Origin of the sequence: Vibrio sp. 1CM23M (assembly GCF_023161755.1) — a bacterium.
In the GTDB taxonomy this organism is placed as follows: Bacteria; Pseudomonadota; Gammaproteobacteria; order Enterobacterales; family Vibrionaceae; genus Vibrio; species Vibrio coralliirubri.
Window position 1 is genome coordinate 1 of record NZ_JALNTR010000007.1, and the last position, 57,671, is coordinate 57,671.

The window sequence follows — 57,671 nt, forward strand, 5'->3', positions numbered from 1 at the left end:
TATTGTCTTTGTGATTTTACTTTCATGACACTCAATGCTCTGTATTAAGTGTCTACTTTTATGGGGTCACATCAGATTCGAGATTCGAGATTCGAGATTCGAGATTCGACGAAAAATGATTTGAGGGTTGACTGATTGGGTCAACCCTTTTTCATTGCTGTGGTTTTACGTTGATATGCTATGGTTCAGAAGCTTACGGTTTAAGGGCTTTACGACTAAACCCTTTAGAACCACATTTAATGCATGGAATGATATTGGTTGGGTGGTTATATTCGGTTTGGTGACCACACTCGTCACATACTAAGGTTCCCAAGCCAATGACTTCACCCGCTTGATACAAGCCTTGGTGTTCTAAGTCTTGGAACAGTTCAACCCATTCCACCTTAGTACGATCAGTAATATCCAACAGCCCTTGCCAAATAGAGTCCGCAATCATCAAATAGAATGGACCGCTTTTACTCTCTTCATAGCTTTCGGAAAACTCTTTTAAGTCCGACTTCACGTAGGCAGAGATCAATGAAAGCTCATCTTTAGTCATATCATTAGCTGCTTTCGCAAACTTGCCCGACGTTTCGATTTTGTTGTTGAGCTCTTCAGGGCTATGCTTCAGCGTTTCAATCACCTCTTCGACGACTTCTTCATAGAGCGCTTTTTTCTTCGGCATAACAACCTCCTTAAGATAACCAACCTTTTAGTGAGCAAACGGATGCGCTGCAATGCACTCCCGCTTACAAACAAATGCAATTCATACTCTTAAGTATAGTTGCCCTGCGAAATTCAGTGAAAATTACACAATCTACTAGGCGGCAACTGCAAGTATGAAGGGTATAACTATTGTTGTACTCAGCTCCTTTAGGTATTCTATGACGATCTGTAAGATTCTGTTCTAACCGAACTCACAAATTCCAAGATAACCGGATACCATCGATGCAAGAACAATATAACCCGCAAGAGATTGAACAAAAGGTTCAACAACACTGGGATAACAGCGAGACTTTCGTTGTAAGTGAAGACCCAAACAAAGAAAAATTCTACTGTCTTTCTATGTTCCCTTACCCAAGTGGCCGACTGCACATGGGTCACGTGCGTAACTACACCATCGGTGATGTGGTATCTCGTTTCCAACGTCTACAAGGCAAAAACGTAATGCAGCCCATTGGTTGGGATGCATTCGGCCTACCAGCAGAAAACGCAGCTGTTAAAAACAACACAGCGCCTGCACCATGGACTTACGAAAACATTGAGTACATGAAGAATCAGCTTAAACTTCTAGGCTTTGGTTACGACTGGAACCGTGAATTCGCAACATGTACTCCAGAGTACTACCGTTGGGAACAAGAGTTCTTCACTAAGCTTTACGAAAAAGGCCTGGTTTACAAGAAGACGTCTTCAGTGAACTGGTGTCCAAACGACCAAACAGTACTGGCAAACGAGCAAGTAGAAGACGGTTGTTGCTGGCGTTGTGACACTCCAGTAGAGCAAAAGAAAATTCCACAGTGGTTTATTAAAATCACTGAGTACGCTCAAGAGCTACTCGACGATCTAGACAACCTTGAAGGTTGGCCTGAAATGGTTAAGACCATGCAGCGCAACTGGATCGGCCGCTCTGAAGGTGTTGAGCTATCTTTCGCTGTTAACGGCGAAGAAGCACCACTAGAAGTGTACACAACACGTCCAGATACTCTAATGGGTGTTTCTTACGTTGGTATCGCTGCAGGTCACCCTCTTGCAGAGAAAGCATCGAAGAACAACCCAGAGCTTGCTGCATTCGTTGAAGAGTGTCGTAACACTAAAGTTGCTGAAGCTGAACTCGCAACGATGGAAAAGAAAGGTATGGATACTGGCCTAACGGCTATCCACCCTCTTAACGGTCGTGTTGTTCCTGTATACGTAGCAAACTTCGTACTTATGGATTATGGCACAGGTGCGGTAATGGCGGTTCCTGCTCACGATCAACGAGACTACGAGTTCGCAACTAAGTACAGCATCGATATCATCCCAGTAATCAAACCTGAAGATGGTTCTGAACTAGACGTGTCTGAAGCGGCTTACACTGAAAAAGGTGTACTGTTTGACTCTGGTGAATTCGATGGTCTTGCGTTCCAAGAAGCATTCGATGCAATTGCTGCGAAGCTTGAAGCTGAAGGCAAAGGTAAGAAGACAGTAAACTTCCGTCTACGTGACTGGGGTGTATCTCGTCAGCGTTACTGGGGTGCTCCAATCCCAATGGTAACCACTGAAGACGGTCAAGTTCACCCAGTACCAGCAGACCAACTGCCAGTCATTCTTCCTGAAGATGTAGTAATGGATGGCGTAACTAGCCCAATCAAGGCAGACAAGTCTTGGGCTGAAACAACATTTAACGGCGAACCAGCTCTACGTGAGACTGACACGTTCGATACGTTTATGGAGTCTTCTTGGTACTACGCACGTTACTGCTCTCCACAAGCAGACGACATTCTAGATCCAGAGAAAGCAAACTACTGGTTACCAGTTGACCAATACGTTGGTGGTATCGAGCACGCTTGTATGCACCTGCTTTACTCTCGTTTCTTCCATAAGCTTCTACGTGATGCTGGTTACGTGACGTCTGACGAACCGTTCAAGCAACTACTGTGTCAAGGCATGGTTCTGGCTGACGCGTTCTATCACGAAAACGAAAAAGGCACCAAAGAGTGGATTGCACCGACTGACGTAACGGTTGAACGTGACGGTAAAGGTCGCATCGAAAAAGCAGTCGATGATCAAGGCCGTGAAGTTGAACACTCAGGCATGATCAAAATGTCTAAGTCTAAGAACAACGGTATCGACCCACAAGAGATGGTAGACAAATACGGCGCTGATACAGTACGTCTATTCATGATGTTTGCATCACCTGCAGACATGACGCTTGAGTGGCAAGAGTCTGGCGTTGAAGGTGCTAACCGCTTCCTTAAACGTGTTTGGAAATTGGTTCACGCTCACTCTTCTAAAGGTGCAGCTGAATCTGTTGATGCTTCTGCGCTATCTGGCGACCAAAAAGCACTTCGCCGTGATATCCACAAGACTATCGCGAAAGTAACGGACGATATCGGCCGTCGCCAAACGTTCAACACAGCAATCGCTGCGATCATGGAATTGATGAACAAGCTAGCGAAAGCCCCTCAAGAGTCTGTACAAGATCGTGCAATCCTTGATGAAGCACTAAAAGCTGTCGTTCGCATGCTTTACCCAATGACGCCACACATCTCTTACGAAATGTGGATTGCACTGGGTGAATCAAACGTAGACTCAGCAACATGGCCAACTTTCGATGAGAAAGCGCTAGTTGAAGACGAGAAGACTATCGTTGTAATGATCAACGGTAAGCTACGTGCGAAACTGACTGTTGCTGCTGATGCGACTGAAGAGCAAGTTCGTGAACTTGGTCTAAACGATGAGAACGCTAAGAAGTTCCTAGATGGCTTAACTATTCGTAAAGTTATCTTTGTACCAGGTAAGCTTCTAAACATCGTTGCTAACTAATTTCGTTAGCACAATGTAATTGCTAAAGAATTAACGAACTTAATTCATCAAAAGCAGTCTGTAGACAGGGTAGCTAATTGCCCTGTCTACTTATTTAAGTGCTTTAGACTTGAGCCTAACCACTCAAACGAACTAAAGCCTTTAAATAAGTATTCTACCTTCATGAGAGCCATCAAATAATGCGCCTGATTTCACTATCTTCATTGAAAGTTACTGTTGTTGTTTTAACTGTCAGCCTATTAAGTGCCTGTGGTTTCCACCTGCGTGGTGATTACTCCGTACCAGAAGAACTCAACAAGATCTCCGTAACCAGTTACGACCAATACAGTACGTTTACACGTATGATGAAAGGTCAACTGCGTATGAATGATGTAGAAATTGTACCACCGGCTGAGAATACACCTAATCTGCACATTATTAGTGAGAGCGTAGGTGAGCGAACTCTGTCTCTATACCAAAACACTCGTGCAGCAGAGAAAGAACTGACATTCCGAGCAAGATATCGAGTTACTGTCCCAGATCTAGGCTCAAAGACATTCTCAACCAGCGTAACCCGTAGTTACCTAGATAACCCGTTAACTGCACTTGCGAAGTCGGTTGAACGAGACATGATCGAAGATGAGATGCGTAAGTTGGCAACAAGCCAAATCCTTCGTCAGATGGCTCGACTAAAAGCGGACATTGCAGCTGATAGCATGGATTTAGAAGCGTTAGAACACGTTCAAGTGAAAGAACTCGAAAAGCAATACAACATCAAGAATGTTGAAATTGACGACGTTGAGATCGTACCAACTTCAGAAGAACAACCAACACTTAGCGATTCGGCTGAGTAATAGGTTTATTTGATGCGTATTTTTGCTGACCGCTTATCAGAGCAACTGGCTAAACAGTTGAGTAATGTTTACCTAATTTTTGGTAACGAACCTCTACTGCTGCAAGAGAGCCGAGAAGCGATTCAAAAGGCTGCAAAACAACAAGGCTTTGAAGAACGTCACCGCTTTGCGATTGATAGCAGTCTCGACTGGAATCAAGTCTACGACTGCACTCAAGCACTGAGCCTATTCTCTAGCCGTCAGGTCATCGAGCTTGAACTGCCAGAGTCAGGTGTCAATGCCGCAATAGCGAAAGAGCTACTCGCAATCTCCGAGCATATCCACAGTGATATCCTGCTGATCTTGGTAGGCACTAAGCTAACCAAAGCTCAAGAAAGCGCTAAGTGGTTTAAGGCACTTTCGAATCAGGGTCACTGGGTCAGCTGCCTAACGCCAGATGTCAGCCGATTACCTCAGTTTGTCCAAGCACGCTGCCGTCAAATCGGTTTAACACCAGATCCTGAAGCGATTCAAATGCTGGCGCAATGGCATGAGGGTAATCTATTTGCTCTGACCCAAAGCCTAGAAAAACTGGCTCTCCAATACCCAGATGGAAAACTCACGTTAGTACGCTTAGAAGAATCACTGAGTCGACACAACCATTTTACTCCATTCCATTGGAGTGATGCGTTATTGGCAGGCAAAGGAAACCGAGCACAACGAATCCTACGTCAGCTAGAAGCCGAAGGTGTCGAACCCGTCATTTTATTGCGTAGCATACAACGAGAGCTTGCTCTGCTATTACAAATGCAGCAACAAATGAAACAGATGCCGATTGGTCAGGTCTTCGAAAAACACCGTATCTGGCAATCTAAAAAGCCTCTTTATAACGCCGCGCTAACAAGAGTTTCGATTTCTCAATTACACTCTTTGTTCGCGTTGCTCACTCAAGCTGAATTGATGACAAAAACTCAATATGAGCAGTCGCCTTGGCCACTAATTCATCAGTTAAGCGTAGAGTTTTGTATCCCTTCAGCTTCAATACCATTTCACGCATAAAAGCGTGGTATATTCTAGGGTCAACAGCCCCTAAAAAGCTAAATTCAGATTAAAGGAACACCCCGTGTTACGTGAAGAACTAAAAGATTTTCTTGCAGACAAAGCCGACGACATGAAAGCAGAATCGATTGTGACTATCGATGTAGAAGGCAAATCAAGCGTTACTGATTACATGATTGTTTGTACTGGTACCTCTAAGCGCCATGTTGCTTCTATTGCACAGCATGTTGCTGATGAAGTACGTAAAGCAGGTATGCAGCCACTAGGCATGGACGGCCAGCAAGAAGGTGAATGGGTTGTTCTAGATATGGGCACAAGCATGCTTCACGTTATGCAAGAAGAACACCGTGAACTGTACCAACTAGAAAAACTTTGGGGCTAAGCTTTGAAGATCCAGTTAATCGCAGTTGGCACAAAAATGCCGAAGTGGGTTGAAGAAGGCTTTAAAGAATACAAACGCCGCTTCCCTCATGATATGCCATTAGAGCTCATTGAAATCACTGCGGGAAAGCGCGGTAAAAATGCGGATATTGCACGCATTCTTCAAAAAGAAGGCGAAGCAATGTTGGCAGCGGTTCCAAAAGGCAACCGCATTGTCACGCTTGATATCCCAGGTAAAAAGTGGGACACCCCGCAACTGGCAGAGCAATTGGAAAGTTGGAAATTGGATGGACGCGACGTTTCTATCCTTATCGGCGGGCCTGAAGGATTAGCACCTGCATGTAAAGCGGCTGCAGACCAAAGTTGGTCTCTGTCTGCGCTTACTCTCCCTCACCCATTAGTACGCGTTGTCATGGCTGAAAGCTTGTATCGAGCTTGGAGCATCACTGCTAACCACCCTTATCATCGAGAATAAGCGTTAATGTTACGTAAACGTAGCCAAATCCGTGATTACAAAGCAGAAGCACGACTATTTACTAATCGTGCTTTTGTTGCGTTTGCGGGGATCATAGTCATGATATCGATATTGGTTGTTAACCTGTACAACATTCAGGTCAATCAATATCAAGACTATAAAACCCGCTCTAACGATAACCGCATCAAGGTCGTTCCAATCGCCCCTAACCGTGGTTTGATTTACGATCGTAATGGTGTACTTCTTGCCGAAAATCGCCCGGTTTTCAACCTAGAAATCACGCCAGAAAAAATCAAAGATATGGATGACACGCTCGTCCGTCTACAAGAATTAATCGAGATCCCACCAGAGCGTATTGAACGATTTGATCGTGATCGCCGCAATTCACGACGCTTCAAGTCAGTACCGATTCTGAATCAGCTTACCGAAGAACAAGTTGCGATCTTCTCTGTAAATCAGCATAAATTCCCAGGCGTTGAAGTTACAGGTACGCTAAAACGTTTCTACCCTTATGGTGATGTGTTAACTCACGTGATTGGCTACGTATCGCGCATCAATGACCGTGATATGCAGCGCTTGGTTCGCGAAGAGAAAGACGCCAATTACCAAGCCACTCGCGACATCGGTAAACTTGGTATTGAGCGCTACTACGAAGACATGCTTCACGGTACCGCTGGCTATCAAGAAGTCGAAGTTAACAGCCGTGGACGAGTGATCCGTACCCTTAAGTTTGTACCGTCGGTTCCGGGGAAAGATATCGTGCTCAACTTAGATATCAAGCTGCAACTATACGTACATAAGTTGCTTGATGGCCGCCGCGGTTCAGCTATCGTTCTCGACCCGAAAGACAATGGCGTGCTAGCTATGGTATCAAGCCCAAGCTACGACCCAAATGCATTCGTACATGGTATTTCGTCTAAAGGTTATAACGCCCTGCTTCAAGACAAAGACCGCCCTTTGGTTAACCGTGCAACGCTAGGTATTTATCCACCAGCATCGACGATCAAGCCATTCATTGCTGTTGCTGCTCTGCAAGAAGGTGTGATTACACCTAATACAACGCGTAATGACCCAGGTTATTGGAAGATTCCTAATTCAAAAACAAGACCATTCCGTGACTGGTTACGTTGGGGACACGGCGTCGTTGATATAGAGAAAGCGATTGAAGAGTCAGTGGATACTTTCTTTTACCAAATTGCTTATGATCTCGGCATTGATCGCATATCCAAATGGATGATGATGTTCGGCTTTGGTGATTATACTGGCATCGATATTTATGAAGAAAGCAAAGCCAATATGCCAACTCGTGATTGGAAGATGGCCAGACACCGTGTGCCTTGGTACCAAGGTGACACCATCCCAGTTGGTATTGGCCAAGGCTACTGGACTGCAACACCAATGCAGATTGCAAAAGCCACATCAGTTTTGGTCAATGAAGGTGAAGTAACCGCACCTCACCTACTTCGTTCAACCATTGATAACGGTCGTCCATTCGATGAGCAAATCATGTCGGACATTGAAACTTACCCACCGCTAACCGGGGTTAAGAAGAAGTATTGGGATATCGCTCAGGAAGGTATGAGGCTGGCTAACCACGGTAAGAAAGGTACGGCAAGACGTTCATTCCAGAAGATGTCTTACCAAACCGCGGGTAAATCGGGTACCGCGCAGGTATTCGGCTTAAAAGAAGATGAAGAGTACAACGCGGATGAAATCGCAGAGCACTTACGCGATCACGCCCTCTTTACGGGTTACGCGCCTTTTGAAGATCCTGAAGCCGTCGTGACTATCGTTCTAGAGAACGCAGGTGGCGGTTCTTCTAACGGCGGCCCAGTAGTAAGAAGGATTTTAGACCATATTATCCTTGCAGAAGATTATCAAAGTGAGCCAATTAAATAATGAAACTTGATCCTTCAACTGGACGAAATAGAGCCCTATTCGAAAGGCTGCATATCGACCTGCCGCTTTTGCTTGGCATTCTGGTTTTAATGGGCTTTGCCCTGCTGATCATGTACAGCGCAAGCGGACAAAGCCTTGCGATGATGGATCGCCAGGCGATGCGCATGGCTCTGTCTTTAGGTGTGATGATCTTCCTAGCGCAGATCTCACCTCGTACTTATGAAACCTTGGCACCACTGCTATTTGTAGGTGGTGTCATCTTGCTATTGGGCGTGTTGTTCTTTGGTGAAGCCTCTAAAGGTGCACAGCGTTGGTTAAACTTCGGCTTTGTTCGATTCCAACCCTCAGAGCTATTAAAGCTCGCGGTGCCTTTGATGTTAGCAAGATTTATCGGTAAGCGCTCACTTCCGCCCACCTTCCAAACATTAGCGATCTCGCTAGTGATGGTGTTTGTACCGACGATTCTAATCGCAAAACAACCTGACCTAGGTACATCTATCCTTATCGCCGCATCTGGTATCTTCGTGATATTCCTGGCAGGTATCAGCTGGAAAATCATTGCTAGCGCTGCAATCGCGTTAGGGGCATTTATCCCAATCTTATGGTTCTTCTTAATGCGTGAATATCAAAAAGTACGCGTAAGAACCCTTTTTGATCCTGAATCAGATCCATTAGGTGCGGGTTACCACATCATTCAAAGTAAGATAGCGATAGGCTCGGGTGGTATATCAGGAAAAGGTTGGTTGCAAGGCACTCAATCTCAACTAGAGTTCATCCCTGAGCGTCACACCGATTTCATTTTTGCGGTCATCGCCGAAGAGTGGGGCATGATTGGTATATTGTTCTTGCTTGCTATCTACTTGTTTATTATTGGACGTGGCTTAGTGCTTGCGAGCCAAGCTCAAACCGCATTCGGTCGAATGATGGGCGGCAGTATTGTCCTGAGCTTCTTCGTTTATATTTTTGTAAACATTGGCATGGTAAGTGGCATTCTACCTGTGGTTGGTGTTCCTCTTCCTCTAGTCAGTTATGGCGGTACTTCAATGGTTACCCTTATGGCTGGTTTTGGTATTTTAATGTCGATCCATACACACAGAAAAGCATTCTCAAAGGCGACCTAATCGATGTCTATTACAACGTTTCCAAAAAAAGCATCCTTGGTTGAAGAGCTGCCAATCAAAAAAATAGTCTCTATCTTGGGGCTAGCGATTTTAATCAATGGTTGTTCTTCAAAACAGCCAACAGGCCGCTACGATATTGATTCAGATATTGCACCAGATGCACCTATCTCAGTAGAGCATCTCGAGGATGCTCACCCTCAGTATGAACCTTATAGTTTAGGTGGTAACACGGATTACACTTTACGTGGCGAAGACTACAAGATCGTAAAGAAGACCGAAGGGTTTACTGAGAAAGGCAAAGCCTCTTGGTACGGTAAGAAATTTCATGGTCACTTAACGTCTAACGGCGAGATCTACGATATGTATTCGATGTCTGCGGCGCACAAAACATTGCCAATTCCAAGCTATGTAAAAGTGACGAATACCGACAATAACAAAACGACAATTGTTCGTATCAATGACCGCGGCCCATTCCATGAAGGCCGAATCATTGACCTTAGTTATGCGGCAGCTTACAAGCTCGATGTGTTGAGAACCGGCACAGCAAATGTTGAGATTGAAGTCATTACTGTGGCTATGCCAACCGACGCAAATAAAAAGGCTGCTTTACCGCAATTTATTATTCAAGTCGCGACATCTCCGCATGAAGATAGAACAGAGAAGTTAGCGAAAGATCTAGCCGAAAAGCTAGAAGTAGCAACGTTCTTGCAGCCAAATGATGACAACTACCGTCTGATGATTGGGCCATTTCATGACTATGCTCTGACTCAAGAGAAATTAGAACAAGTTAAGCTAATGGGTTACCCGTCAGCTTATATAAAAAAACACACCCTAACTCGCTAATTAATCTAACAGTTACTTCTGGTAATCAGCGCTCTGGTGTGACAGAGTGATTCTGTTAATATATGAATAGTTCACCAAATAATTGCATTCAAAATGATTAAATCTAATAAACTTGTTAAATCGATTTTTGCTACTTCTGTTGCTCTTTCTGCAACGATAGCTACATCGTCATTCGCCGCTCCTATTGTTGTTCCTGATGCACCTCAAATCGCCGCTAAAGGTTTTGTTCTGATGGATTACCATTCAGGCAAAGTACTAGCAGAGAAAGAGATGAATACTCAGCTTTCTCCAGCAAGTTTAACCAAGATGATGACGAGCTACGTGATCGGCCAAGAGCTCGATCGTGGCAACATCAACCTAAACGACGATGTTGTAATCAGTGAAAATGCTTGGGCTAAAAACTTCCCAGATTCATCTAAGATGTTTGTTGAAGTTGGCACTACGGTTAAAGTTGAAGAACTGAACCGCGGTATCATCATTCAATCAGGTAACGATGCATGTGTTGCTATGGCTGAACACATCGCTGGCTCTGAAGATGCATTCGTTGATCTAATGAACGCTTGGGCAAGCTCTATCGGCATGAAAGACACGCACTTTGCTAACGTGCACGGTCTAGACAACCCGAACCTATACTCAACGCCTTACGATATGGCGCTACTTGGTCAGGCACTGATTCGCGACGTACCAGACGAGTACCGTATCTACTCACAGAAGAAATTCACATACAACGGCATCACCCAATACAACCGTAACGGTCTGTTATGGGATAAGAGCATGAACGTTGATGGCATCAAAACGGGCCACACAAGCAATGCAGGTTACAGCCTAGTAAGCTCAGCGACAGAAGGCAAAATGCGCCTAGTTGCCGTAGTAATGGGCACCAAGAATGCGAATGCTCGTAAAACAGAAAGCAAAAAACTGCTTAGCTACGGCTTCCGCTTCTTTGAAACAGTGGCACCACACACAGCCGGTGAAACTTTCGTAGAAGAGAAGATCTGGATGGGTAGCAAGGACACTGTTGCATTAGGTGTCGACGAAGATACGTTCGTGACGCTACCTCGTGGTCAAGCTAAGAACCTGAAGGCAAGCTTCGTTCTTGAGAAAGAGCTAGAAGCGCCAATCAGCAAAGGCGATGTAGTTGGTAAACTATTCTACCAAGTAGACGGTGAAGACGTTGCTGAATACCCACTACTAGCACTTGAAGATGTAGACCAAGGCAGCCTATTTAGCCGTCTATGGGACTACCTAGTTCTTCTGTTCAAGGGTTTATTCTAAACAAGCCAAAGGTTTGTTCTAGGTAAAACCTAAGCTTGTTGTATAGCTAAACTAATGAGTAAGTTCATGATTTACTCATTAGCGAACCAAAAGCCGCCATGTGCGGCTTTTGTTGATCTTGAGTTCGGTGATATTTACACGTAATATTCCGCCTTATTACTCGTGTCTGTTGACCGAACACGCTTTTTATCGACATTTCGCCAATTTGCGAGAGTCTAGCCTTTTGGAGCTAATCATGAACATCAATTCTGATGCAAAACTAAAAGACCTCTTAGAGTTCCCTTGTTCATTCACTTACAAAGTAATGGGCCACGCTAAGCCAGAACTGACTGAGCTAGTACTAGAAGTGATCCAGCGTCATGCTCCTGGTGACTACAGCCCAACGCTAAAACCGAGTGCGAAAGGTAACTACCACTCTGTTTCTATCAATATTACTGCGACTTCAATTGAGCAAGTAGAAACTCTTTATAAAGAACTGGGCGAGATCGAAATCGTTCGTATGGTTCTGTAATCTCCGATTACACATGAAAAACAGCGGCTTATTGCCGCTGTTTTTGTTTAAAGCACCCTATCTAGCTCAAATTCATTCAACTTAATTTTCAATAAATACAAAGAAAGTTGAAAAACCTTGCAGTCCGTCTGTAGTTAGAATCATGTTTCGCGTTTATAATGCGTTCACTTTATTAATCCTTGAGGGAGTGCAGCTTTGCAAAATAAGCTAATCGTAAAAAAATTAGGCCGTCAGGATTACGAACCTGTATGGAAAGCCATGCATAAGTTCACAGACGAACGCACGGAAGAAGACGTAGACCAAGTTTGGTTGGTTGAACACAACCCAGTCTTCACTCAAGGACAAGCAGGCAAAGCCGAGCATGTATTAAATGCCGGTGATATCCCTGTAATACAAAGCGATCGCGGTGGCCAAGTGACTTACCACGGCCCAGGCCAATTAGTCGCTTACTTTTTGATTAACATCCGCCGCAAGAAATTCGGAGTGCGTGATTTGGTTACTCATATCGAGAACCTCGTAATCAATACTCTGAAAGCTTACAATATAGATTCAGCTGCCCGACCTGACGCTCCTGGTGTTTATGTCGATGGCAAGAAAATCTGTTCACTCGGATTACGTATTCGACGTGGCTGCTCGTTCCACGGGCTAGCACTCAACGTCGATATGGACCTGTCTCCATTCCTACGTATTAACCCATGCGGTTACCAAGGTATGGAAATGGCGCAGGTAAGCCAACTCGGCGGACCAAGTGAACTAGAAAACGTTGAGCAACAGTTAATACAAGAGCTCGTAGAGCTACTCGGCTATGACCAAGTAGACATTCAAGCCACCAGTAACATTACAGCAGAAGCATAAAATCATGAGCAAACCAATCCAAATGGAAAAAGGCGTTAAATATCGTGACGCTGACAAAATGGCATTAATTCCCGTAAAGAATATGCCTGCTGAACAGAAAGAAGTTCTACGTAAGCCTGAATGGATGAAAATTAAACTTCCTTCAGACAGCCATCGTATTCAAGAAATCAAATCAGCAATGCGCAAAAACAACCTGCACTCAGTTTGTGAAGAAGCGTCTTGCCCTAACCTAGCCGAGTGTTTCAACCACGGTACGGCAACGTTTATGATTCTTGGCGCTATCTGTACTCGTCGCTGCCCGTTCTGTGATGTTGCCCATGGTCGTCCAGTTGCTCCTGAAGCAGAAGAGCCGAAGAAACTGGCTAAGACGATTAAAGACATGAAACTGAAGTACGTAGTAATCACTTCAGTTGACCGTGATGACTTGCGTGACGGCGGTGCTCAGCACTTTGCTGACTGTAACCGTGAGATTCGCGAACTAAACCCAAATATTCGTATAGAAACACTGGTTCCAGACTTCCGCGGTCGTATGGACGTTGCACTTGATCTAATGAAAGACAACCCGCCAGATGTTTTCAACCACAACCTAGAGACAGCGCCACGTCTATACCGTAAAGCGCGTCCAGGTGCGAACTACAAGTGGTCTCTTGATCTACTGAAGAAATTCAAAGAGCAGCACCCTGATATCCCAACAAAATCAGGTGTGATGATGGGTCTTGGTGAGACAAAAGAAGAGATCGTTCAAGTACTGAAAGACCTTCGCGAACATGGTGTGACTATGCTGACACTAGGTCAATACCTAGCACCAAGCCGCCACCACTTACCAGTAGAACGCTACGTGCCGCCTTCTGAGTTCGATGAGCTGAAAGAGATTGCTCTAGAGCTTGGCTTCACTCACGCAGCTTGTGGTCCATTTGTACGTTCTTCTTACCATGCAGACTTGCAAGCTCAAGGTATGGAAATTAAGTAAGCCATTACTTAACTCCCCTCTATTTGAAAGGCGCATCCCCTCAGGTATGCGCCTTTTTAGTATCGACAAACTGTCACGTTACATCGCCATCATTCAGATACAACAAAGCCGCTCTATGAGAGCGGCTTTGTTAAATTAAGACGAGTGAACAATAGGCAAATGGACAATAATGGCTAATTAGCCGAAAGAAGCCCAGATAACCGTTGCTACCAAGATTGGACACACGAACTTCACATACATAGGCCAAACCTTACCAAACCAACCAAGTTGAAAGTCAGGGCAACCTTGCTCAAGCTCTTTCACTTTCGAAGCTCGGCTCCATACCCAACCACCAAACACACAGAACATCAATGCAGCGACCGGTTGAAGGTACTGAGTCGCAATCATCGCAACCATGCCAAACATCGCAGCAAAGTTGTAAACAATCACCACACTAAACAGCGCGATAGCACCACCAATTACCCAGCTTGTTGGCGTACGTCTAGTATTGAAACGCTCACTCACTAGCGCAACCGGGCCTTCAAGCATCGAAATAGAAGAAGTCAGTGCAGCAATCGTTAGTAATAAGAAGAACACAATTGCGAAGATCTGGCCAAGCACACCTAAACTATCAAACATCAACGGCAGAACCGTGAACACTAGCGTGTCAGAACTTAATAGTGAGCCGTCTTCAGCGTAGATTTGAACGCCTTTTTGCATCGCAACAAACATCGCAGGCATAACTACTAAGCCCGCAATAAAGGCAACAGCAGTATCAACCAAGGTTACGTTCATCGCCATTTTTGGCAGGTTCTCTTTCTTACTTAAGTAAGAGCCATAAACCAGCATTGAACAGCCACCAATCGTTAGCGAGAAGAAACCCTGCCCCATTGCCGCTAGGATCAGCTTTCTATCCCACACTTTCTCAAAGTCTGGCACTAGGTAATGCTTTAGGCCTTCCATCGCGCCTGATTGCGTCATGATGTACACGAACAATAGGCCAAATAAAACAAACAGCGCAGGCATCAAACGAGTCGACCACTTCTCAATGCCTTGCTTAACACCGCCCTGCACAATTAAGATAGTCAGTACATAGAACGCGACGGTACCAAATACGTTTCGCTCAACACTGAAGCCTTTAAACCAATCAGCAATCGCTTCTAGACCGATAAGATCCGCGACCGCACCAATTAGGAAGCAGATCAACCAACCGCCAACAATGCTATAAAAGGCTAACACTGCACTTGGTACACTCAGTCCAACCCAACCGACAAACTCACCGACTTTCTTACCCAAAGGGTTTGTCGTCAAAGATCGCATGCTATCAACTGGGTTTGCTTGGCCGTGACGGCCGATAGCCATCTCTACCACCAGCATAGGGAAAGCAACCACGAAGATCATGATTAGGTAAACAAGCAGAAAAGCACCACCACCGTTGCTGGCAACTTGAGTTGGGAAACCCCAAATATTACCCAAGCCAACGGCTGCACCGGCCGCTGCTAAAATAAAACCCAAACGAGAGCTAAAGTGCTCTCTTGAAGAGGAAGATTGTTGGTCCATATCGCCCGCATTAAAAATCAGTGAACTAGTTGGGAAGTACAGTAATAAAAAGCAATGATAGGCACAACAAATAAATGAACAATTCTCTGATTTTTACAATCAATGCGCTATTTAGAACCACAAAATTAACAAATGACCAGTCTTATCGTTCAATTAAAAGCAATAAAGCGAGGTGGCAGGCTTGAGAAGGAAATGGATTAAATTGAGATAAATACTCGCCGTGTGGTTCCATTTATACAAACAAAAAGAGCACCAGTCGGTGCTCTTGCTGTTCACAAGTTGATCCAGATTAGATCGTGAAGACTTGATAGTCTTTTAGGTTCGGAATGATTTCATGCAACTCTTGCTCTTGTTCCGCCATCTCATCAAGAGAATCACAGAACTCGTTTGCTTCTTCTTGTACTTGTTGAGAGTGTTCTTTCATTCGCTCTTCAACTTTAAGCTTTAATTCAGCCATGCTATCTGCCAGTTCAGTCAGGTTTAGTCCACCCTCTTGCTTCATCTTTTCAGACATCGCATTGAAAGCACTCGAGATAAACTCTTGGTTAAAGATCTCTTTAGCCTTCTCGAAATCTTCAGACCAACCATTGGCCATCGAATCAAAGCTTTCTGCTGGTAGCACTAACTCGCCATCTTTGTAGTAACGCGCTTCCAGTTCTGCAAAGTAGGTTTTCATTGATTCTTTTACATTATCAAATGACTCAGGTGAATCTAGGCTAGCCGCGATATCATCAATCACGTCATTGGCTAACGCTAAGCTATCGTTCGCCATTTGTTTCGCTCGAGGTAAGTACTCACTCATGTTTTCGCGGTATTTCTCAATCGCCGCTTGTTGGTCGGCATCAAGCTCAACCTTCTCACCATGGATATAGAGATCGTTGTTATCATCAAAAACGGCCGTATCACCATTCACTTGATGGATTTCGACTTTTTGATCATCGATTCGTAGTTCATTTTTCAAATCAACTCGACACTGCGCTGCAAACGTTGGCAGGCTCACAACAGCGATAACCGCTGTTAGTGATGCAATTAATACATTGTTTTTCATAACATCCTCTCATCAATCTGACAGATTACTATACCCTTGGTATATGCTTCTTTGTCAGAGAAACGTTTAATATCGACCAACCAGTTAGTCGATAGAGATAACTTCATAGCAAAACTGTTTATCAGCGACCTTAAATTCAATCTCATCGCCAACTTCTTTACCCATTAGAGCCTGACCGAAAGGTGCATTTGCCGTCACGATGGCAATCTCATTCTCATTCCACGTGACAGAAAGTCCGCCGACTCTCGGCCCCATAAAGAAATGTTTATATTGATCATGCTCGTCAATGACCACAACGTAGCTGCTCACCGTAATTCGCTCACTGTCGCGCAACACTAAGTTACGATAACACTGAATATCGTCTTCACACTCTTGCACTCTTACGGCTTGGCCATGGGCAAGATACGAAGCTTCTAGCGCCAATGTATCGTACTTATGTTCAGGCACAGTCTCTTCATCTGTCGCAGCATCAATCGCACGCTGAGTCGCAGATTGTGCGATACGTAATCGGGATTCGAGTTGCTCTATGATTATTTGGCGAAGCTCAGACTTATTCATACTATTGGAGTGCTTTTCTATAGGAGCTACAGAATAGAATTAGGTACAATCAGGTGCAAGACATTTGATTCATCAAGCGACGCTATCATGAATAGGCGCCCGCTTTAGCATCAATACGACACTTAATAACTCAGGTAGAACATAAATGATTGAGCAGAAGCTAAAACAAGTATTCGGATTCGACTCACTGCGTAATGGGCAAAAGCAAGTCATTGATAACGTTCTATCTGGTCACTCGACTGCCGCGATATTCCCGACAGGCTCAGGTAAATCGCTGTGCTATCAATTACCAGCATTAGAGTTACCGCACTTAACCTTGGTGATATCGCCGCTGTTAGCCTTGATGAAAGACCAACTCGCTTTCCTGCACAGTAAAGGTATTAGTGCAGCTGCAATCGAGTCAAGCCAAGACAGACAAACCACACAACAGGTTATGCAGTCGGTACGTAACGGTGACACCAAGATCCTCATGATCTCCGTTGAGCGCTTGAAGAACGAACGCTTTCGTCAGTTTATCTCTCAAGTGCCGATCTCGTTACTGGTGGTAGATGAAGCGCACTGTATTTCAGAATGGGGACACAACTTCAGACCCGATTACCTGAAGCTTCCTCAATACCAAAAGCAGCTCAATATTCCTCAGGTTCTGCTACTGACAGCCACCGCAACCACCTCGGTTATCCAAGACATGAAGTCAAAGTTTGAAATTGATGAGGAGCGCGTGGTGGTTACGGGTTTCTATCGTCAAAACCTCGACCTGTCGATTCAACCTTGCGAGCAAACTAGCAAGCTAGAAACCTTGTGCAATGTGGTTAACCAAGCTTCTCTCGCTCCTACTATTGTTTATGTCACCCTTCAACAAACAGCCGAGATGGTGGCTCAGCAACTTCGTAACGCTGGCGTTAATGCCGTGGCTTACCATGCGGGTCTTAAACCTGAAAACCGAGATGCAATTCAGCACCAATTCATGAATGATGACGTGAGCTGTATCGTGGCAACCATTGCGTTTGGTATGGGCGTGGATAAGTCCAATATTCGCCGAGTTATTCACTTTGACTTACCAAAATCGATAGAGAACTACTCACAAGAGATCGGCAGAGCTGGCCGAGATGGGCAAGCGTCTGAATGTATTTTACTGGCTAACAAACATGGTTTAAGCACACTCGAGAACTTCGTTTTTGGTGATACGCCAGACAACATATCGATCCAAGCGGTATTAAAAGAGATCTACGGAAATCAAAGCACTGGTGCTTCAGGCTCGAATCAATGGGAGATCATGCTTAACCAATTATCACGTGAATCCAACATTCGTCAATTACCGCTAAAAACACTGCTGGTGTATCTCGAAATTGAAGGCGTGATTGAACCCAAGTACAGCTACTTCGCAGACTACAAATTTAAGTTCATTCGCCCGAAACAACAAATCACCGAACAGTTCCAAAATGAACGCCGTCAGTTTGTAGAAGCGATCTTCCAATGTTCACCTCAGGCAAGAGTGTGGTGCCAAGTCGACTTCGATGCGCTTTGGACACACTTCCAAGCCGATCGTCAGCGTGTGATTGCGGCTATCGACTACTTCAACGAACAAGGTTGGATTGAACTGGAAAGCAAGCAGATCACCGATGTCTACGCGATCCACAATACTTCTGAAGATATGATGCAACTGTCAGAGCGTCTAACTGAGTTGTTTAAAGCAAAAGAAAACAGCGAGATAAACCGTCTTAACCAGATGCTGAACTTCTTTGAGGCGGATACTTGCCTAAGCTCACGCCTTGCGAGTTATTTTGCCGATGATAAAGCACCTACAAACTGCGGTCATTGCTCTGTATGTCGAGGAGAAGTGGCAATCTTACCAACCGTTGATGTTGAACCTGTCGATGATGAGACGGTGATGACATGGATACATGAGTTTATTTCTGCTAGCCAACAACTGATTACCGACGAGGCGATTACTCGCTTCTTATGTGGAATCGCAACCCCGCTTTCAACCAAACTCAAAGCCAGTAAAATGGTCGGTTACGGCAAGCTAGAGCAGCAACCATTCAGTGATACCTTAGCGCGAGTTAAACAGCTTCCTAGGTAACCCAACTTCCTTGTTTAGAAAAAACCGACTAGGTTATCAAATCTAGTCGGTTACATATGGCTTAGATTCCTTAGCCCCGAGATTCAAGCTTTCTTCTCTTCTATAAACTGCGACCAATTTAATCATTCCTGCCATTAAAAACCTCAAAAACAATCAATAACCTTCAAAAACTAGACACCATTTCAAATTGATTAACAATCGGCCAACTTTCAAATTTTGATTAATACCCTCTATTTTGTATTAAAGGAACCATAGAATGGTCAAGAAGATATCTCTATCTTTTCTTATAGTTATGCTCGGTTTATTTTTGGTCGCATTAACATCTGCAAATCACTATCTCAACAACTGGAAATGGGAAAACATTCAAGTTAATAACGACGAAGTGGTCAGTGTTGTTTCTCAAACGTTTGAGTCGAACCTAGAAGATACAAAGTCTATGATTCAACAATTCGCGTTTCTACTTCCATATTACGGAACCGACGCCCCTTTTGACGAATCTCGAACGCTCCGAGTGTTAGATAGAGTTCATTCCGCAAACCCTGCTTTTATCGATGTTTATTTTGCAGACATTAATGGCACCCCATTTAGCGCACTATCCAAAGGCTGGGTGAAGGATTTTAATGTTATCGAAATGCAAAGAGAGTGGTTTCTCGCCATATCCGCAAAAGACAATACTAGCTATATATCAGCTCCCTATGTTAGTAACACAGGTGAACGAGTTATTTCAGTATCTGCACCAATTAAGAGAAGTGGACAGTTAGTTGGAGTATTTGGTGTTGATATAACACTGTCTGAGTTAATGCCAGAGTTTGGTGTCGAATTTGCTATTACAACAAAAGATGGCGAGATTGTGATGGCAGACGCCTCAACCAGAGAAACAGGCTGGGTGAATAAAAATATCTATGATTTACGTCCAAACTTTACAACACTGACCAACACCCCCTATCTATATAAAGCTGAGGGATCTGACGAACCGTACACAGTATCCAAGCAGCCACTGACAGATAGCTACGACTTGTTTGCATGGACTAACCAAAGTCATGAAGACACTATGAATAAAAGCCTAATGACAGGGATCATAGGGTTGTTCGCATGTATTGGTATTTTACTGATGATAACTGTTTATGTCGCTATTCAAAGACAGCTTAGAAACCTACCAATTATGGTATCAACGCTTGAAAAAATGTCCGTCGGCGAATTCACTCCTATTGAGTCCAACTCTAGTAATAACGAACTCGATCAGGTACAAACTTCATTACAACGGTTACAGGAAAGTATCTCTAATATTGTCGAACAGTCGAATATTAAGATGTCAGATTTAGCCGTACAACAAACTAAGATAGAACAGCTAATCGATGATACAAACACCAATGCAAGCTCTGGGTTTAATAATGTAGAACAAGTAGCAACTGCTGCAACTGAGTTATCAGCAGCTGCGTCTAGCGTATCAGACAACGCTGCGCACGCAGACAGAATGGCGAAAGCCACTATGCAGGTTATTGAAACCAGTGCCAACGTAATCAGCGAAGCCGATAATATAAATCATGATGTGAGTTCAGCGATGGCAGAATCAGCCATTATCGTAAATGAACTAAGGGAGCATTCTGAACACATAAACTCGGTGGTTGAAGTTATCAACTCAATATCAGAGCAAACAAACTTACTTGCTTTAAATGCCGCAATAGAGGCAGCGCGTGCTGGAGAACATGGACGTGGATTTTCAGTAGTCGCTGATGAAGTAAGATCTCTTGCAAAGAGAACTCAAGTATCTACGGTGGATATCAAAAACATCATCACACAACTTCAATCTCAGTCCAGAAAAGCTGACGAATACATGTCTTCAAATACGGTATTGGTTCAACGCTCGCAAGAAATGATGCTTGAACTTTCACAAGCCTTCTCCGATATCAGACAACAAGTTATAGAAATATCTGAAATGAACACCATGGTATCTTCTGCCTCAGAAGAGCAAAGTATCGTGACGCAAGATATTACCGAACGTATTGAAGGTATTAACACAACAGTAAAAAACAGTGTAACCAGTGCTCAACATACTCAAGACGCCAATATCGTTATTTCAGAAAAAACGGCAGAACTCAAAGAGGTGTTAGCCTTTTTCAATATTAGTCAGATAGGTAACAGAGGCCGAGACTCATAATAACTTCGCTAATAATCCAAACAAAACACGCTCAATAAGGCGTTCGAGTAACGAACGCCGAAACACATTGGGAAATATGTCGCACCACGAAATTCATATGACGGGTGCCCACTCTAAAAAAAACTCAACTGACGCATTTGGTCTTTGGGTTGCAGCATTACGCTTAAACCAAGCAGGCGTATTTCTCGCCCCTTTTGTCTTTTCAGTATTTCACTTAGAAGTTCTTTGAAGTGTTCACGATCGAGAGAGGCGTGGATGTGTTCAATCGTGGTTTGTTGAAAGTCGGCGAACTTGAGCTTAATGCCCTGCTTGATAATCGCTTTACTTGGGCTGGCTTTTTCTAAGCGAGTTTCGAGTTCAGGAAATAGCTTGTCTTCGATTACCTGCCAACATTCAGCGTAAGTTGAAATATTTTGAGTGAAGGTGCGCTCTACGCCTACCGATTTTCGCTCGCGCTCGATGATAACTTCTCGATCATCAATGCCATGACTGCGCTTCCAGAGTGATGCACCTTGGCGGCCAAACTTGAGTAGCAGGTCTCGATAATCAGACTCTTTAATATCCTTACAAGTAAAGAAACCCGCTTGATGCAGCTTTTCAATGCTCACCTTGCCAACACCGGGAATCTTTTCAAGTGGCAGCTCATCAATCACAGCTTGAACGTCCTGTGGAGGGATAACAAACTGACCATTGGGCTTATTCAGATCCGAGGCTACTTTGGCCAAGAATTTAATCGGCGCAATTCCTGCAGAAGCGGTCAGGTTAAGCTCATTCCAGATATCACGGCGAATCGACTCGGCAATAAGTGTTGCTGAACCGTGGCACTGCTTAGAATCGGTGACATCAAGGAAAGCTTCATCCAAGGAAAGAGGCTCAATGATTGATGTGTATCGAGAGAAGATTTCGCGGATTTTTTTAGATATCTCAACATAGACCGACATTCTTCCCGGCACAACCAACAGATTAGGACAAAGCTGTAGGGCTTTTCCTGTCGGCATTGCAGAGCGAACACCAAACTTGCGGGCTTCATAATTACAGGTACTCAAAACACCGCGTTGCTTTTCATGCCCACCAACAGCTAACGGGCGATTTCGGTAAGCAGGGTTATCACGCATTTCTACAGCCGCGTAAAAACAATCCATATCAACATGAATTATTTTTCTTACTTTCTCTTCACCCGCGCTACACATCTAGGAATTACTCGACCTTACAACTGTATCTATAAACAGTATAATCCAATTATTATCAGATTTAAAACGATCTCGAGTCCAGCTAAAGAGGTTTCGCTTCAATAGCCATGAGCTCTTCTGATACTATTGTTAACGAGTATTTAGTCTATAAGTAGGGATCGCTTGTGAGTGAAAAAATACTAGTAGTGGAAGATAGCCGAGCATTCCGCAACTACCTGTACCAACAGCTTAAAAATAGCGGTTATGAGGTAGCAGTTGCTGAATCGATTGCAGAAGCAAAAAACATCTTGGAACAAGAGACGGATTTCTTGTGTGCCGTATTGGATTACTGCTTACCTGACGGGCAAGACGGTGAGATCATTGACCTCGTCTTAGGCTACCAACAGAAAATCATTGTCCTGACCGGGATGTTTGACAATCAACTGCGAGAGCAAGTCCTAGCCAAAGGCGTTATCGATTACATACTTAAAGACAGTATGTCATCAGTAAGCTACCTACTCCCTCTAGTTCAAAGAATTTCGAATAATCGCTACCACAAAGCATTGGTTGTCGATGATTCAGCGGTCGTTCGCCGTTACATAGTTCAACTTCTAGAACACCAATATATCCAAACAATCCAAGCCGAAGATGGCGAACAAGCATTAAAGCTTCTTCATAACGACCCTGATATTACATTCGTTGTTACAGACCATGATATGCCGAAGAAAGACGGTATAGCGATGATCCGTGAGATTCGACGCGATCACGACAGGAACCAGTTGGCTATTCTAGGGTTATCGGGCAGCGATGACCGCACCATGACAGCTCGATTCCTTAAAGCGGGGGCTAACGACTTTCTTTACAAGCCTTTTAACCAAGAAGAGTTTTTCTGCCGAATCCATCAACTGCTTGATATGAAAGAAGCGGCCAATGAGCTGTTTCGACATGCCAACGAGGATGCTCTTACTGGCTTATGGAATCGTCGCTACCTGTTCAATCATCCTTGTAAAGGCTGTGATCAACGAAACATCGCGATGATGGACATCGACTTCTTTAAGAAAGTGAATGACACCTTTGGCCACGATGGTGGTGATGCTGTGCTGATCGATGTGGGGAAAATCATCAAAAATCATTTCAAAGACGATGTCGCTGTGCGCTTCGGTGGTGAAGAGTTTTGTATTCAGTCATGCGGTGCATTTGAGAGCTTTGTTGACAACTTAGAGTCCATGAGAGAAGCGATTGAAAGCCATGTTGTTGAGCATGACTCTCAAAGAATCAAGGTCAGTATCAGTATCGGCGTAACCGATTTAGACGCGAAGTTAGATGAACAGATCAAAGCCGCTGATGAGCTTCTTTATACGGCAAAAGAGCAAGGTAGAAACCAACTAGTGTTTGCGCGTAACAGCATGCAAATCGAACAATAGTCATTCGCTTTTGTTTCCATTTTGGTATGCCAAGATTAATTTCTAGACCTCAAAACTAAAAAAGCTCAAGACGATAATCTTGAGCTTTTCAATTTGAGGGCATAGATAACTCTATCCCTTATGACTGTCACCAATTAAGCGATACGGTCTTTACTCCAAGCCGCTTCTTTTTGTTGACGCTCAGCCAGCTTCTCTTCACGGTAAGCTTCACGTGCTTCACGCTTCTTACGCGCGTCACAAGGTTCAGGGCAGTTACATACTTTATCAATACCAACAGCACCCAAACCGCCACAGCTACCTTTCACAACTTTCTTTTGGATAATGTAGCCAATTGACATCGCTGCGATTACTGCAAGAAAAACACCAAATGTAATCAGAAATGTATTCATAATTATCTCGCTTACCTTATTTACCTAAGTATGGCTTAAATGCTTCAGAAGCAATTTCTTTAAAGCCATCTGCTGTTTTTACCACCATGAACACTGGGATGTTATGTTGGTTTGCGACTTCCATTCCTTTTTCCTCACCTAAGACCATAAGGCCCGTAGATAAGCCGTCTGCAGTCATTGAAGACGGGTTTAAAACAGTCACAGAAACCACTTTATGATGAAGAGGCTTTCCTGTTTCTGGGTTGATGATGTGTGAGTAACGAACACCATCACGCTCAAAATAGTTGCGGTAATCACCAGACGTTGCGATCGCCATATCACCAGGTTCGATGATCTCTTGGATGTTGCGCTCGTCAATACTTGGCTTTTCGATGGCAATACGCCAGCCTACACTTTCGCGGTTAAGGCCTTTTAAACGGATTTCACCGCCGACTTCTACCATGTAGTTGTGAATACCAATTGAATCAAGGTAATCAGCAACAACATCAACGCCCCAACCTTTTGCAATGGTTGACAGGTCGACGTACAAATTAGGCAAATCTTTAGTTAGCTTGTTGCCTTCAACGCTCAAGTGGTGAATACCGACTTTAGCTTTACGAGCAGCAAGCTCTTCATCTGATGGAACTACTTCCGGACGCGCTTCAGGACCAAAACCCCAAAGATTAACTAATGGACCAACCGTAACGTCCAACGCTCCTTCAGTAAGACCGTTCAAACGAATGGCTTCTTTCACAACAATAGCGGTTTGTTCAGATACTTCGAATGCGTCCGCACCTTTGTGTTGGTTGAAACGGCTCAGCTCTGAGTCTTCACGGTAAGTCGACATTTGATCATTCACTTCTTCAAGTAGACGATCGATCTCTGTATGAACTTCATTAGACTCGGGAAATTCATCACCATTGATGTATTTAATATTGTAACTGGTGCCCATAGTCGGGCCACTTAAATGCACTTGCTCTCTTGCCTGCTCACAGCCCGCAAGAAAAATCAAAGAAGTTAATGCAACAAGCCAAATTCTCACTTGCTTACTCCTGTCTAATGTTAAGGATTTATATAAGGAAAAATAAGAGTAAAAAATAGGTATTTTGAATGCCTTACTCTTTCTTATATAAGCCAGTATGTTGTCAAAAATAGTCTTAGAAAAACAAATGGCTGACTCGTGAGAGTCAGCCATAATATCAATCACTTAAATGGATTAACCACCGAAGTCATCTAGTAGGATGTTTTCATCTTCTACACCAAGATCTTTCAGCATGCCGATAACAGCCGCGTTCATCATTGGTGGACCACACATGTAGTACTCACAGTCTTCAGGAGCTTCGTGATCCTTCAGGTAGTTTTCGTACAATACGTTGTGGATGAAACCTGTGTAACCGTCCCAGTTGTCCTCTGGTTGAGGATCAGACAGAGCACAGTGCCACACGAAGTTCTCGTTTGCAGCCGCTAGGCCATCGAAATCTTCAATGTAGAACATCTCACGCTTAGAACGTGCACCGTACCAGTAAGACATCTTACGAGTAGAGTTAAGACGCTTAAGTTGGTCGAAGATATGTGAACGCATTGGCGCCATACCTGCACCACCACCGATGAATACCATTTCATTGTCTGTGTCTTTAGCAAAGAACTCACCAAATGGACCAGAAATAGTACATTTGTCGCCTTCTTTAAGAGACCAGATGTATGAAGACATCACACCAGGAGCTACGTCAGGGTTGTTTGGCGGCGGAGTTGCGATACGCACGTTAAGCTTGATGATGCCTTTCTCTTCTGGGTATGAAGCCATAGAGTAAGCACGGATCGAATGCTCTTTAACGATAGACTCGTAACGGAACAAGTTGAACTTATCCCAGTCACCACGGTATTCCTCAGGAATATCGTAATCTGCGTATTTCACGTGATGTGGTTCAGCTTCAATCTGAATGTAACCACCCGCGCGGAACGGAACTTCTTCACCTTCAGGGATCGCTAGAGCAAGTTCTTTGATGAAAGTAGCTTCGTTGTTATTCGAGATAACAGTACATTCCCACTTTTTAACACCAAAGATATCTTCGTCTAGTTCAATCTCCATGTCAGTTTTCATAGCAACTTGACATGCAAGACGTTCGCCTTCGCGAGCTTCACCTTTTGTGATGTGATCAAGTTCAGTCGGAAGGATGTCGCCACCGCCAGACTTAACTTTCACACGACACTGACCACAAGAGCCACCGCCGCCACAAGCAGAAGATACGAAGATACCAGCGCCAGCTAGGGCACCAAGTAGCTTGCTACCAGGTTGAGTAACGATCGCCTTTTCAGGGTCGCCGTTTACAGCAATAGTGATGTCACCTGATGGTACTAGCTTAGACTTAGCGAAAAGAATCACTAGTACTAGAGCCAATACAATAATGGTAAACATCGCTACGCCAAGAATAATGCTTTGCATTTGTTATTCCTTATTACTGGGTGCTTACCCTACAGTTGAACACCAGAGAAAGACATAAAGCCTAACGCCATCAGACCAACAGTAATGAACGTGATACCAAGGCCACGAAGACCTGGAGGAACGTCAGAGTACTTCATCTTCTCACGGATACCCGCAAGAGCAACGATAGCTAACATCCAACCCACACCAGAACCGAAGCCGTAAACAACAGATTCAGCAAAGTTGTAGTCACGAGTTACCATGAAAGATACACCACCAAAGATTGCACAGTTAACTGTGATCAGTGGAAGGAAGATACCTAGTGCGTTGTACAAAGGTGGGAAGAAACGGTCTAGAACCATCTCTAGGATTTGTACAAGTGCCGCGATAACACCGATGAATGCGATGAAGTTAAGGAAACTTAAATCGACACCTTCAACAAGCGCGTTTTCTTTCAGGATGTGTGTGTAAACAAGGTTGTTTACAGGAACAGCGATTGTAAGTACTACAACTACCGCAACACCAAGACCAAAAGAAGTTTTAACTTTCTTAGATACCGCTAGGAATGTACACATACCTAGGAAGAAAGAAAGCGCCATGTTTTCGATGAAAATCGATTTAACTAGCAGACTAATATAATGTTCCATGACTACCTTACCCCTTCGCTTCTACTTGTTCTGGTTTGAACACACGAATTGCCCAAATCAAGAAACCAATTAGGAAGAATGCAGAAGGTGCTAGAAGCATCAAGCCGTTTGGCTGATACCAACCACCGTTGCTCACTAGAGGTAGTACTTCCATACCAAATAGTTTGCCAGAGCCTAGAAGCTCACGGAAGAAACCAACAGTGATAAGAACGAAACCGTAACCAAGACCGTTACCAAGACCATCGATTAGAGATGGGATTGGCGCAGACTTCATTGCGAATGCTTCAGCACGACCCATTACAATACAGTTAGTAATGATTAGGCCTACGAATACAGATAGCTGCTTAGAGATATCGTATAGGTATGCTTTAAGCACTTGGTCTACCACGATTACTAATGATGCGATAATTGCCATCTGAACGATGATACGCACACTGTTAGGAATGTGGTTACGGATCAAAGAAACGAAGAAGTTAGACAGAGCAGTAACAAACATTACCGCGATAGTCATAACAAATGCTGTTTCTAGCTTAGTGGTTACCGCAAGAGCAGAACACACACCAAGAACCTGTAGCGCGATTGGGTTGTTGTCCAACACCGGCGCTAAGATGCTCTTTTTAATTTCTTTTGCACTAGACATTAGTTCAGACCTCCGTCACGAACTTTTGCTAGGAACGGACCAAAGCCCATATCACCTAACCAGAAGTCAAATGTATGTTGAACACCAACGCTAGTCAGTGTTGCACCAGAAAGGCCATCTACACCGTGCTCAGAACCTTGAGGAGCGCCACCTTTAACAACCTGAATAGCAGGTTTGTGGTTTTCGTCGAATAATTTCTTACCAACGAATTGAGCGCGCCAAGATGGGTTCTCAACTTCACCACCAAGTCCAGGAGTTTCACCTTGCTCGTAGTAAGTGATACCAGAAACTGTGTTGCCATCAGTTTCTACCGCAACGAATGCGTACATCATTGACCATAGACCGTTACCGTGAACAGGGATGATAACTTTAGAAGTTTCAGCGCCATCTTTCACAAGGTATACAGTACCCGTGTTAGCACGACGAAGGATCTTAGCGATGTCATCTTCAGCTGAAAGCTTGATTGACTGAGCTGGATCTTTTGCCGCTTTACGTTGGTCGTATGCAGCAGCATCGCCGTCAACGAAATCGCCAGTAGCGAAATCAACTAGACGAGGTTCAATGTTCTCTGCGTACAGTTCAGGGATATTACCCGCAAGTTCAATGCCCGCAACTTCAAGGATCTTAGTTTGCTGATCCAGAACCGCGTTAGCTTGTTGCTTAGGTTTAAGAACAACTGCAGCTGTTGAAACGATGATTGAGCACACTAGGCTCAATGCGATAACAACAAACAGCGTCTTTTTAATGCTATCGTTATTACTTGCCATAGCGCGCTAGTCTCCGCTTAATGTTCTTCTCGATTACAACGTGGTCAAACAGAGGAGCAAATAGGTTTGCGAATAGAATCGCAAGCATCATGCCTTCTGGGTATGCAGGGTTAACTACACGAATCATTACACACATTGCGCCGATTAGGATGCCGTACCACCACTTACCTTTGTTGGTAAATGAAGCTGATACTGGGTCAGTCGCCATGAAGAACATACCGAATGCGAAGCCACCTAGAACTAGGTGCCAGTGCCAAGGCATGCTGAACATTGCGTTAGTATCAGAACCGATCACGTTAAACAGCGTAGACACAGCAATCATACCGATCATTACACCAGCAATGATGCGCCATGAAGCGATACGCATGTAGACGATCATCGCTGCACCAATCATAAGTGCTAGAGTCGATACTTCACCGATAGAACCTGGGATGTTACCAATGAATGCGTCCATCCAAGTGATTGCTTCACCAGATGTTACGTTCATTAGTGCGCTACCGCCGCCTTGAGCCCATTGGCTAAGAGCAGTTGCACCAGAGAAACCGTCTGCAGCAGTCCAAACTACGTCACCTGAAATCTGTGCAGGGTATGCAAAGAATAGGAACGCACGGCCAGCAAGTGCAGGGTTCAGGAAGTTACGACCCGTACCACCGAAGATCTCTTTCGCTACAACAACACCGAAGGTAATACCTAGTGCTGCTTGCCATAGAGGAAGTGTTGGCGGAACGATAAGCGCGAATAAGATAGAAGTAACAAAGAAACCTTCGTTTACTTCGTGCTTACGCACCATACAGAACAAAACTTCCCAGAAACCACCAACGATGAATACCGTTGCGTAGATAGGTAGGAAGTAAGTCGCACCAAGTAGCATCTTGCTGCCAACACCTGCATCGGCTCCTAAGGAGGCTCCAAGCATTTCGGTTAGCCAGTAGTGCCAGTTACCGCTGATAACAGATGCTAGTTCAGCGCCTGCGTACATATGGTTAAGTGCTGCGATAGCTTGGCCACCCGCGTTGTACATACCCCAGAACATTGCTGGGAATACCGCGAACCAAACCATGATCATGATACGTTTTAAATCAACGCTATCACGAACGTGCGAGCTTTTCTTTGTAATAAGACCTGGCGTGTAGAACACTGTCGCTGCTGCTTCGTAAAGCGCAAACCACTTCTCGTGTTTACCACCTGGCTCAAAATGATGCTCGATGTCTTCAAGAAACTTTTTAAGGCCCATGAAAATTACCCTTCCTTCTCAATCGTATCTAGGCATTCACGAAGTAGTTGACCGTACTCGTACTTACCTGGACATACAAAGGTACACAATGCTACATCTTCTTCGTCTAGCTCTAGCGCACCAAGTGCTTGAGCACTATCAATGTCGCCTGCACATAGATCACGAAGCAGCAATGTAGGTTCCATATCTAGAGGCATTACGCGCTCGTAGTTACCAATTGGAACCATTGAGCGGTCACTACCGTTTGTTGTCGTTGTCATGTTGAACAACTGACCTTTAAACAGGTGACCAAGGAATGAACGAGTAACAGAGAACTTGTTCTTACCAGGCATAGCCCAGCCGAATAGCTCTTTATCACGACCTTCACGTAGAACAGAAACTTGTTGATGGTAACGACCAAGGAAAGCATGTGGACCTGTTGCTTCAGTACCCGTAAGTACAGAACCAGAAATCACACGAACTTCGCCTGGCATTAACTCGCTGTCTGTCAACTCTTCAAGGCTAGCACCAATTTGAGTACGAACTAGACGTGGGTTGTTCACCACTGGACCAGCCAGAGAAACAACACGCTCAGAGTAAATCTCACCAGTAAGGAAAAGCTTACCGAATGCGATAACATCTTGGTAGTTAATGCTCCACGCTACATTTTGTACATTTACCGGATATAGGTAATGCATATGCGTGCCTGCAAGACCTGCAGGGTGTGGGCCATCAAAAACATGTTCTTCAACGTTAGACTGAGCTGAACGAGGTAAGCTAGTACCTTTTTTACAAACGTACACTTTACCGTTAGTCAGAGTTGAAAGAAGATCTAAACCAGCAACGAAAGCATCAGACTGCTCGTTAATGATTAATTCTGGCTCAGCTGCTAGCGGATTAGTATCCATAGCAGTAACGAAAATAGCCTGAGTTTCAGAATCAACTGCTGGAACCTTGCTGAACGGACGAGTTCGCAAAGCGGTCCATGCGCCAGACTCAACTAACTGAGCTTTAACCGTTTCACGGTCAAGGCCTACTAGTTGGTTAGCTTCATAGCTATTGAACGTGATTTGCTCATTGCCTGCTACTTCAATCACTACTGATTGAAGAACACGCTTAGCACCACGGTTCACTTCAATAACTTTACCGCTTGCTGGAGAAGTAAATACAACACCTGAGTTCTTTTTATCTGCAAAAAGAACTTGGCCTTTCTTCACTTCATCACCAACGCGAGCATGCATCGTAGGACGCATACCAACGTACTCTTCGCCAAGCAAGGCGACTTTAGTGATGGACTTACCATCATTAATCACCTGGGATGGAGTTCCTGCGATAGGAAGATCCAAACCCTTCTTTATTGTAATCATACGCACTTGCACTACTTTATCGGGAAAAAGATTCTTTTAATTGCGTAAATTCGGGACGTTTTAAAATCGCCCTTAGACACGACATTACAGTGTCCGGTTTTGGTAAATTTGAGATACCAAAATCGCAACATTACATTAATAAACTCATCACAAATATTATGTGAGATTTATCAGGTGCCGTATTCTAGCATTTTTTGACAACTTGATGCCATGACCAATAACTTGAATACGGCCTTTATTTGGTGAGATTTGAAGCATATGGACTCTCAAATATGTATAAATTTGACGAGCCGCACAGATAGATTGGCTTTTGAATCGTGTTTTAAACAAGAGATTAATACTCTGTCACAAACTAATATTTTACGAGTTATGTTGAAACACTGTTAATAAAAACATTACTCATTGTAGGTATTTTCAGCCGTTCGATTTACCATCAGTTTGAGTGATATAACAACGAAAAACAGATGAATTTGACGACAAAAAGGCGGCATAGCCACCTCTTCTATATTCGTAAGCTTTCTTACTTACCGCCGCCCATGCACATCGGGCTGTCTGGCACGTTATCTAGCTGCTTCATCCATTCATCTTTTGTATAAGTGTGAATGGACAATGCATGAATATTGTTCGCTAGCTCTTCTGAAAGGGCTTTATTTACCGCTCGATGACGAGCAATAAGACGCAAACCTTCAAACACATCGCTGACAACAATCACTTTGAAATGACTCTCAGAACCAGCCGGAACATTGTGCATATAGCTCTCATTGACCACGTTTAAATGACTTGGTGAAAACTCATTGTGCAATTTTGTTTCGATAACTTCTTGGATCATTGTGATTCCTTAATAACGTATTGGCATTATCCGTGGGCTGAGTATAAACCCTAACAGGTCGAGTGTCTGAGTATTTCATAGCGAATGGCATAGGTTTGGTTGAGTTTTTTCTATCTTGTTCAGCCTGCATTTGAGACAATATCTTTGTTATTTCTTACATAAGTATCTCAAGCAATGAAAACCGAACTTACCCTTCACGACAGAACTTTGACCTTACATCGTTTCCCGAAACGTTCAAATGAAACCCTTCAAGCTTGGGATGCGGGCGACGAATACATTATTAGCCATGTTGAAGAGATGAACCTTGAACCTGGTAAACACATCCTGATCATGAACGACAACTTCGGTGCCCTATCGACTTGGTTCTCGAAAGATCATGATGTCACTATGATGAGCGACTCATTTATCTCTCACCGTGGTGCCCTGAAAAACTTGCAGCGCAATCAAAGTAACCGAGTGAACTTCTTGAACACGATGGACGATATCCCACACGGTATCGATCTTGTGATCATGCAGCTGCCAAAAACTAATCGTCACCTAATCTGGCAATTGAGCCAGCTACGCCAAGCATTGCCTGAAGGCTGCCAAGTGATCGGCGTCAACAAGGTAAAAGAGATTCACACCTCTACGCTTAACCTGTTCGAAAAATACCTAGGCGAAACCAAAACATCACTAGCGAAGAAAAAACACCGCTTAGTCTTCTCATCTCCAAACTGCCAGCCAATTCAAACGGTAGAGCCTTTTGTTGAATGGGATGTAGACGGTGAAGATATCCGATTGAAAAATTTACCAAATGTTTACTCAGGGGAAGCACTCGATCAGGGCGCTCGCTATATGCTAGAGCACATCCCACAAGATCCTGAGCTGCGTCATATCATCGATCTTGGCTGTGGCAACGGTGTATTGAGTGTAAAAGCAGGGCAATTGAACCCACAAGCTCGTATCACCTGTGTGGATGAAAGCTTTATGGCGGTGGAATCGGCGCGCCAAAACGTCAAGGATAACCTTGGTGAAGAAGGCAACTTCCAGTTCATCGCCAACAACTGTTTAGATGGCTTCAAGAAAAACAGCACCTACTTAGTGATGTGTAATCCTCCATTCCATCAGCAACAAGCGATTACGGATCACATTGCGTGGCAAATGTTCTGTGATGCAAAGCATGTTCTAAGCAATGGAGGCAAATTAATTGTTATTGGCAACCGACACCTCGGATACGATGTCAAACTAGCAAGACTATTTGGTGAAGCTAACGTTGAAACGCTTGAACTAAACCAAAAATTTGAGATATTACAAGCAACAAGAGAACCTGCGAATTTTAATAAATAAGCAGAAACGACTTCACAAGAATTTAAGATACCGAGCTTCTGGTGTGAATTTAGAAAGGATAAAGGAATGAAAAAACTGATTTTGGCTGCTTCTATTATGGCTTTGACAGCATGTTCAGCCCCTCAGCAAGAACAGATCAATGTAATGCCAGAAGCTTCACTAAGCTCAAGCAACCTTGTACAAGGCAAAACATACACACTAACCAGTAAAGATGTTCGTGCCGCTCAATATGTTGCATTGGTTGATAGTGGCCGTTCAAACATTCAGCCAATTCACGCTAAGCAAAACATGCGTATTTCTCTAGAAAATGCTGTTGCACAGCAGTTAGAGTCTCAAGGTTTTCGTGCGAGCGTAAACAGTGAAAACTCGATTGTTTTAGAGATTCAAGAAGCACTCGTTACCGTAGAGCACACCATTATGGAAAACAAAATGGACGGTAAAGTAACGCTTGAAGTTACCGCTGAAACACCTGAAGGCAAACTAGTTAAAACATTCAACGGAACTGCAACACGCACTGGTGCATTGAGTGCATCTAACGACGACATCTCTATGGTTCTTAATGATGTGATCAACTTGGTTCTTACTGAGATCGCTAACGACCAAGAGCTACAAACTTACATGAAGGAACGTTTCTAATGGGTCGTATTTTATCTTCTATCGCATTAATGCTAGTGAGCGTGAGCGTTTGGGCTGGTCCTAAAGTAAACGTGGAAACAACATTAGGCGACTTCACTATTGAGCTTAACCAAGAACAAGCACCGGTTAGTGCGGAGAACTTCCTAAAATACGTTGCTGACGGCAGCTACGAAGGCACTATCTTCCACCGTGTTATTCCTGGCTTTATGGCTCAAGGTGGCGGCTTCGATCAAGAGATGAATCAACAAGCAACTTACGCTCCTATCAAGAATGAAGGCAGCAATGGCTTGAAGAACGATACAGCAACAATCGCGATGGCTCGTACTAATGCGCCAGATTCTGCAACTCGTCAGTTCTTCATTAACTTCTCTGATAATGATTTCTTGAACGCCAAAGGTGGCAACCCAGGCTACGCTGTATTCGGCAAAGTAACTGAAGGTTTTGATGTTGTTCAAAAGATGGCAACCATTCCAACTAAACGAATGGGCCGCATGTCAGACATCCCAGTCGACCCAATCGTCATCACTAAAGTGACCCTTCTTAAGTAATCCAATCTAACGCCCTTATTTCTTAAGGGCGTTTTTCTACACAAGGACGCCCTATGTCATCAGGCACTCCCTCTCTTTCTTGGATGCAGACTTTCCGCAGCTACCTAGATAAACGCCTACTTTGGGTGTTTATGCTCGGCTGTTCGAGCGGCTTCCCATGGGTTCTTATTGGATCCAATATGTCTGGTTGGCTAAAAGATGCAGGTTTAACACGTGCTGCCATCGGCTACTTTGGTAGTGTGTTTGCCGTGTATGCGATTAACTTTCTATGGGCACCATTGGTAGACCGAGTAAAACTGCCGGTGCTTCACGCAATACTCGGCCAGCGCCGCAGTTGGATCTTTTTCTGCCAAACCATTGTTTTAATCGGTACCTTATTCATCGCAGGCGTCAATCCCGCAGAGAATTTGGCGTTTACTTCAATGTTGGCGCTCGCTATTGCCATTGCCTCGGCCACGCAAGACATCGCGATTGATGCATTTCGTATTGATACCTTCCCAAAATCCGAAGCATCAAAGCTGCCGCAAGCTTCTGCAATGGCAGTGATGGGTTGGTGGACGGGGTATTCTCTACCAGGCTACCTTGCCTTTATTAACGCAGACTCAATCGGTTGGAATGGTGTGTATTACGGAATGGCAGGCGTCGTTGTCGTACTAATGCTGTTTACGCTTTTTGTCGGAGAGCCAAACACACAACGCGAAGCCCTGCAAGAACAAGCTCAGCAACGCCACAATAAGGTTATCGGTTCGAAAGTCGTGGCTTGGTTCAGTGTTACCGTGTTAGAACCGTTTTATGACTTCTTCAAACGAAACGGAGTTCAAGTTGCCATCACCCTACTGCTGTTCGTATTCCTATTTAAGATAGGTGAAGCCTTCTTAGGTCGTATGTCGATCACCTTCTATAAAGAGATAGGTTTTAGTAACGAACAGATCGGCCACTATTCGAAGTTAATTGGTTGGGGCGCAACCATATTCTTCACTTTGGTAGGCAGTGTCTTCAATGTGAAATTCGGCATTGTACGCGGACTGATGATTGGCGGTGTTGCCATGGCAGCCAGTAATCTAATGTTTGCGTGGATCGCTCAGGCAGGCCCAAGTGAAACCTTGTTCTTGGCAACGATTATTGTCGATAACTTCACGACCGCCTTTTCAACAGTAGCTTTTGTCTCTTTCTTAACGCTATTAACCGGGCAGGCCTTCTCTGCAACCCAATATGCATTACTCGCATCCTTGGGTAACTTCGGTCGTACCACACTGGCTTCATTCAGTGGTGAGTTGGTTGATTACCTCAATGACTGGTCAACCTTCTTTATACTGACTGCACTCATGGTGATACCAAGTTTGATCATGCTCTACTCATTACGCCACTTTTTCACGGATTTATTAGAAAAAGCCAAAAACAATCAAGAATAGAATCAAAGAAAAAAATGAGAAGAGGGTAGCATTGAGCTACCCTCTTTTACGTTCTATCTTCAGATCTAGTCTGTTGTTTCACTGACAATTAGGTTAAAACCCGTTCCCATCGAATCATCAATCGCCACGACTTGATACACCACACCATTAGCCAAAGTAGCAAGCGCTGAATCAATCGCCACAACCGACGGCTGACCCGCTACCGTTATCGTCACAAAGTAAGACCCCGCCGCAACATAAATGCCATTCGCATAATCTTTGAATTTCACGTCACTTAACGCCGGGGTGCTACCAGAGATACCTACGTTTTCTGTTAAGTAGATGTCCACCGATGCGGCAATTGGGTTAGCAGCAGCGTGGGTAATATTTAATACCGCACTGGTCGCTACCGAACGACGGTTCTCGGGAACAACCAAAGCTTCCAAATTCAGTGGGCTCACCGTCCCAACCGCATAGATGCTGTAATCCATGCCGGCAAATACAGCGACACCATCCGCATCAATCAATGCATTGGTTGTAGTGCCGTCAGCAAAGATGTCAATATCATAACTTCCTGCAGCTAAATCGATAAATCCACGGATCTCTTTAAACATCAAATCAGCAAGAGGTGCAAATGCAGCTCCGTTCACAAATGGATCCACATCCGGCGCCCCATCAACTAAATGCCCTACTCTTACTTCTGCCGTTTCTGCCATATCGTAAAGTAGAGAAGAACCACTACCATCCATCACCATCAACTTCACTGGAGATGCACTGTTTGAATCCGCTCTTGGCACCGCCGCAATAGTTAGCTCGCTACCGCCAGACAGAGTGATTTCTCCAGAGTCAAAAGCAATAGCATTGCCGCTCACGGTTTCTAATCTCACACGATATTGTCCAGCTGGAATATTGAGTACATCGGTAAAATCTTTATAAGCCAACGTCCCCAACGGTGCGCCCAATGGATCACTCGGCCCTGTCACATATAGGTTTACATCGCCGACCCCTGTTGCCGCGTGTACTACTTGCACATCCAGACTTGAACTTGTCGCCGTTCCCGCAGCAGGTCGTGTAACAACCAAAGCCTCAACCGGGTTATTGGAACCGTCAGCATCGCCGACCACCATCACGGTGTAATCCAATTCACCGCTTAAATCGAATTGGCTTGGCGAAATAACAGTAGCAACAGCGTCACCTGGGAGTTGAACATCGACTTGAAGAGTTGTCTGTCCTTGACCTACGGAGGCGTATCCGGATGCTTGAGCATAATCGACATCGCTCCAACGAGCCTGACTATTGACTAGAACGTTAGCTAAAGGAGCATCTGGCGATGCATGTACAGCTTGTAGTTGAGTTGTTGATTCATCGTCGTCATCACACCCAACAAGAAATAGGGCTGAAATTGCTACAGCGAGTATAGGTGAATATTTCATTGGTCTTCTCTCCAAAAAAGTTAGACCAGTTCGTCACACAAATGATTAGTCCAATAACTAATCTTTAAAAAGTATTTCAAAATCTAGTGCAGTGAACTGTCTTTAATTCTCCGTGATTCAAAAAGTAGCTAGGTTCAAATCCCTAGGCAGTCATCACATGAGTTGTCCATCAATTGATTCCAACTCCATTACGCTGTTGGTCAAAAATAGATCAAAGACAAGATTAAGAGGTGGTTTGAATGAGTCATTTTTTAAGAGAAAACGCTTAGAAAGGAATACTGTTGATTTTGATATGCATGTCACTCTAATTAGTAGAATCGTTTGCTTAGCGCAGTATTTCACCTATTTATCCACAAAATAATCGAATTTCACAAAATCAATAGAATTAGAGGTGCATCAAGATGCATTACCACCTTAAAGTTCCATCATTTAGATCATTAGTGTGATCAACCTCACCTTAATAATTGTAGTTTTCACTCTGTCTCACTTTTATTTGAGAACAAAATCGCTATTATGCTCGGCATTCGGACATCATAAACACGCACGGATTAGCGGGTTACTTATTTCAAACATAGAGAGTTCCATTATGCGTAAATCACTTTTAACTCTTGGCCTACTTGCAGCAACTTCTGCTCCAGTAATGGCAGCGGATTATTCTGACGGCGATACTCACAAGAACGACTTTAGCTGGATGCAGTTCAACTACATGTACGCAGTTGATGAGCGTGGTCCAGGTGAAGCATCTAGTCACGATTACATTGAGATGGAGTTTGGTGGCCGCTCTGGTATTTTCGACTTATACGGTTACGTTGATTTCTTTAACCCTACTGGTGATACAAGTAGTGACAAAGCAGGTCAAGACAAGCTATTCGCAAAAGTAGCTCCTCGTATGTCTATTGACGGACTTACAGGCAAAGACCTTTCTTTTGGCCCTGTTCAAGAAGTGTATGTTGCATCTGAAATGATCTTCTACGGTGGTTCAGGTGAAGGCCAACAAAAATGGGGTCTAGGCTCTGACGTGATGGTTCCATGGTTTGGTAAAATGGGCCTAAACCTTTACGGTGTTTATGAGATGAGTGACAAAGATTGGAACGGTTTCCAACTTTCAACTAACTGGTTTAAACCTTTCTACTTCTTTGACAATGGTTCATTCATCTCTTACCAAGGTTACTTAGATTACCAATTTGGTATGGACGATGGTGTTGCAGGTCGCTCTTCAACTGGTGGAGCAATGTACAACGGTATTTACTGGCACTCAGATCGCTTTGCAGTAGGTTACGGCCTGAAATTATTCAATGATGTATATGGTTTCGCTGATGGTGAAGTTCCAAGCACTTTATACCCAGGAAACACAACAAAAGCTGATTCTTCTGGTGTAGGTCACTACTTCGCAGTAACTTACAAGTTCTAATCGAACTTCTAAGAAAGTTTCCAAAATGGCACCCCCGGGTGCCATTTTTTATTGCTTTCATTTAATGCCTCGCTATCCTTGCAGCATCACTTTCTTATCTCGGTATTGCTGTGAACATCACTATTGTTGGACCTGGGGCCATCGGCTCTTTATGGGCGATTAAACTGCTTCAAGCTGGTCATAATGTCTCGTTGTGGAGTCGATCCCCTGAAACCTCAATTGACCTAACACTTGATGAGCAAACTTCACTTTCCTTCAGCAATAACAATATCGACAAGCTATCAACGAGTGATTTGGTTATCTTCACAGTCAAGGCTTGGCAAGTAGAAGAAGCCACCACTCCGTTACTTCAATATGTCGACTCTGACACCATTCTCATGTTCATGCATAACGGAATGGGCGCGGTCGACAACATTGCCACTCAAATTAATGCTCACCCGATAGTATTGGCGACCACCACCCAAGCAGCCTTTAAACCCGATCGTAACAATGTATCTCACACAGGAATAGGACAAACCCAGCTAGGTGCTTTTAACCAAACGGGTCAACAGTGCACGTTTTTGGTTGATGTATTGGATGATGCTCTCCCCGCTGTGAGTTGGAACCCACAAATAGAAACCGCGCTTTGGGCTAAACTCGCCATCAATTGTGCTATCAATCCACTTACTGGGTTGGAACAAATCAAGAATGGTGAACTTGCAGACCAAAGGTTTGAGGGTATTTTAAGTTCTATCGTTGAAGAGCTAACACAAGTTATGCAGGCCGAAGAGATCGCTTGTTCATTCGACGGATTAGAAGCAAGTGTCAAGCAGGTCACCCAAGCCACGGCGCAGAACAACTCATCCATGAAGCAGGATATGTTTTACCAACGCAAGACAGAGATCGACTTCATCACTGGACACCTAATAAAAACAGCGCTTAAGCATCAGATAGAAGTTCCCGTTAACCAAAAGCTGTTCGATCAAGTCAAAGAGCAAGAAAATAGCTGGAATCATCAAGATTAGTCAGCAACGGTCAACAAGTCGCGATAAAATAACAATACCGCTAAGCATAACGCTGGCACCAATTTCCAAGATTTTAGGTAAGAATAGATGCTTGATATCAATCACATCCGAGAGCAGTTTCCTGCGCTATCACAAACCATCAATCAACAACCATTGATTTACTTAGACAGCGCGGCAACGACACAAAAACCTCAGGTAGTTATTGATGCCATTAGCCAATATTACTCCAAACAAAATGCCAATGTTCACCGTGGTAGCCATAGCTTAACAGCGAACGCGACCAGTCAGTTTGAAGCTGCCAGAGATAAGGTCGCTCAGTTTATTGGAGCAAGCTCTTCAAAAGAGATCATCTGGACTCGCGGTGCAACCGAAGCGCTCAACCTAATTGCTCAAACCTACGCAAGAAGCACCCTTCAGCCATGCGATGAGATCTTAGTGAGTGAAATGGAACATCACGCCAACATCGTGCCTTGGCAAATTGTGGCTGAACAAACCGGGGCTAAAGTCGTTAAAGTACCGATGACATCGGATTGCGAATTTGACCTAGTCGCGTTTGATACGCTTTTAAATGAACGAACCAAGATTGTTGCATTAGCTCAGATAACCAACGTAACGGGTTCTCGTCAGCCGATTGAAGCCGTCATCGAGAAAGCACATAAGATGAATGCAATTGTGGTAGTCGATGGCGCACAAGGTATCGTTCATGAATCGGTTGATGTTGCTGCTTTAGGCGCTGATTTCTACGTATTCTCTGGACACAAGCTCTATGCCCCTGCGGGCATCGGTGTGCTTTACGGCAAGCTTGAATTGTTAGAAGCGATGCCACCTTGGCATGGTGGTGGCAAAATGGTCGAGCGCGTCTCTTTCTCTGGCACTACTTTTTCAGAACTGCCTGGCAAATTCGAAGCGGGCACGCCAAATGTGGCAGGAGCCATAGCACTAAGCACCGCAATAGAATGGTTAAGTGGTTTTGTACAACAAGATGTCGAAAATCATATCCATCAACTACAACACGAGACTTATCTTGCGCTCAGTAAACTGGATGACATTCAGATTTTAGGGTATCAACCTAACGCAAGTGTGATTACTTTTGTGATGGATGGTGTTCACCATCAAGATATAGCGACTCTACTGGATCAGCAAGGTATCGCAGTACGTGCAGGACATCATTGTGCTCACCCATTAATGGATGCACTTAATGTGAAAGGAACGGTTCGAATTTCATTTGGTATTTACAACAACATGGATGATGTTGAAAAGCTCGTAGCGGCGATAGAAAAAGCCGTTGATATGCTTTAGGGGATGGCGAGACTCAATTAGCAGTCATCATTCCAGAGCTAAGGAACGAAGTATCTGGAACCTCAAATAGCAAACCATCCAAACGAGATTCCCTATTACGCTCCTTCGTCGCTTTAGGGAATGACGAAACACAGTTAGAAATCGTCATTCCAAAACTGAGGAACGAAGTATCTGGAATCTCTAATAGCAATATAATCCAAATGAGATTCCCTATTACACTCCTTCGTCGCTTTAGGGAATGACGAAACACAGTTAGAATTCGTCATTCCAGAACTGAGGAACGAAGTATCTGGAATCTCTTTAAAGCGCTACGATGAAAAGGTGTGAGACAATTACGAGCTAGCGAGGTTCTTAATTTGCTCAACAATCGCTTTTAATCCATTACCGCGAGACGGGCTTAGATGGGTAATCAAACCGATTTGTTCAAAGTAACCATCAATATCGAACGCTTGAACCTGCTCTGATGTTTTTCCATCATACGCAGCCATTACTAATGCAATCAGACCGCGAACGATACGCGCATCAGAATCAGAACAAAAGTGCCAAACACCGTCGATATTCTGAGAAACCAACCACACTTGGCTTTCACATCCAGAGACCATCACGTGCTCACTTTTCAGTTCATCAGGCATCGTTGGCAGTTTCTTACCCCATTGAATCACTTGGCGATAACGGTCTTCCCAGCCGCTGAATGTCTGCATTTTCGCGACAATATCATCACTGGTAATTTCAGTGCCGAATGGAGAGCTTGGGAATGTGGTCATTTTAATATCCAGTCGATTGTTAATTTAGTAGAAGACGTTACTTAGTGTGCTTTTGAATCAGCTTTTCAACGATACGCGAAACAGCCACAAAACCAAACGTCGCCGTTACAACCGTTGCCGCACCAAAACCCGTCGCACAATCCATGCGCTTTGGACCTTCTGCTGTCGCTTTCGCAGCACAGACACTGCCGTCAGCTTGAGGGTATTTCAGCTGTTCAGTTGAGAACACACAATCGATACCAAACTTACGCGCTGGATTCTTAGGGAAGTTATGATGACGACGAAGGGTATCTTTTAGCTTCTTCGCTAGCGGATCTTGAATCGTCTTGGTCAGATCAGCCACTTTGATTTGAGTCGGATCAATTTGACCACCCGCACCACCGGTGGTGATCACCTTAATTTTGTTGCTACGACAATATGCCAACAGTGAAGCCTTAGCTTTCATGCTGTCAATCGCATCTAATACAAAGTCGAACTCTTTAGATAGGTATTCAGCCTGATTATCAGGGCCGATGAAGTCGTCAATCAGGTTAACTTTACACTCAGGGTTAATCAGCTTGACGCGCTCTGCCATCACTTCGATTTTGCTTTTACCAACGGTACCCGACATTGCGTGGATCTGACGGTTGATGTTAGTTACACACACGTCATCCATATCGATCAAAGTCAGCTCACCTAAACCAGTACGAGCAAGCGCTTCAACCGCCCATGAACCTACACCACCAATACCGATCACACACACGTGTGCTGCTCTAAGTATATCGACTTCACTATTGCCATATAGGCGACGAGTGCCACCAAATCGTTGGTCATAGTTTTCTGAAGCTGGAGTGGTCAATTCACGCATTGTTGCCGCCAATTTATTTCTGAGAAAAAGAAAAGAGTGCGTTTTATACGCACTCTTGAATAAAAAGTCTAGGGGATTAGCGATTCGCTTTCAATGCCCTATTTTATTGTCGCTTACTCAACCTTTTCAGGAGGCAAAGCCCAAGGCGCTTCAGTCGCGCTGCCATCTAAGCCGAGCTTCCAAACACGGCCAAAATGCTTGTAATGGCCCGCTTCTGTACCCGCTCGTGGTCCCATACCATGGTAGAGGTCCAAATGGTTTTGCTTAACCGCGCCGCCCGTATCTAAAACCAGTAACAGTCTTAGTTGGTGAGCACCGCTCCAAGTACCATCTGCATTCAATAATGGAACCTCGGCAAGAATCGGCGTACCCATAGGCAAGATAGAGCGATCGCCCGCTACCGCCGCCATTGGTAATAGAGGAATGCCCGCGCTACCCATTACCGATAGGTCGTCTCTCGCTTCAAAAAACACGAAAGAAGGGTTTTGCTCAAGCAGCTCTTTGACTACTTCAGGATCGTTTGCCAACACCCACTCTTTGATTGCTTTTAGCGACATTTTTTCGCGTGGAACTAAGCCTCGTTCAATCAGAACACGGCCAATGCTCACATAAGCTTTATTGTTCTTACCCGCGTATGCGAAATACTGCAGCGTGTCATCATCACCGAAATGTACAAATCCACTGCCCTGCACTTCCATCATAAATGGGTCGATACGGTTTGCTGAGTAACCTAACTCAAGGCCCTGACCTTCTAGTGCGCCGTTGTAAATCTCTTCGCGTGTTGGACACTCTTTACCACACTCAGGAAGCCCGTAAACAGGGTAACGGTATTCTTCATTCGCTTCGTGGCGCAGCTCCATCACAGGAGAAAAGTAACCCGTGAACAAAACATTGCCTTGTTTATCACCACCGCCTAGTTGAGCAGTTTGAACGCCAAAATTAGCGAGTTCGCTTGGATCCCCACTCAGCATCGCCCACTCATTAAGTTGTTGATAAAGCGGCTCATAGATTTTAGCCATCGAAGGGGATTTAGAAACCACCATCTCAGCTTGCTCTGCAAATGCGGTGTAGTCTCTTGGTTTATTGGATTCAACCTGATCGACCTTATTTAAGGTCCGGGGAAATTCGTCATCAAGGTGTTGTTGAGCAAGATCAGTGGGTTGAGCACAGCCAAATAGCAAAGAGGCAGCGACTAGGGGAAGCCATTTTTTAATCACAAGAGTCATCCTAAAAATTCTATGCATCGAGGATGACAAAAACAGTCAGATAACACAATCGTAGATTGTAAGAGTTTACAATAAGATAACCTATCGGACGGAGTTATCGATATGGCCTTTAAGGCGGAAGATGGGATTGTAGTGACTGTCAGAATCGAGCACCATTTCTGTATTGTCAGAATTGGTCATGCGGAAGCGATAGATTTTATCACCCGCCTTGTATTCAAAGTAGTTACCGTCAAAATCAAAGCTCGTCGATACAACAGACCCACGAACTGACACACCATTAGCATTCAGAACAAACTCATCCGTCGCATAATGTGCAACATCTTGCTCTATCCAAGTGCCGTATATCAGATTGTCGGGCGTCGCCGCATCTTGCACTCGGGAAAGCACATCGCCGAACAAAGAAACCACCGCAAACGAACCCACCAAGGCTAGAACCATTAAACAGCGTTCAATGATCTTACGCTTCAACTTAGATTGATTGCGCTGATCAGCTTCGCTGTAGAGGCCTTTGGTTATCTCATCGATTTTGTTCTTTGTCGCTGGGGCTTGTTGCATTCGGTGACTACTCATAAGGATGCTATGCGCATTCTACACTGAGACAGTTTATATATTGAAGCCTAGATAAGAATAGTTTGCGCTTTATTCCAAAAAGGTGTTGTTTACATTTGAATTTAAATGCTAAATTATCGAATAAATAAACAAAATGGACTTGTTCTGTGAAATTAAGAAGTACAGCGCTAGTAAAAGGTTTCAGACAATCAACCCCTTACGTAAATGCTCACCGTGGCAAAACCATGGTCATTATGTTGGGAGGCGAAGCCGTCGCCGATAGAAACTTTGGTAACATTATTAGTGATATAGCCTTGCTCCACAGCCTTGGAGTAAAAATTGTTCTCGTTCACGGGGCAAGACCGCAGATCAACCAATTGCTTGCCAAGCAAGATTGCCATACGCCTTATCACAAGAATATTAGGGTCACTGATGAATATTCTTTGGGCGTCGCTATGCAGGCTGCAGGCCAACTACAACTTGCCATCACAGCTCGGCTTTCGATGAGTTTGAACAACACCCCGATGGCTGGCACTCAACTTAATGTGATGAGTGGCAACTTCATTACCGCTCAACCGCTAGGCGTCGATGACGGTACGGATTATTGCCACAGCGGGCGTATTCGTCGAATCGATATTGAAGGGATCAATCGCACGCTTGACCAAGGTTCTATCGTACTGCTTGGCCCTATTGCCAGTTCCGTGACAGGAGAAAGCTTTAATCTACTTTCTGAAGAGGTCGCCACCCAAGTAGCTATTCGTCTAAAGGCCGACAAACTGATTGGCTTTTGCTCCGAACAAGGGGTAACAGATGAACGCGGTAATGTGCTCGCCGAACTCTTCCCTAAAGACGCTAAGCAAATTCTAGAACGACTAACGGAATCTCAAAATCCTGCCGAAGACATGAGCACAGGAACACTGCGCTTCTTGAAAGGAGCGATCTCCGCTTGTCGTGCTGGTGTGCCTCGTTGTCACCTAATCAGCTACAAAGTGGATGGTGCATTAATCCAAGAGTTGTTCTCTTTTGATGGTATTGGAACCCAAGTGGTCATGGCGAGTGCCGAGCAAGTAAGACAAGCTCAGATTGACGATATTGGTGGCATCTTTGACCTTATTCGTCCTTTGGAAGAACAAGGCATTCTCGTTCGTCGCTCAAGAGAACAATTGGAACAAGAGATTCACCGTTTTACGATCATCGAAAAAGACGGTCTAATTATTGGTTGCGCAGCGCTATATGCTTATCCGGAAGATCACATGGCAGAGATGGCGTGTGTGGCCATTCACCCTGACTATCGCGATGGAAACCGTGGACAATTACTACTGGATTACATGCGCCACCAATCAAAATCTCGTGATATCGACCAGATCTTTGTCCTTACTACGCACAGCCTTCACTGGTTCCGTGAACAGGGTTTTTACGAGATAGCGGTTGATGAATTGCCGATGGAAAAACAAGGGTTATACAACTATCAGAGAAACTCAAAAATCTTGGCGCTCAACGTATAAATAAAGTTTTGGAGCACAATCTCACTTCGACAGAAAAATAATTGCAAATGTAATCGTTTTCCATATGAGATTTATTAACTATGCACTTTCACTCACACGTATAATTGTATAGAATTTAGACGCTTTAATAATCTTAACAAATGTTTTTATTGGAATTGCCATCTCGATAGTCATATCGAACTCATTTAGGTGGTCACTGCACGGATTGCTATACCCGTTGACGGTCAGCACGCTAACATTAGCTCTGCTCGTTAATATAAACAGCAAAAAGAGCAACATTGATATGAGAACCATTGTTTGTAACTCGCTGCAAAGTTTTTGGGATATGGCTGATAACCAATTCTTAGAAGGGCTAGACGTACACTGCGTGTTCCCTGTTAGCGAGAATCTAAAAGAGTTTATTTTGAATTGCCAAGCAAAGTACAAGATAAACCACATATCGTTTACTCGAGCGTTTTTAAGCAAAGAGTCTTAATAACGTTCAAAGCAACCAGGGATGGTTGCTTTGTGTTTATCTAGCTCAAAGTGCAAGCCCTTCTCTAGCGTCCATTAACGACTAATTCGTTAAGCGACTGCCTAAACCACTCACTCGCTCTGTTTTCACCTTAATCCCACGCTTCAACACATTTGTATCGCTGAACATCATCAGTCGTTTCTTCGCACGTGTAATACCGGTATAGATAAGCTCCCGCGTTAAAATAGGGCTGAAATCTGGCGGCAAGATCATTAAGGTCAGATCAAACTCACTACCTTGAGATTTATGTATCGTCATTGCATAAGCCGTTTCATGATCGGGCACTCGACTTGGCAGCACAGCTTTCACACTGCCATCTGGCAACTCAAAATAGACCTTCAAACGAGGGGTTAAGTCAGGTTGACTAGAATCCGCCTCAAGCATACAGATACCAATATCACCATTATACAAACCCAAGCCATGATCATTTCGAGTCACCATGACAGGACGCCCGTGATACCACAGCTCATCATTATGAGGGCTCACCAAACGCCTTGCGGCCAGTGCTCTTTCAATTCTGTGGTTGAGGCCTTTAACACCAAAATCCCCTTCACGAATGGAACACAACAGTCGGCATTGGCTGAACAAATCGAGTACCGATTTCGCTCTCGCTTCTTGAGTTTCTAACTCTTCCAACGGTACATTCATTCTATTGAGATATGCACCATACTCATTAACCAAGGTACGCAACATCAAGTTATAGCTGTCACTCGACAGAGGGTGGTTTTCGATATCGCCAAACCCTTTGGAAAACACTTGATCTACTTGATTCGCAGAGCCATTATTGATCGCTTTTGCCAACTGCCCGATACCGGAACGCGCATCGAAACGATAACTCTTCTGCAGCATACACAAGCTATCTGCAATCGCAGGCGGATTCACCGATCCAGCTTTGTCTTGTCTTGGTTTAGTTATCGCATCAAAACCTGTCATCTCTGCAATCAAATTGCCTTGCGCTGTGCTGTACCCTGCAGAGTTGAATGAACAGATATCACCGAGCACAGCACCTGCCTCTACTGAAGCGAGTTGGTCTTTATCACCCAATAAGATGAGCCTTGCGTGCTCAGGAAGTGCATCCACCAGCTTATACATCATCGACAGATCAACCATAGAAGCTTCATCCACTACCAAGATATCAAGGTGGAGTGGATTGCGTCGGTTATGTCTAAACTCAGCACGGTTAGGAATCGCGCCGAGTAATCGATGTAACGTGCTCGATTCAGTTGGTATGTTGGCCTTCACTTCAGGCGCTAATGGCAGCTGCTCAATCGCTTTACCAATCGACTCGGTTAAACGCGCCGCCGCTTTACCCGTCGGTGCCACCAGTTTAATCGTTGGCGTTTTACCTTGGCTGAGCGATAGCTCGACCATCGCCGACAGTAATTTGGTTACTGTGGTCGTTTTACCGGTACCCGGCCCACCGGAAATCACCGCAAAGCGACGGCTCAGCGCCACCGCTGCCGCGACTTTTTGCCAGTTCAAACATGCTGATAACGGCACCAAACTGTCTAGAACATCTAAGTCCGTCACTTGCTTAGCTTGCACAACCGCTTGGTCGATTGCGCCCCAATCTAGAGCCTGCTCATTCACAATATCAAGATGGTCACACACCAATTGTTGACGCAATACCTGAGACGTTTGTTGGCTTGCTTCAGCCTTGGCTAAGGCGTTAAACAGGAAGTGATAGCTACGTGCGAACAACTGATTCAACGTTTCTGTCAGCGATTTTTTCTGCTCAGTGTTGAACTCTACAGGCTTACTTAAACGGTTTAAGGTCTCAGCCAACACAACCTCATAGTTCCAGTAACGCTGTAAGTAGATACGTTGCCCATCGAACATTAGCGGCTTAACACAATCATTAGTCGTACCCACTAAGTTAGATGATTGCAGAACAGTAGCCCAATCAATACCTAGCAATTTTTGGTTCAGTTGTAGTGCCGTCTCACCATACAAACCAAGTAACTGAGCAAGATCTGCCGTTAGTTCAGGGACTGCCGTATGCAGTTGTATAAGCTGAGTACAAATGTGCCCCTTGCCTAATTCATGGCTCACCACCCCAGCGAGAAAACCGATCTCCTGAGAATGACTCGTCGCTTGCTGAGCAATAAAACGAGCAAACTGATAATCCAGCTGACGAATTGAACCCTTATCCGCAAGGAACTTGAGTACATCCATGAGCTGTTCAGGGATAAGTGAAACTGGCTTTACAGAGTTCGCAGTTTCCATGCCGGTATTAGTGGTCGTTGTTGTCATTATAGAAGCCCCATCTGTCCAGTTTCATTGTCATTCAATTGTGCTGAACGCCTGTCTATCACTTTACCGTCAATCAATTGATCCATTTCATCGAGTAAAGCCAATGTAGGTTTAGCCGAGAAAATACCTTGCTGTGATTGGCCATCCATTCCTCTTAGGAACAAGTAATAAACGCCACCGAAATGTTGTTCATAACTGTAATCCGCAACACGGCTGCGTAAGAAGCGATGCAGTGCCAGCGCATAGATTTGATATTGCAGATCGTAACGGTGGTCGGCCATCGCTGATTTCAATGCTTCACCATGGTAGACGGCAACGTCATCACCTAAATGATTCGATTTCCAGTCGAGGACATAGTATTTACCTTGGTGCTCGAACACCAAATCGATGAAGCCTTTCAGCATGCCTTGCACGGTTTGGAAACCTAGGTCGCCCGCTTTTGCTGATAGTGGATCATGATACTGAATGGTTTGATTCAATTCCGATGCGGCTAATACTTCGATTGGCAACAAGAATTCCATCTCGACTAATCGTTGCGTTGAGTCTTTCTCGCTTAGCTTTAAGTTCTTACCATCCAACGCAGTGTTCAGCACCGTATCGACAAGCTGTTGAAGCACGGGTAGCCACTCGAGTTCGTATTGTTCTGACTCTAACAAGTGAGTGATTACTTGCGTGTTATGTTCGCTGGTTGCAGGCTCGGTAAATTCAACATCCTCAAACAAGGTATGTAAGAAAGTACCCGGGCGAGCACCACGAGGGAACGTAAAGATAGAGCGTTCAGGTTCAATCAACTCAGACTCATCCTGCTCATCAGCCGAATCAATATCGAAGCCAGACACCTCAATGGTCGCGTCATGACTAGCACCATGGCTGCCTTGCTTTACAAGCCCCGAGTAGCTGGTGATACGCCAAGCTCGGTCAATTGAAGCCTTGAGTTCGTTAGCATGTAAGTCTTCACTCACTTGTTCTGTTTGTACAAAAACATGATCATGAGTGATAGGCGTTTCAGACAGTAATACGCTTGAATTCTTGCCCTCAATCGCTGACAGAGCTTGATGTAACTCAGCAATACCTTGCTCTTGTCCATTTTGAACTAAGTAACCCATAGCACTCAAATGCACGCCAGTCGGCTCTTTGGTTGAACGCCCTTTACGCAGCGGTGCCATGCCAATGAAACAGCCATAAACCGCACGAGTCAGCGCTACATAAATCAAACGCAAGTCTTCCGCTAATCGTTCTTTATCGGCTTGGGCTAAGGCACTATCACTACCTGTAATATCCAGTACCGTGGTATCTGAATCATGATCGTAGAATTTGCCTTCGCTCGCTTCTCGGTAACTCGCGACAAATGGGAGGAATACTAAGTCATATTCCAAACCTTTCGATTTGTGAATAGTAACGATTTGAACCAAGTTTCTCTCTGACTCAAGACGCTGAATGTCATCCTCACTGCCGCCTAAACCATTTTGAGCATCGGAAATCGCTTCTGCTAACCAACGCAACAAACCATAATCACTGTCGAGCTCTTGTCTTGCTTGTTGCAGCAATTCGCCAATGTGCATTAAATCGGTAAGTGAGCGCTCACCATTTTCTTCTTCCAGTAAACGTTCCGCGAGATGTCGCTTGCTGATCACGCTACGAAGCATTGGTAGCACGCCACGTTGCAGCCACAACTTACGATATTCTCGAAATTCGTTAACCACGTTTTCCCACACCACTTCATCGTTATTAAGCTCATCCAATGAAGCCGCATCTAGGGCAAATAACTCGGAGGCCAAACTCGCGCGCAATGCTCGGTCGTTTTCTGGTGTCAGCACCGCTTGCAGCAGGCGTTGAATATCTTGCGCAATCAAGCTGGTGAATACACTATCTCTGTTAGACAAATACACACTTGCAATGCCTTGCTCAGACAGCGCGTTCTTGATCAGACGACCTTCACTGCCGGTTCGAACCAAGACAGCAATATCACCCGCATTCACGGCATGCTGTTTTTTGCCGTTATCAAAATAGGCTTGTTGATTTTGAGAAGCGGTCAGAATAGTTTGAATTTGACTCGCTGTCGCTTCTGCCATTGCCTTGTGATATTCGCCTTTCGGTAATGGCTTGTCTTCGGCCTCTTGCAGCCAAAAGGTCAGTGCGTGCTGAGTTTCTCCGTTCATTACCCATTGGCGTTTGTCGGCAGATGGGCTGGCTGCAACGGGTAAGAATGGAATGTCTTGGTCGTAGATAAACGGACTATCCGAATTCATAAACACTTGGTTTACCGCGCTGACTATATCAGCACTCGAACGCCAGTTAGTGCCTAACGTATAGTGAGCACTAACTTGGTTTCTTGCCTTAATGTAGGTAAAAATATCTGCGCCACGGAAGCCGTAAATAGCCTGCTTCGGATCACCAATCATAAACAAACCACACTGCGGGTTATCGAGATAGATTCGGCTAAAAATACTGTATTGCAGTGGGTCGGTATCTTGGAATTCATCAATCATCGCCACTGGGTATAAGGTGCGGATTCTCTCCACCAGCAGTGATTGCTCATCCACATCAATCGACGCCGATAACTGAGTCAGCAAGTCATCAAATGATAGCCACTGCTTCTGTTGCTTAGCCTTGGCTAACATAGTTCGACAATGGGTAATAGCATGCGCCAATAACGGAGCTTTCAGGTCTGCAGGAGAGTTTAAGAAATCTTCAATCGCCTTAAACACCGCGTGCTGAGGTGCGGTACCTTTCGGTGTTTTTTCAATTAACGTAGCTTGAGAGAACTTCTCTAGTTTGTCTGGGAACTGGTAATCATGAGTGTCGCTTTGCGCCCATGCTGTCACCGCTTCTAACCAAGTTGGCAGAGACTTCTTAGTGTAGCTACGCTTGTTCACATCCGAGCCAGAGATCAAAGCCAAAAAGTCCGCTTCGGATTCACACCATAGCGCTTTAAGTTGCTTCACTTTATCTAGGTTTTGATTGTGCAGAGTTTGCAGATCGCCCGACATCGCATCGACCGTCAATTTCAGCGGAGATCCTGTCAGATAACGATTTACGTCTGCTAATAGCGAAGCGGGAGAACCCCAGATATTACGAACCTCACCAGCCAGTTGAATGGGCAGCGGGTAGAACTGTTTACGCCAATAGTCGGCAACCACTTGCGCTTTTAGGTGGCTTTCATCGGTCACAAATTCATTATCAAAACGGCTTCCTGATTCAAAGGCATTTTGAGTCAACATTCGCTGACAGAAACCATGAATGGTGTAGACCGCGGCCTCATCCATTTGTCTTTCGGCATTGAGCAGGGTTTTCGCCGCGCCAGCATGATCATCGATGGCTTGTAACAAAGGAGCAATCACTGGGTCGTCACTTTGCCCACGTGCAAACGCAATTCGAGCATCATGGATTCGAGCACGAATACGATCACGTAGCTCTGCCGTTGCCGCTTCAGTAAAGGTCACCACCAAGATTTGGTCCACGGTTAGCGGCTCATGGTGTCGTGTGGCTTCCGTCAGATCACCTTGCGGCGCAGCTGTACCGTGCCCCAGCAGTAAGCGTAAGTACAAGCCAGCAATGGTAAATGTCTTACCCGTACCCGCCGATGCTTCAATTAAACGCGCGCCATGAAGTGGAAACGTCATGGTATCGAGTGTTTTTGGAGCGATTACCTGAACACTGCTTGTGGTCGTCATGCCTTACTGCCTTCTGATAAATGTGTTGTTACAAATGTGACCTAGCGTGGAAAACGTCATTCAATTTACGTCCTACGCTAATTTGTTAATAGTTAGTGCGATCTCTCTCACGGATCAATTCGGATCGCCTCGCTACTATGCGCCCACGAGTTCAGGAGCGCGTACGAGTTTTGTACTTTACGGCGTTACTTTGAACCACAGAATAATGGTCCCTCTGACCTGTGGCCGTACAGCGAACGCCCTACACTAATAATGATTTACTGGCGGCCACTTTATTTCCTGTACCTTGATTCCCTTCACCTTGCTTACCTTCACCTTGAAAGCAGGCGTCCCAAACGCTTACCAGCGACTCTCTTTTATCTTTCATTAATTCAGCGCACTCGCTATTGATCTTGTCGATCACAGCCACCTACTCCTGATCTTCCAGATCGGCTGCTGCCAACCTTGCCGCCTGCAACACAAGTGTCGAGTACATACGTGATTGAGCAGCCAGTTCATCATCCCACTTAGGCCAAATGCGTGAGATGTAAGTATCTCTGCCCTCGCCCGTAAAAGCGAAGCTGTCGTTAAAGGTATCAGCCATTTTCTTGAGCGACTTTTGTTCGTCATCGACCCACTTACCACGGCTAAAGCCCGCTTCAACACCAGCTAATGCCGTTTTCGGGAAATAAGGTAATGGCGCCGTCATGCCTTGGTAAAACAGTCGCACTAACTCCGCCAACAAGCTCTTCGCCTGTTGTACATCACCAATAGGCTGTAGTGTTTGGTGAACCACGCCCTCTTTTCTGTCATAGCCAATAATATGGGTCGTTTTTCCGTGCCCCATAACAGCGCAGGATAGATGATCAATCCACGCAGCCAAGTAATCTTGAGAGCGTATTTTGCCGCTACGGAAACGCACTAGACCTGATTGATAGTTTTGAGTTAACCACCCCATCAATCGAACAGGCTTACCTTCGCCTAACACATCAAATTCGATATTCACTTCGAGATCTTGCTGCGGCGAACCGCTCACAAATCGAATCTCTTTGGCTAAGTCTTCCGCTTGAACACGGTTGGTTTCAAATTCGATATCACCAAAAGCTCCGACCGGTAATCGACCCTGTGCTTTTTGCTCAGAGACAAACAGTCTCACCGCTTCATCTGCACCTTCTGGGTGATCCAGCAACACTTGCAGCAGCGCATCTTTAAGTTGGAAGCTCTCTAGTCCATTGAGTACGAATGGTTCATCGTCTTCCATTACTGGAAGTGGCGGTTCAAACACCACTTTGAGACGACGATTAAAGAAGTACTGCACCGGTAAGCGCCAGAAACGCTGCAACTCAACCAAGTCGAGTTCTAACGGATACGTTGCACCCAACAAATAGTCGTCCAATGCGCGATTGAACTCACCACTGCGTTCACCGGAACGGTTAGCCGCAGGTAACCACTCTTTGGCATAACTCAATACATGGCTCGCATCACCTTGAGTAAACGCAGCGGGGCTGAACGGTGTCATGGTGTGCTCAAAGCTGATCGCTTGAGTTAGGTTGATACCAGAATCGTCACTTGGTAGTGCTTGGTCTTCACTTAGGCAGTAGTTCTGTTGGCAGTACTCAATCAATTCAGATACCAACACCGACGGCACTCGCTCGGTATTATCTTGAATCGAACGGCCGACATAGCTGATGTATAAACACTCTTGTGCTGACAGCATTGCTTCTAGGAATAGATAACGGTCATCATCACGACGAGAACGATCACCCGGTCGTGTGCGTCCGTTCATCAAGTCAAAACCTTCTGGCGGCATTGAACGAGGGTAAACCCCATCATTCATACCCAATAAACAGACAGTCTTAAACGGAATAGAACGCATCGGCATCAGGGTACAAAAGTTCACTTGTCCCGCTAAGAAACGCTGGCTAATACGCGCACCAGATAACTTATTATTGAGGTACTGGTAGATAATGCTTGGTGACAACTCTTGCTCATACAAGGCATCATCAAGCTGTTCATTCAGTTGTGAAAGTGCATCACGAATCGACTTAAGCACCACCTCACCTTCCAGCTCAACCGCAAAGAAATCATCAATCATTTGCAGCAATGTTTCACGCCACATATCGATAGATTGTGTTTTAGTTAAGCGTTGACGATAATGGGCAATACGATCGATAAAGTGCGCTAACTTACCAGCAAGTTCGGCGTTAATACCCTGAACTTCATTGTAAGCGGCAATTGGAGAGTGTTCTGTTTCAAACAAGCCCGCAGAGTCCGACATCGCATAGCCCAATAACATGCGCTGAATACCAAATAGCCAGGTATTTTGCTCGGTTGCAGGTAGATCAAATTCCGTTGCGGTAGAAGAGTCGACACCCCAACGGATGCCCGCTTCTTCAACCCATTGCTTGGCTTGCTCGAATTGAAACTCATCAATACCAAAGCGCGCCATCATTGCAGGGATTTCTAACAACTCTAGCAACTCAGACGCTAAACAACGCGTATTCGGTAGCGCGACCAGCTGCATGAACGCTGTCAGTATCGGACTTTCTTGGTCGGCGGTTCTATCTGAGATTGAATATGGGATATAGCGTTCACCCGGGGCATTACCAAATACCGCCTGAATCGCTGGGCTATAAGCATTAATGTCAGACACCATCACGATGATATCGCGTGGTTTCAGGGTCGGGTCAGCATCAAACATGGCCAACAGCTGATCATGAAGGACTTCAACCTCACGCATTGGGCTGTGACACGCATGTACTGTCAGAGAACGATCGCCAAGCTCAACCACCTGTTTATGGTGGCTGGAATCTAAGATGTGGTCGTCTTGATGTTCTTCTAACTGGAGAATATCGGCTTGTAGTTGATGAAGTAGATTATCTCTCTCAACATCAATAAAGAACTCGTGCTCTTCGCTGTCTGATTGAGATAGCAAGAACAGGTTATCCCTGCCTAATTTACCCATAGACGCCAGTAAGCTATTACCAACAGCTTGGCTGGTATGCAGTTCGTCTTCAACATTGGCTTCAATACCATCTTTCAATGGTGAGGCTTCGCCTTCAAGAAGAGGTAAACCATCAACCAGAGCAAACTGCTTGCGGCGCTGTGCTTCGACTCTCGCCAAGTATTTACGGTCACGAATATCACCCCAGTAATGCTGACAAGGGTTGGTAAACATCAAGTGCACATCAATCTGCTCACCCAGTGCTTTCAACGCGTCCATGTAACGAGGAGGCAGTGACGAAATGCCAAACACAAACAGGCGTTTAGGCAGATGCTGCAATTGACCTTGTTGATTGGCTAACGCTTCAATGAAGTCGTGATACAAGTTGCCACGGTGATATTTTGATTGGCCTTGATAGAGTGTTTGCTCGTAAAGTGCCCGCCACAAAATTGGCTGCCAAGGGTGCTCTTGTTGCCCTTCACCATCAATCAATTCTACAACAGGCTCTCCAGCTTCCCACATCGCCATCCACTCAGGACGATACACTAAGTAGCCATCGAAGATATCGGCAATTTTCTCGGCTAATTGATACAACTTAGAGCCGTCTTCGTCGTTTTCAAGATAGCGCTGTAGGGGTAAGAAATCAGGGTGGTCAAGTTTCGCAGGTAGCAAGCTCATTAGCTTCCACGTCATCGCTTCTTTGTTAAAAGCACTGCGTTTCGGTACATCAGGAAGCACTTGGGTAAACATATCCCAAATGAAGGTTGCTGGAAGAGGAAAATCGATATTTGCTGCTACACCAAACTCTTTGGCGAGTTCCATCTTAAGCCATTGAGACATACCCGGGCTCTGAACCAAGATCTGCTCTTTCTCGAAAGGGTTGGCTAAAGGGTCACTTTTGATTAAGTGAACGAGAAGAATTTTTAAAGTATCAACTTTATTGGAATGGTAAACAGTAAACAAAGTGCACTCACGCTAATCTTGCCACAATATACTGCCAGATTAGCATAAGTGCTGAGTTTGGATTAGGAATATAAGCTTATGAAATACCGAAAGCTTAAGGTCCGTTTATCTTTTGAACTATTGCCTCTTACAATCTGCCCGCTACCGCACCCAACACACGGTGAGGTTTGTAGTTCATGTAGTAACGAATAGCGACATAACCCACTACCAATGTAGCCACAATCAATTCAAGATACGCTAGGCCAAACACTTGATTGATGTAACGCGCTTCAATACCTTGAGTTTGCATCCACGCAGCCAATTTAAACAGTGCCGTTGCACCAATCACAATTGGGAAGGTAAATGCGGCATAGCCTGGGCTAAACGGTAAACGAAGTAGTTTGAAGAACGCTGCGTAAATGATGAACGTCATTAGCACTGCAATACCAAACAATAGACCGATGATAACTGGCGATGGATCTGCTGAAACCGTTAGGTATCCCGCTAGAGATAGGCTTGCAGGTGCCGCCATAATCGCAATCGTTGGTTTCGCTGCATCTGGCACTTCATGAGAGAAGATCAAGCGGTAGATCATCACAGGTAACATTACCGCATAAATCAACAAACCAAAGACCAAAACAGCGTTTGCCACAGGCTCTAGAGTCGGGTTACCAGAGAAGGAAACATCCGCAACGATAATACCGATTGGTGGTACAAACCAGCTTGGCACCATGTGGTGGATCTCAAACTGTTTTGCTCTGTGGTATAGAAAGCTCACCAAGAACACCACGTGCAATGCAACAGACGCCAACCAAACACTTTCGCTGAGGAAGGTCGAAATTGGTGCCAAAGAAGCAGAAACAACCATACAACCCATCGCAAATGTTGGCACAACACTTCCCACGACTGGGTGAGCAAGATCTGCACGCAATAAATGTCCGTGAATCAAAAATTTCACAGCTAAAACAAGAAGCAAACATCCAGCAATCGCTGCGCTTACCCATTGAACCAAACCCGGTGTATGTAAGATATCTTGTGATACTAAAACACCATCCCAGCACCAGCCTAAGCTTGCGATTGCTAGTGCTAACCCTGCCATGGGTGTTGGAGCTCCTGTTAATCTATATTTAATACGTTGAATCATGTCAGCCTCTCTTAAACTTAATTCACAAAACTTGTGAACTCATCAGCTTGTTGAAGCCATAATACGCTTGCACTTCGTTAAACAATATCCAATTATATATAACAAGTGTTCAAAAATAATGAACAAAACCCATTTTCACCAGCAGAGTTAAACTAGGAATCTGATGGCTAATATTTCAATAAAACAGCTCAAAGTGTTCGTCACTATCACTCAGCACTCGACATTGACTGCTGCCTCTGAGGCTCTGTTTCTGTCTAAGGCCGCTGTCAGCATGGCACTAGGCGAAATGGAGAAACAACTCGGCCACTCTCTATTTGACCGGGTCAACAACCGATTAATTCTCAACCA

Annotated in this window: 49 protein-coding genes (1 of these 49 running past the window's edge); 25 read left to right on the forward strand and 24 right to left on the reverse strand. The window is 44.7% G+C overall.

Annotated elements, in window-relative coordinates:
- Positions 1–193 precede the first annotated feature (193 nt).
- On the reverse strand, positions 194–664 hold the full coding sequence (locus tag MSG35_RS18170; protein ID WP_017062329.1) for a zinc ribbon-containing protein: 471 nt from the start codon (positions 662–664) through the stop codon (positions 194–196).
- 263 nt (positions 665–927) lie between these two features.
- Here MSG35_RS18170 and leuS point away from each other — a divergent pair, with 263 nt between their 5' ends.
- From leuS to lipA, 12 genes are all read left to right on the forward strand, one after another.
- Positions 928–3,504, forward strand: coding sequence for a leucine--tRNA ligase (leuS, locus tag MSG35_RS18175; protein WP_248384689.1), 2,577 nt, complete (start codon positions 928–930; stop codon positions 3,502–3,504).
- 179 nt (positions 3,505–3,683) lie between these two features.
- Positions 3,684–4,337 (forward strand): LPS assembly lipoprotein LptE, encoded by a 654-nt coding sequence (gene lptE, locus MSG35_RS18180; protein ID WP_248384690.1) that lies wholly within the window; start codon positions 3,684–3,686, stop codon positions 4,335–4,337.
- A 12-nt stretch (positions 4,338–4,349) separates the two neighbouring features.
- Positions 4,350–5,375 carry a DNA polymerase III subunit delta gene (gene holA / locus MSG35_RS18185; RefSeq protein WP_048607954.1) on the forward strand — a complete coding sequence of 342 codons (1,026 nt, stop codon included), beginning with the start codon at positions 4,350–4,352 and terminating at the stop codon, positions 5,373–5,375.
- A gap of 64 nt (positions 5,376–5,439) precedes the next feature.
- Positions 5,440–5,757 (forward strand): ribosome silencing factor, encoded by a 318-nt coding sequence (rsfS, locus tag MSG35_RS18190; RefSeq protein ID WP_004735247.1) that lies wholly within the window; start codon positions 5,440–5,442, stop codon positions 5,755–5,757.
- 3 nt (positions 5,758–5,760) lie between these two features.
- Entirely contained in the window at positions 5,761–6,231 is a 471-nt protein-coding gene (rlmH, locus tag MSG35_RS18195) for a 23S rRNA (pseudouridine(1915)-N(3))-methyltransferase RlmH (protein ID WP_248384691.1), read from the forward strand.
- 6 nt (positions 6,232–6,237) lie between these two features.
- Positions 6,238–8,130 (forward strand): penicillin-binding protein 2, encoded by a 1,893-nt coding sequence (gene mrdA / locus MSG35_RS18200; protein WP_248384692.1) that lies wholly within the window; start codon positions 6,238–6,240, stop codon positions 8,128–8,130.
- Complete coding sequence (rodA, locus tag MSG35_RS18205) at positions 8,130–9,251, forward strand: rod shape-determining protein RodA (RefSeq protein ID WP_017062334.1); 1,122 nt, start codon at positions 8,130–8,132, stop codon at positions 9,249–9,251. The genes mrdA and rodA overlap by 1 nt, the downstream gene beginning before the upstream one ends.
- Before the next feature lie 3 nt (positions 9,252–9,254).
- Positions 9,255–10,094, forward strand: a complete 840-nt coding sequence (locus MSG35_RS18210) for a septal ring lytic transglycosylase RlpA family protein (RefSeq protein WP_019820805.1) — start codon at positions 9,255–9,257, stop codon at positions 10,092–10,094.
- A 93-nt stretch (positions 10,095–10,187) separates the two neighbouring features.
- The gene (locus tag MSG35_RS18215) at positions 10,188–11,369 is read left to right on the forward strand and encodes a serine hydrolase (protein WP_017062336.1); all 1,182 of its coding nucleotides are present in this window, start codon (positions 10,188–10,190) and stop codon (positions 11,367–11,369) included.
- A gap of 232 nt (positions 11,370–11,601) precedes the next feature.
- Positions 11,602–11,880: a DUF493 family protein YbeD gene (gene ybeD / locus MSG35_RS18220; RefSeq protein ID WP_026084358.1), complete on the forward strand. Its 279-nt coding sequence runs from the start codon at positions 11,602–11,604 to the stop codon at positions 11,878–11,880.
- 195 nt (positions 11,881–12,075) lie between these two features.
- Entirely contained in the window at positions 12,076–12,735 is a 660-nt protein-coding gene (lipB, locus tag MSG35_RS18225) for a lipoyl(octanoyl) transferase LipB (RefSeq protein ID WP_004737632.1), read from the forward strand.
- Between the two features lie 4 nt (positions 12,736–12,739).
- On the forward strand, positions 12,740–13,705 hold the full coding sequence (lipA, locus tag MSG35_RS18230) for a lipoyl synthase (RefSeq protein ID WP_017059920.1): 966 nt from the start codon (positions 12,740–12,742) through the stop codon (positions 13,703–13,705).
- Positions 13,706–13,882: 177 nt separating this feature from the next.
- Here the strand turns inward: lipA and MSG35_RS18235 are convergent, their stop codons facing one another.
- From MSG35_RS18235 to MSG35_RS18245, 3 genes are all read right to left on the reverse strand, one after another.
- Entirely contained in the window at positions 13,883–15,244 is a 1,362-nt protein-coding gene (locus MSG35_RS18235; protein ID WP_248384693.1) for a sodium-dependent transporter, read from the reverse strand.
- Positions 15,245–15,533: 289 nt separating this feature from the next.
- A complete protein-coding gene (locus tag MSG35_RS18240) occupies positions 15,534–16,292 on the reverse strand; it encodes a YggN family protein (protein ID WP_248384694.1) in 759 nt (252 codons plus the stop codon).
- Between the two features lie 84 nt (positions 16,293–16,376).
- A complete protein-coding gene (locus tag MSG35_RS18245) occupies positions 16,377–16,850 on the reverse strand; it encodes a GreA/GreB family elongation factor (RefSeq protein WP_108195598.1) in 474 nt (157 codons plus the stop codon).
- Positions 16,851–16,995: 145 nt separating this feature from the next.
- On the opposite strand from MSG35_RS18245, the gene MSG35_RS18250 reads away from it, so the two are divergent.
- A complete protein-coding gene (locus MSG35_RS18250) occupies positions 16,996–18,930 on the forward strand; it encodes a RecQ family ATP-dependent DNA helicase (RefSeq protein WP_248384695.1) in 1,935 nt (644 codons plus the stop codon).
- Positions 18,931–19,186: 256 nt separating this feature from the next.
- Complete coding sequence (locus MSG35_RS18255; protein ID WP_248384696.1) at positions 19,187–21,088, forward strand: methyl-accepting chemotaxis protein; 1,902 nt, start codon at positions 19,187–19,189, stop codon at positions 21,086–21,088.
- A gap of 113 nt (positions 21,089–21,201) precedes the next feature.
- Here the strand turns inward: MSG35_RS18255 and dinB are convergent, their stop codons facing one another.
- Complete coding sequence (gene dinB / locus MSG35_RS18260) at positions 21,202–22,278, reverse strand: DNA polymerase IV (protein ID WP_248384697.1); 1,077 nt, start codon at positions 22,276–22,278, stop codon at positions 21,202–21,204.
- A gap of 164 nt (positions 22,279–22,442) precedes the next feature.
- Here dinB and MSG35_RS18265 point away from each other — a divergent pair, with 164 nt between their 5' ends.
- Complete coding sequence (locus MSG35_RS18265) at positions 22,443–23,681, forward strand: response regulator (RefSeq protein ID WP_248384698.1); 1,239 nt, start codon at positions 22,443–22,445, stop codon at positions 23,679–23,681.
- 134 nt (positions 23,682–23,815) lie between these two features.
- Here MSG35_RS18265 and nqrM read toward each other — a convergent pair whose 3' ends face one another.
- The 9 genes from nqrM to bolA all read right to left on the reverse strand — a co-directional run bounded on the left by nqrM (position 23,816) and on the right by bolA (position 31,934).
- Positions 23,816–24,070, reverse strand: a complete 255-nt coding sequence (gene nqrM / locus MSG35_RS18270) for a (Na+)-NQR maturation NqrM (protein WP_009848378.1) — start codon at positions 24,068–24,070, stop codon at positions 23,816–23,818.
- A gap of 16 nt (positions 24,071–24,086) precedes the next feature.
- Positions 24,087–25,091, reverse strand: a complete 1,005-nt coding sequence (locus tag MSG35_RS18275; RefSeq protein WP_048607978.1) for an FAD:protein FMN transferase — start codon at positions 25,089–25,091, stop codon at positions 24,087–24,089.
- A gap of 174 nt (positions 25,092–25,265) precedes the next feature.
- The gene (nqrF, locus tag MSG35_RS18280; RefSeq protein ID WP_017631923.1) at positions 25,266–26,492 is read right to left on the reverse strand and encodes an NADH:ubiquinone reductase (Na(+)-transporting) subunit F; all 1,227 of its coding nucleotides are present in this window, start codon (positions 26,490–26,492) and stop codon (positions 25,266–25,268) included.
- Between the two features lie 29 nt (positions 26,493–26,521).
- Complete coding sequence (gene nqrE / locus MSG35_RS18285; RefSeq protein WP_009848375.1) at positions 26,522–27,118, reverse strand: NADH:ubiquinone reductase (Na(+)-transporting) subunit E; 597 nt, start codon at positions 27,116–27,118, stop codon at positions 26,522–26,524.
- 7 nt (positions 27,119–27,125) lie between these two features.
- Positions 27,126–27,758: an NADH:ubiquinone reductase (Na(+)-transporting) subunit D gene (locus MSG35_RS18290; RefSeq protein ID WP_008223083.1), complete on the reverse strand. Its 633-nt coding sequence runs from the start codon at positions 27,756–27,758 to the stop codon at positions 27,126–27,128.
- Positions 27,758–28,525: a Na(+)-translocating NADH-quinone reductase subunit C gene (locus MSG35_RS18295; RefSeq protein ID WP_017059911.1), complete on the reverse strand. Its 768-nt coding sequence runs from the start codon at positions 28,523–28,525 to the stop codon at positions 27,758–27,760. The genes MSG35_RS18290 and MSG35_RS18295 overlap by 1 nt, the downstream gene beginning before the upstream one ends.
- Positions 28,515–29,759: an NADH:ubiquinone reductase (Na(+)-transporting) subunit B gene (locus MSG35_RS18300; RefSeq protein ID WP_017067139.1), complete on the reverse strand. Its 1,245-nt coding sequence runs from the start codon at positions 29,757–29,759 to the stop codon at positions 28,515–28,517. Before MSG35_RS18300 ends, MSG35_RS18295 begins: the two co-directional genes overlap by 11 nt.
- A gap of 5 nt (positions 29,760–29,764) precedes the next feature.
- Entirely contained in the window at positions 29,765–31,105 is a 1,341-nt protein-coding gene (locus MSG35_RS18305) for a Na(+)-translocating NADH-quinone reductase subunit A (RefSeq protein WP_248384699.1), read from the reverse strand.
- 520 nt (positions 31,106–31,625) lie between these two features.
- A complete protein-coding gene (gene bolA, locus MSG35_RS18310) occupies positions 31,626–31,934 on the reverse strand; it encodes a transcriptional regulator BolA (protein WP_017064186.1) in 309 nt (102 codons plus the stop codon).
- 174 nt (positions 31,935–32,108) lie between these two features.
- On the opposite strand from bolA, the gene MSG35_RS18315 reads away from it, so the two are divergent.
- The 4 genes from MSG35_RS18315 (at position 32,109) to MSG35_RS18330 (ending at position 35,856) form a co-directional block, all read left to right on the forward strand.
- Positions 32,109–33,260, forward strand: coding sequence for a methyltransferase (locus tag MSG35_RS18315; RefSeq protein ID WP_248384700.1), 1,152 nt, complete (start codon positions 32,109–32,111; stop codon positions 33,258–33,260).
- Positions 33,261–33,326: 66 nt separating this feature from the next.
- Positions 33,327–33,896 (forward strand): YajG family lipoprotein, encoded by a 570-nt coding sequence (locus MSG35_RS18320; RefSeq protein ID WP_017059907.1) that lies wholly within the window; start codon positions 33,327–33,329, stop codon positions 33,894–33,896.
- A complete protein-coding gene (locus tag MSG35_RS18325) occupies positions 33,896–34,444 on the forward strand; it encodes a peptidylprolyl isomerase (protein ID WP_019823852.1) in 549 nt (182 codons plus the stop codon). The genes MSG35_RS18320 and MSG35_RS18325 overlap by 1 nt, the downstream gene beginning before the upstream one ends.
- A gap of 53 nt (positions 34,445–34,497) precedes the next feature.
- Positions 34,498–35,856 carry an MFS transporter gene (locus MSG35_RS18330; protein WP_248384701.1) on the forward strand — a complete coding sequence of 453 codons (1,359 nt, stop codon included), beginning with the start codon at positions 34,498–34,500 and terminating at the stop codon, positions 35,854–35,856.
- A gap of 65 nt (positions 35,857–35,921) precedes the next feature.
- Here MSG35_RS18330 and MSG35_RS18335 read toward each other — a convergent pair whose 3' ends face one another.
- The gene (locus MSG35_RS18335) at positions 35,922–37,268 is read right to left on the reverse strand and encodes a DUF4397 domain-containing protein (protein ID WP_248384702.1); all 1,347 of its coding nucleotides are present in this window, start codon (positions 37,266–37,268) and stop codon (positions 35,922–35,924) included.
- Positions 37,269–37,854: 586 nt separating this feature from the next.
- Here MSG35_RS18335 and MSG35_RS18340 point away from each other — a divergent pair.
- From MSG35_RS18340 to csdA, 3 genes are all read left to right on the forward strand, one after another.
- The gene (locus tag MSG35_RS18340) at positions 37,855–38,679 is read left to right on the forward strand and encodes an outer membrane protein OmpK (protein WP_050619905.1); all 825 of its coding nucleotides are present in this window, start codon (positions 37,855–37,857) and stop codon (positions 38,677–38,679) included.
- A gap of 110 nt (positions 38,680–38,789) precedes the next feature.
- Positions 38,790–39,683, forward strand: coding sequence for a 2-dehydropantoate 2-reductase (gene panE, locus MSG35_RS18345; RefSeq protein WP_248384703.1), 894 nt, complete (start codon positions 38,790–38,792; stop codon positions 39,681–39,683).
- An 87-nt stretch (positions 39,684–39,770) separates the two neighbouring features.
- Positions 39,771–40,982, forward strand: a complete 1,212-nt coding sequence (gene csdA, locus MSG35_RS18350; protein WP_248384704.1) for a cysteine desulfurase CsdA — start codon at positions 39,771–39,773, stop codon at positions 40,980–40,982.
- Between the two features lie 332 nt (positions 40,983–41,314).
- Here the strand turns inward: csdA and csdE are convergent, their stop codons facing one another.
- From csdE to MSG35_RS18370, 4 genes are all read right to left on the reverse strand, one after another.
- The gene (gene csdE, locus MSG35_RS18355; RefSeq protein ID WP_248384705.1) at positions 41,315–41,746 is read right to left on the reverse strand and encodes a cysteine desulfurase sulfur acceptor subunit CsdE; all 432 of its coding nucleotides are present in this window, start codon (positions 41,744–41,746) and stop codon (positions 41,315–41,317) included.
- A 37-nt stretch (positions 41,747–41,783) separates the two neighbouring features.
- Positions 41,784–42,593, reverse strand: coding sequence for a tRNA cyclic N6-threonylcarbamoyladenosine(37) synthase TcdA (gene tcdA, locus MSG35_RS18360; protein ID WP_050052889.1), 810 nt, complete (start codon positions 42,591–42,593; stop codon positions 41,784–41,786).
- A gap of 113 nt (positions 42,594–42,706) precedes the next feature.
- Positions 42,707–43,819 (reverse strand): murein transglycosylase A, encoded by a 1,113-nt coding sequence (gene mltA / locus MSG35_RS18365; protein ID WP_017059898.1) that lies wholly within the window; start codon positions 43,817–43,819, stop codon positions 42,707–42,709.
- A gap of 81 nt (positions 43,820–43,900) precedes the next feature.
- Positions 43,901–44,374 (reverse strand): DUF2850 domain-containing protein, encoded by a 474-nt coding sequence (locus tag MSG35_RS18370; RefSeq protein WP_050052891.1) that lies wholly within the window; start codon positions 44,372–44,374, stop codon positions 43,901–43,903.
- A 161-nt stretch (positions 44,375–44,535) separates the two neighbouring features.
- Between MSG35_RS18370 and argA the strand changes: the two genes are divergently transcribed.
- A complete protein-coding gene (argA, locus tag MSG35_RS18375; RefSeq protein WP_017065782.1) occupies positions 44,536–45,873 on the forward strand; it encodes an amino-acid N-acetyltransferase in 1,338 nt (445 codons plus the stop codon).
- Between the two features lie 283 nt (positions 45,874–46,156).
- On the forward strand, positions 46,157–46,348 hold the full coding sequence (locus MSG35_RS18380) for a hypothetical protein (RefSeq protein ID WP_004735192.1): 192 nt from the start codon (positions 46,157–46,159) through the stop codon (positions 46,346–46,348).
- An 81-nt stretch (positions 46,349–46,429) separates the two neighbouring features.
- Here MSG35_RS18380 and recD read toward each other — a convergent pair whose 3' ends face one another.
- The 5 genes from recD to MSG35_RS18405 all read right to left on the reverse strand — a co-directional run bounded on the left by recD (position 46,430) and on the right by MSG35_RS18405 (position 57,278).
- Positions 46,430–48,640: an exodeoxyribonuclease V subunit alpha gene (gene recD / locus MSG35_RS18385; protein ID WP_248384706.1), complete on the reverse strand. Its 2,211-nt coding sequence runs from the start codon at positions 48,638–48,640 to the stop codon at positions 46,430–46,432.
- Complete coding sequence (recB, locus tag MSG35_RS18390) at positions 48,640–52,314, reverse strand: exodeoxyribonuclease V subunit beta (RefSeq protein ID WP_248384707.1); 3,675 nt, start codon at positions 52,312–52,314, stop codon at positions 48,640–48,642. The genes recD and recB overlap by 1 nt, the downstream gene beginning before the upstream one ends.
- 241 nt (positions 52,315–52,555) lie before the next feature.
- Positions 52,556–52,717 carry a hypothetical protein gene (locus tag MSG35_RS18395; protein WP_248384766.1) on the reverse strand — a complete coding sequence of 54 codons (162 nt, stop codon included), beginning with the start codon at positions 52,715–52,717 and terminating at the stop codon, positions 52,556–52,558.
- A 6-nt stretch (positions 52,718–52,723) separates the two neighbouring features.
- Positions 52,724–56,200 carry an exodeoxyribonuclease V subunit gamma gene (gene recC, locus MSG35_RS18400; protein WP_248384708.1) on the reverse strand — a complete coding sequence of 1,159 codons (3,477 nt, stop codon included), beginning with the start codon at positions 56,198–56,200 and terminating at the stop codon, positions 52,724–52,726.
- 127 nt (positions 56,201–56,327) lie between these two features.
- Complete coding sequence (locus MSG35_RS18405) at positions 56,328–57,278, reverse strand: TDT family transporter (protein WP_248384761.1); 951 nt, start codon at positions 57,276–57,278, stop codon at positions 56,328–56,330.
- A 208-nt stretch (positions 57,279–57,486) separates the two neighbouring features.
- Here MSG35_RS18405 and MSG35_RS18410 point away from each other — a divergent pair, with 208 nt between their 5' ends.
- Positions 57,487–57,671, forward strand: partial view of a LysR family transcriptional regulator gene (locus MSG35_RS18410; protein ID WP_048608012.1) — the 5' portion only. Its footprint extends 712 nt past the window's final position; the window shows 185 of its 897 coding nt (coding positions 1–185); it begins with the start codon at positions 57,487–57,489; its stop codon lies off the right edge, out of view.

What these genes read in the sequence shown, in the direction of transcription:
- nqrE (WP_009848375.1), bottom strand. Translation starts at nt 27,118, where the DNA reads ATGGAACATTATATTAGTCTGCTAGTTAAATCGATTTTCATCGAAAAC.
- nqrF (WP_017631923.1), bottom strand. Translation starts at nt 26,492, where the DNA reads ATGCAAAGCATTATTCTTGGCGTAGCGATGTTTACCATTATTGTATTG.
- MSG35_RS18380 (WP_004735192.1), top strand. Translation starts at nt 46,157, where the DNA reads ATGAGAACCATTGTTTGTAACTCGCTGCAAAGTTTTTGGGATATGGCT.
- recB (WP_248384707.1), bottom strand. Translation starts at nt 52,314, where the DNA reads ATGACGACCACAAGCAGTGTTCAGGTAATCGCTCCAAAAACACTCGAT.
- MSG35_RS18315 (WP_248384700.1), top strand. Translation starts at nt 32,109, where the DNA reads ATGAAAACCGAACTTACCCTTCACGACAGAACTTTGACCTTACATCGT.
- MSG35_RS18295 (WP_017059911.1), bottom strand. Translation starts at nt 28,525, where the DNA reads ATGGCAAGTAATAACGATAGCATTAAAAAGACGCTGTTTGTTGTTATC.
- MSG35_RS18235 (WP_248384693.1), bottom strand. Translation starts at nt 15,244, where the DNA reads ATGGACCAACAATCTTCCTCTTCAAGAGAGCACTTTAGCTCTCGTTTG.
- MSG35_RS18240 (WP_248384694.1), bottom strand. Translation starts at nt 16,292, where the DNA reads ATGAAAAACAATGTATTAATTGCATCACTAACAGCGGTTATCGCTGTT.
- MSG35_RS18245 (WP_108195598.1), bottom strand. Translation starts at nt 16,850, where the DNA reads ATGAATAAGTCTGAGCTTCGCCAAATAATCATAGAGCAACTCGAATCC.
- recD (WP_248384706.1), bottom strand. Translation starts at nt 48,640, where the DNA reads ATGACAACAACGACCACTAATACCGGCATGGAAACTGCGAACTCTGTA.
- MSG35_RS18300 (WP_017067139.1), bottom strand. Translation starts at nt 29,759, where the DNA reads ATGGGCCTTAAAAAGTTTCTTGAAGACATCGAGCATCATTTTGAGCCA.
- MSG35_RS18330 (WP_248384701.1), top strand. Translation starts at nt 34,498, where the DNA reads ATGTCATCAGGCACTCCCTCTCTTTCTTGGATGCAGACTTTCCGCAGC.
- csdE (WP_248384705.1), bottom strand. Translation starts at nt 41,746, where the DNA reads ATGACCACATTCCCAAGCTCTCCATTCGGCACTGAAATTACCAGTGAT.
- MSG35_RS18340 (WP_050619905.1), top strand. Translation starts at nt 37,855, where the DNA reads ATGCGTAAATCACTTTTAACTCTTGGCCTACTTGCAGCAACTTCTGCT.
- mrdA (WP_248384692.1), top strand. Translation starts at nt 6,238, where the DNA reads ATGTTACGTAAACGTAGCCAAATCCGTGATTACAAAGCAGAAGCACGA.
- bolA (WP_017064186.1), bottom strand. Translation starts at nt 31,934, where the DNA reads ATGATCCAAGAAGTTATCGAAACAAAATTGCACAATGAGTTTTCACCA.
- MSG35_RS18305 (WP_248384699.1), bottom strand. Translation starts at nt 31,105, where the DNA reads ATGATTACAATAAAGAAGGGTTTGGATCTTCCTATCGCAGGAACTCCA.
- MSG35_RS18370 (WP_050052891.1), bottom strand. Translation starts at nt 44,374, where the DNA reads ATGCAACAAGCCCCAGCGACAAAGAACAAAATCGATGAGATAACCAAA.
- MSG35_RS18290 (WP_008223083.1), bottom strand. Translation starts at nt 27,758, where the DNA reads ATGTCTAGTGCAAAAGAAATTAAAAAGAGCATCTTAGCGCCGGTGTTG.
- MSG35_RS18255 (WP_248384696.1), top strand. Translation starts at nt 19,187, where the DNA reads ATGGTCAAGAAGATATCTCTATCTTTTCTTATAGTTATGCTCGGTTTA.
- dinB (WP_248384697.1), bottom strand. Translation starts at nt 22,278, where the DNA reads ATGTGTAGCGCGGGTGAAGAGAAAGTAAGAAAAATAATTCATGTTGAT.
- rodA (WP_017062334.1), top strand. Translation starts at nt 8,130, where the DNA reads ATGAAACTTGATCCTTCAACTGGACGAAATAGAGCCCTATTCGAAAGG.
- lipA (WP_017059920.1), top strand. Translation starts at nt 12,740, where the DNA reads ATGAGCAAACCAATCCAAATGGAAAAAGGCGTTAAATATCGTGACGCT.
- lptE (WP_248384690.1), top strand. Translation starts at nt 3,684, where the DNA reads ATGCGCCTGATTTCACTATCTTCATTGAAAGTTACTGTTGTTGTTTTA.
- MSG35_RS18170 (WP_017062329.1), bottom strand. Translation starts at nt 664, where the DNA reads ATGCCGAAGAAAAAAGCGCTCTATGAAGAAGTCGTCGAAGAGGTGATT.
- holA (WP_048607954.1), top strand. Translation starts at nt 4,350, where the DNA reads ATGCGTATTTTTGCTGACCGCTTATCAGAGCAACTGGCTAAACAGTTG.
- MSG35_RS18215 (WP_017062336.1), top strand. Translation starts at nt 10,188, where the DNA reads ATGATTAAATCTAATAAACTTGTTAAATCGATTTTTGCTACTTCTGTT.
- MSG35_RS18405 (WP_248384761.1), bottom strand. Translation starts at nt 57,278, where the DNA reads ATGGCAGGGTTAGCACTAGCAATCGCAAGCTTAGGCTGGTGCTGGGAT.
- MSG35_RS18250 (WP_248384695.1), top strand. Translation starts at nt 16,996, where the DNA reads ATGATTGAGCAGAAGCTAAAACAAGTATTCGGATTCGACTCACTGCGT.
- leuS (WP_248384689.1), top strand. Translation starts at nt 928, where the DNA reads ATGCAAGAACAATATAACCCGCAAGAGATTGAACAAAAGGTTCAACAA.
- MSG35_RS18325 (WP_019823852.1), top strand. Translation starts at nt 33,896, where the DNA reads ATGGGTCGTATTTTATCTTCTATCGCATTAATGCTAGTGAGCGTGAGC.
- nqrM (WP_009848378.1), bottom strand. Translation starts at nt 24,070, where the DNA reads ATGAATACATTTCTGATTACATTTGGTGTTTTTCTTGCAGTAATCGCA.
- MSG35_RS18210 (WP_019820805.1), top strand. Translation starts at nt 9,255, where the DNA reads ATGTCTATTACAACGTTTCCAAAAAAAGCATCCTTGGTTGAAGAGCTG.
- mltA (WP_017059898.1), bottom strand. Translation starts at nt 43,819, where the DNA reads ATGACTCTTGTGATTAAAAAATGGCTTCCCCTAGTCGCTGCCTCTTTG.
- csdA (WP_248384704.1), top strand. Translation starts at nt 39,771, where the DNA reads ATGCTTGATATCAATCACATCCGAGAGCAGTTTCCTGCGCTATCACAA.
- MSG35_RS18335 (WP_248384702.1), bottom strand. Translation starts at nt 37,268, where the DNA reads ATGAAATATTCACCTATACTCGCTGTAGCAATTTCAGCCCTATTTCTT.
- MSG35_RS18320 (WP_017059907.1), top strand. Translation starts at nt 33,327, where the DNA reads ATGAAAAAACTGATTTTGGCTGCTTCTATTATGGCTTTGACAGCATGT.
- tcdA (WP_050052889.1), bottom strand. Translation starts at nt 42,593, where the DNA reads ATGCGTGAATTGACCACTCCAGCTTCAGAAAACTATGACCAACGATTT.